This window comes from Sulfuricurvum sp. MLSB, from assembly GCF_000747095.1.
Classification (GTDB): Bacteria; Campylobacterota; Campylobacteria; order Campylobacterales; family Sulfurimonadaceae; genus Sulfuricurvum.
Genome location: NZ_JQGL01000013.1, coordinates 42,761 through 86,650 on the forward strand (window position 1 = coordinate 42,761; position 43,890 = coordinate 86,650).

Sequence of the window (43,890 nt, forward strand, 5' to 3'; positions counted from 1 at the left end):
GTATCTCGGCAATGTTTCTCTTCCGTCCCAGACACGATGCCCGCAGTGCGATACGCTTCTGATAGAGCGATACGGATTTGAGACTACCCATTTTGCGCTTGATGCGGGACATTGCCCGCAATGCCATAGAAAAATAGAAGGAGTATGGCAATGACTATGCGAGCGATGAGCGTGTCGGGAAGTTTCTACCCGGCGAGTGCGGATGAAATCCGCGCCATGATCGATCGGTTCAATGCCATACTGGCTTCTCACAAAGAAATATGTGAGCGGTTTGACAACCTTTCGGGCCGTGCCGTCATCGTCCCGCATGCGGGATGGGTCTATTCAGGTTTTACAGCCAACATCGCCTACCGTATCCTTTCGCATGTGCGCCCTGACACAATCGTCGTTATCGGCCCCTCACACAGAATCGGCTTTGAAGGAATTAGCATTGCAAAATCCGATGTTTATCAAACGCCTTTGGGCGAGCTCAGAATCAATATGCCGCTTCTGAACGATCTGCAAAAACGTTTTGCCCTCCCCTATTTTCCCGATGCCCATCACGAACACAGCACCGAAGTGCAGATGCCCTTTATCAAACACTACATGGACGATGCCAAAGTCATAGAGCTGGTGTATGCGTACGCCGATGCGGCAGAACTCGTACCGATTATCGACTATATACTCGGATTGAACAATACGGCCGTTGTCATCAGTACCGATCTGAGTCATTACTATTCTCTCGAAAATGCCAAGCGTCTCGACGCGGTTTGCCTCGAAGCGATCCGAAGCGAAAATACGGCCGCACTGCATCAAGGATGCGAAGCATGCGGAATGATCGGTGTCGAAGCCATGCTGAACGTCGCCAAAAAGAGACACATGGAAGCCGTACTGCTCGATTACCGTACCAGTGCCGACGCGAGCGGAGACACATCGCGTGTCGTAGGATACGCAAGCGCCCTTTTCCAAACCGTTTGATTTCGCTCAGATGTGCTTCGGTAATTGTTTTGCAGCAAAAAAATGTTTTTTTAAAGTTTACTTTCATACAATGAAGAATAAAATATAATATTTATATACGGAATGGAATTTATGGATACATTTATCGGTAGACAACCCATCTTGGATGGGGAGGGAAAATGTGTCGGATACGAACTTCTGTACCGCAATGCCATCGATTCGATCGAAGCCACCTTTGCCAATGACAGAAAAGCAACGGCACGCGTTGTGATAAATATAGTCCATAATATCGGGCTTTCCGCTATTATCGGCGATAAAACCGGATTTATCAACGTCGATGAAAACATTATTTTAAGCGATCTCATCTACTCTCTTCCGAAAGAAAAATTTGTTTTTGAAATTTTGGAATACACGCAAGTATCCCCTCTTGTGATTAATAAGATCCAGTATCTGCATAAACTCGGCTACCGTTTTGCACTGGATGATTTTAGCTGCAACAATGAAAACATTGAGTATTTTCGGAATCTATTTCCGTATATTGACATTATTAAAGTCGATCTTCTGGCATCCGATTCGGATGAGATCGACACGATGATAACAAAATTCAAAGAGCTTGGGATTAAACTTCTTGCGGAAAAAGTGGAAAACGTTGAAGCTTTCAAGCGTTGTCAAAAAGCGGGATTTGATTATTTTCAAGGTTATTTTTTCGAAAAACCGAGCATTATCGCCGGAAAGAAAATAGAGCCTTCCGTTACCAATGCCGTTGAGTTAATCAATGCGCTGCATGTAACAGATGACATTCATTCCATATCCGAAAAATTCACCCTCTGCCCTGAGCTTACCTACAATCTGCTTCGATACGTTAATTCGGCCGAGTTTAATTTCAAGCATGAAATAACAAGTGTCAAACAGATTCTTCAGTTGCTGGGCCCTTCTCGTCTGCGTTCATGGCTGGGATTGTTTTTATACGCGGATTCGGAAAATCGACTGTTCGGTGAAGCAATTATCGACGCGGCTAAATTTCGAGCCAACCTCATGTCTAAACTTGTCAGCGCGCACGGCCGTCCCGAACTGGCGGATGAGGCTTTTTTAGCGGGAAGCCTTTCGCTGATCGACACCTTTTTGCAAGTCAGTATGGAAGAAATCATTGAAAAAATACAACTGAGCGGATCAACAATAGACGCTCTTTTGAAACGGGAAGGGTATCTCGGAAAGTTTTTGTCGATTGTCGAAAAACTTGAAACAACCGAAAAGATTCAGACGCTTATCGATAATCTCGCGCCAAAGATCAATCTTGCTCCGAGTCTCTTATACGAAATGTATACAGATTCCCTCGGCTTTAGCGAGAGAAGAGATTAACTCTCCATCTCGATGACATTCCAAGGCAAGCCTTGGGTATTCATCTCGTCCATAAACGGATCCGGGTCCATTTGCTCCATATTGAATACGCCTTGGCCGCTCCAGATCCCCTGAACCATCAGTTTGGCGCCGATGACGGCAGGAACGCCGGTAGTATACGAAACACCTTGTGATTTCACTTCGGCATAGCACTCTTCGTGATCTTTCACCTGATAAATGTAGATTTTGCGTTTTTTACCGTCTTTGAGGCCTTCGGCAACGATACCGATGTTGGTTTTACCTTTGGTACGAGGTCCGAGCGATGCAGGGTCCGGGAGCAAGGTTTTCAAAAATTCCATAGGTACGATTTTCATCCCCTGGTGTTCTACCGGCTCGATTCCGAGCATTCCGACGTTTTCGAGACATTTCATGTGGGTCAGGTAGCTTTGGCCGAACGTCATGAAAAAACGGATGCGTTTAAGCCCTTTGATGTGTTTGACAAGCGACTCCATCTCTTCATGGTAGAGCAGATAGCTGTCTTTGGGACCCACTTCGGGATAATCCCATACCTGCATGATTTCCATCGGTTCTGTTTCAATCCACGTACCGTTTTCCCAATAGCGCCCTTTGGCGCTTACTTCGCGCAGGTTGATCTCGGGGTTGAAGTTGGTCGCAAACGGATAGCCGTGATCGCCGGCATTACAGTCGAGGATATCGATCGTATGGATTTCGTCGAAATAGTGCTTTTGGGCATAGGCACAAAATACGTTGGTGGCACCCGGATCGAATCCGCTTCCAAGGAGTCCCATGATTCCGGCTTCTTTAAATGCGGCATCTCTTTCCCATTGAAGTTTGTATTCAAACTTCGCTTCATCAGGATGCTCATAGTTAGCAGTGTCTAGATAGGGGGTTTTGGTCGCAATACACGCATCCATGATCGTCAAATCCTGATACGGAAGGGCCACGTTGATAACAATATCCGCACCCACTTTTTTGATCAGGTCGATCACTTCTTGCGTATTGTCCGCATCGACGGTGGTGATCTCGATTGCGCCGGAAGGAAGCTCGCTTTGGATCTCTTCGCAGCGTTTAAGTGTGCGGCTTGCCAAAATAATACGGTCAAAAACCTGGTTGTTCATGACACATTTGTGTGCCACAACGCGCCCTACTCCGCCGGCGCCGATAATGAGTGCTGTTGCCACGGCATACCCCTCTGAATAAAATATTGAAAATTATAGAAAACAATCACTTACGATTGGGTTACACGCAAAACGCGTCGTATAGGGTCAATGCCCAAATCGTGCCGACGGCGAGAAACGAAACGAATACCAATGCCGCTCCCGCATCTTTGGCCCGCTTGGCTAGCTCATGATGCTCGAACGTCACCAAATCAACTCCCCGCTCTATTGCGCTGTTGATGATTTCCGACATGAGGGGAATAAACAAAGAGACAAAAAGAACCGAGTGATGGACAAACGAAACCGGCAAGACCCATGCAATGACACCCGCTGCGACAAACAACAGCAGTTGCAGGCGAAACGATTTTTCGTTCCGCGTCACTTCGGCAAGGCCGTTCAGCGCATAGCGCGTATTTTTAAAAAGGGTGTAGTCAGGCTTGTTGAGTGCCATAAGTCTCCTTGAGATGCATGATTGCATTATACACGGTTTCAGGATCGGATTGCATCTCCAAAGGTTCGCCGTAAATGATCCGTATCGTGCGTCGGAACCACCCGCGTGCACGAACGTGCCGCCGCGCTGAGCGAGAAAAAACGCTTCCATAGGCACCGTCTATGTAAAACGGGATAATAACGCTCTTGTGCTCTGTGGCGATGGCACGATACCCCGGATAGATTTTGCCGATATTGCCGTCATGACTGATCGCGCCTTCGGGAAAAATAGCAACTATTTCACCGTTATCAAGTCGATTCCGCGCTTCTTTAAATGCTTCTTTGGCGCCGTTTTGGGAAATCGGAATCACTTCGCCCAGTTCCATAATCGGACGGATGAAGCGTTTTTGGTAAATGGAGCGTTCCATCAGATAACGAATACGTCGCTCGACTCCGATCTGCACCAGTATCCAGTCGATCCAGCTGATATGATTTCCCATAAGCAATACGGGACCTGATCTTGGAATGTTATGCGTGTGCATCGGTATGATGTTGTAGCGCAACGCAAGGATGTTTTCAAAAATGAGCCATAAAAAATAGTCTTTGTAGCGAGCAAGGACGGCAAACGTAAGCACCAGTGAAACACCGAGCATGGCGTAAAAGAGCGTCAGCGAATCCCATCCCGCATACGCAAATACACTTGTCAATATTAAAAATGCGGTCATAAAAATGTTTTGGAGCCAGTTGTTACCCGAGAGGATATAGCTCAGATGGGCTGCAGGCGCTTTGATCTGTATCAGCGCATTCAGCGAAACGATCATCATGGCTCCGCCGATACCGAAGCCGAAAAAAACTACTCCGATAAGATAAAGATTATACGTCAGCGGCAAAATGACCAACATCGCGCTTATTTGCACCGCACCGGCAACAATCAGCCCTTTGTGCAGGTAATAGCGGGACATACGCGATGCAATGATCGACCCGGCAATAATCCCGAACGCCGCCAATGCCATAAGCCCCTGCACGACAATCGTATTGTCAATTTCCAGCGTCCGTTTCGCGTACGCACCGAATGCGGCGAGAATGACCTGTGAAATAGACCAGAACAAAGACAGATAGACGACGGCATCGAAAATTTCCCGGTTTCTCCGCAACAAGATCCAATTTTTTCGAAGATAACCGCCATTGAGATATTTTTTAATATTAAAACGTATCCGAGCGGGTTCCCCTCTGTCGATGAGACGCAGAGTCAACAAAAATTCAATCAGACTCCCCGCAACCAGAAGCCATCCCAGCGGAGCGATTTGGTGAAGAATATCACCCTCGTTCGCATACGATCGCTCAAGCGAATTTTCAAACAGCACCGTGTAGGCCATAATGCCCGATAAAATGGCTACAGTAGTCGAAGCTTGGACCAGCGCGTTAAGTGGTGCAAAACCGTTTTCGCCGGCGATCTCTTTGATATATCCGTATTTAGCCGGAGAATAGATCGCACTCTGCGCTGCTAGAATCAGCGTTAGGGCAAACGAAGCCCAAAACCACCCCTGATAATAGCTATACGTGATCAAAAGAGTTATCACAACGGCGGCAAATGCTCCGTATCGCATAACCCGGACTTTTGAAAAACGATGCGCAAGAAATCCGGCCGGAGTAAACAATAAAATGAAGGGGAGCAAAATGAGCGCATTGAGAATCGCGGTGTAAATAACCTGAGTCTGGTCGTCATAAATTTTAAAAACGGTGTTTTGAATAATAATTTTATGTCCGAGATCGGTAAAAGCGTTCAGAAACAGCGCGAGTGTATAGGGGAATACCCCTGCGATTTTCCAGATGCCGCTCATACTGCCAGTACCGTGCTCCATCCTTCATAATAGCCGTGCTGTTCCAACGCGGCGTCAAAAAGGAGTGCTGTCGTCTCTTCGACCTGCTCGGGCAATACCGATTCCGTTTTGACGACAACCGCGCCGTAGGCATGATCACTCTCGTCATCGCTCACTTCTTCTTTGAGTGCGAAACCGTGTGCGGAGAGAGACGCTACAGCCCGTTCCATTGAACTTCTGGTCTGGAAAAAGAGATAGTGTTCGACTTCTCTCTCGATACTCAAATCATCCCCCGCTTCTGCCAGCGCTTCGATCGTATGGCGGTTTTGGATCCGTAGCAGCGCATACGCATCCGGATAGAGGCGTTCGAGATACATTTCCCATTTGGTATCTTTTGATACCCCTCTTTCATGCGCGAATCCGCCGTGACGTGCCATCACTTCGGAACTGATGTTCTCAAACCGTTTCGCTTCGGAAGCATAAAAATACAATTCGACCCAACCCTCTTTCGTCACCGAACCGGCGAAAAGTGCGTCCATTGCTTCATGTAAAGTCTGTTTCAAATCATCCGTAAATCCGGTGAAGCTCCCATCCAGCGGATTCTCCGATTTAACAAACAGCCACAACAGCCACGGCCGCTCGATTTGCGGAGCTTCATCGATCAGCTCCATCTCCACATCACAACGGTAGGGAATATTCTCTTCATCACTCAGTTCATAATATTCGCTCATAAGTCCCCATCTCGTTTTTTCGGCATTATAAAGTCTTTATTCTTGATTTTCTCCGACATAGCTTTTGTGCAGCTTCACTTTTCCGGCCAGTTCTTGGATGTTTTTGGTATCGATAACCAAAGGATTGTGTTGTTCAAGCGATTTGGAGAGCAACTTCATTTGAGCCGTCACGTCGGATGCCAGGTCTTCGAGAGTCTGGCGTGTTGCACGGTATTCTTGACGTTCATAGGCTTCAAGGGTTACAATGAGTTCGCCAAGCTTTCCTTTCGCATTCATCAATTCTGCATACAGCGTTTCGGCTGAGGTGAAGAGAGCCGCCAGCGGCTTCAATGAATCAGAAAGGTCTTTGGATTGGACGGTAATCTCCCTCATCTGCTTGGACGAAAGAACCATCTGCTGCATGATCAGTTCGCTTTGTTCACGCGAACCTTTTAATATCGCATCGTTTTCCATTAACGACGTCGCGATCAATTCGCTTTTTGCACCTATCGAATGTATCTGGCGGCCGAATTCATGCACGATACGGTCAAGCTCGCGGTGCAGAACGCCCAGCAGGTGTTCGTCCACACCCTGCGATTGGATTTTGGAAAGATGATCATTCACCTGCATCAATTGATGCGCCACCTCTTTATGCTCGTCACAGCTGATTCCCAAAGCGCTTTTGATCTGATTGAAATGGTCTTGTTCGGCAATACGCAGCAAATCGATATGACGATGGATGATATTATCCAGGCCCGGCAATTCGGTCAAAGTAAATTCTTCGAATTTGTCCATAGCGGCGTGCTGCTGGGCCAGAAGCGATTCAAGTTTGGCAACAAAAAGTTTTTGATTGGCCTGAATGACGTTAAGCGAATCAATCTCTTCTTTGAAAAGGACACGCAGCTGCTCATGTGTCGAATCTTCCATCTGCGCCACGATTTCAAGACGTCTGGCAGATGAATCAAAGGCTGTTTTTAGCATCTCAACATCGTCTGAGAGGGTACGGATTCGGCTAAGGTTTTCATGCGTGCTTGCAGCTGAGACGCTCCGACTCAAAACGCTCATGATCGCAGAGAGTACAACCCCGGTACCGAGCATCACCAGCGATTCTTTCATGACGGCCAGTTCTGCACCCGCAGATGCATACAAGACAAAATGCAGCATACCTCCGGCAGCCCCGATTCCCAAAACAATCGGCGTATAATTGATTTTATTCGGGTCTTTGTAAACTGCCGTATGACGCAAAAAAAGAAGTGAAATCAAACCGATCGTGACGATTACATCGATACCGTACATAGACTGCCCCTTTAACTAATCAAACGCAAAATCTCCAGAGGATTTGCAGCACAGTATGCTCCGTCCCCCGACTCGGCAAAGCCCCATCCTGCAAAAACGGCTTCAATTCCTGCCTGAGCAGCCGCTTCCATGTCTTTGGCGTTATCTCCGATCATCCAAGCACGATCCGTACCCGGACGATAACGGCAACGCTCAAGATGCATTCGAATCATCTGCGGATGCGGCTTTGGCCATTCAACGTCATCGGCGCCGGTAATAAGCTCAAAATAGTGTTCTACTCCCAAATGCTGCAGCATCCGTTTGGCAAAAAGACCCGGAGCATTGGTCGCCACACCCATGACCACGCCTTTGCCGCGCAACGTATCCAATACCTCGTTGATTCCCTCGTACACACGGACGTTTTGAATGCATTGATCGTAATAATGTTCTTCAAAAAGCGCCCTGGCTTCAGGCTCATAGTGCGCGGTACCGTAAAATATTTCGGCCAGATTACGCGAAGGGGCATTGATCGCATCCACGACATAACGGACGCTGAGCGGTTCAAGCGCGTACCGCAGTGAGCGCACATGATTGATCGAATAGGTAATATCCAGACCCGAATCGATCAGCGTACCGTCCATATCGAAGATAGCGATTTTTTTCATTTATTTCATCTTCCCGTACATTTCGGCAAGCGTCTGAACAAACAGCGGATGATCGTTCGGGCATCGGCATACACGGTATTCTTCAAAACCGAGATCATGCGCGACTTCGGCATATTCGATGGCAAGTTCAAAATCGGTTTCGGAATTATCAATCGTAAACGCGATCGGGACAATAATCACTTTTTTGCGTACCAAAGAATGCAGCATCGAATCAAGCGAAGGTTCCAGCCATTTCATGGGTCCCACTTTGGACTGATAGGCCAAAGATACATCCGAAAACAATAATCCTTCCTCATGCATCATCCGTTTAAGCAATTCGACGTGGGCAATCACGTGGCGCTGGTAGGGATCACCCCCGTCCACCACTTTTTGAGGAAGGCCGTGCGCCGAAAAGACAATTTCGAACTCCGATGCATTGTCCTGCCCCAATGCGTCCTTGATCCGTTCGATTAGACAGCGGTTATAGGTAGTATTGGCAAAAAAGTGTTTGATCTCTACCGTGATGACATCCCAACCGATTTTCAAGGCCGCGGATTCAAAATCATCGAGCGACGACTGGGTCGTCGTGCTTGAATATTGTGGGTACAGGGGAATCAGATACACCTTCTCTATTCCCTCGCCTTTCAGACGTTCGCATACTTCCTGTGCCATCGGCGGCGTGTAGCGCATAGCAAAATCGACGACGACATCGCTCCCGACCTCTTGCTGCAATTTGCCGACAAGGGAGCGTGTATGCCCTACCAGCGGCGATTTCCCGCCGATTTGACGATAAATTTCCTGTGATTTCTCGACACGCGTCAACGTTATCATTCCGGCGATAAATTTACGCAGCAGCGTGCTTTTCGTCCGAAGAATGTAGGGATCGTTGAACATATTATGCAAAAACATTTCAACTTCGCCCAGATTATTGGGTCCGCCCATGTTGAGCAAAACGATCGCTTCTTTCATCCGTTATCCGTCTGTTTTTTAAGAAAGTGTACCATAACGACATGCTTATATTCGGGAAGTATAAAAAAAAATAAAGATTTTGTGTTTTATAATAGTCCCAACGCACAATGTGGCAGGAGGTTGAATGCTCGGTAGATGGACGTTTTTATCGCTTGTACTATTGAATCTTTCAGCTCATGCGGATTCGCAAAGGCGCGAACCCTCACTTTTTCTCGGATATGAACGAGACCTAAAAAAAACAAACGACTCTTACAAAGAGGACGTTAATCCTTTCATTAAAAACACTCCTGCCCCTATCTCGGTCGTTAAGCCCACCGTACCTGTCGCACCGGTCGTCAAAGCCGTAGTCTCGCATGATATCGACATGCCGGTACTGAAAAATACCACCTTTGAAGCCGATACGATCGGGCACGAAGAGAAACCTTTTCTCGTCGTGAGCAAACCTGCGCCGGTCAATTCGGCAGATCTTTGTCCTGACGAGAAAAAAACTCCCGCCGCTTCTGCAAAAGAAGCCGGTACGATCGTCAAAAATCTGAGGAATGTCAAAGAAAAAGTATTATCCAAAGCCAAAGAGTTTTTGGGAACTCCCTACGGGTTCGGTAACAAAGGGGAAGATCGTACCGATTGTTCGGGATTTACTCAGCAAGTCTATCAACAGTTCGGTATTTCCCTGCCGAGAAGTGCTGCCGAACAAGCGCAGCTAGGCAGCGATGTCGACCTGAACGACTTGCAGGTGGGTGATTTGCTTTTTTATCGTACCTATAAGTCCGATCCGTCGCACGTCGCGATATACGCCGGAAACGGTCAGATCATTCATGCGTCGTATACGGCCAAAAAAGTCCAGTACGATTCCATCGACAAAGATTATTACAAACAGCGCTTTTTATACGCAAAACGTTTGGCCGTCAACGAACTCTCCGCAAAGAAATAGGATATGTCGGCACTGTATTCCACACTTGACAAACACTGGCTCTGGAAAGAGATATACACCAAGCTGGACCTCTCTTCTCCCGCCTACTCATACTGGAATGATACCCGTCATATCAAGCTTAACCGTTACGTCTTTATCGAAAAGGACACCCTCCCCGCAAAATATGCCCACATACAAGAAGATTTGACCGATCTTTCCGGCTATCTTCCGACCCAGTATGCCGCTACGCAATTAGGCATCGACAGCCACGTTTTCGGATACAAAAAAATGCGCCTGTATCATCAATTCGAGTATACGTTCGTCAACGGCATAAAATTCGTCAACCTCAAACGCTTTTTTCTTGAGAACGGGATCAAAGTGGGCAAGAGCAGTTATGTCCATCTCTCGCGCCTGGATGACATGATCATCACGCCCGACTGCCGTTTCTACCGCATCGACGACACTTACGGCGTTATTGTTTACGACTGATTTTTCTTCGCCCAGCGCGGAAAAAATCGTGACGGAGACAACACGGGATTCATATCTTTTCCGTCTGCAATATGCTCTTTTAACCGCTTGGCCAAATAAGGGGCAAGAACAAATCCGTATCCTCCTGACCCGTTGATCATGATCAAATCGGGATAGTATGTAAACTCACTCGGATCGACTTTCTCACCGTAGCGCATATGAGGATATTTCTCCAGTGTCGCATCGGCATCTACAAGGCTCCCCAGCATCGGAAGATAGTCGTTGGAGCCGGAACGCAATCCCGTGTAGTCGTTGAGAATATGAAGATTGTCCAATTTCAACGTTTTGGATGCTTTTTCCAGAAGTATCGCTCTCCCCTGCTCCATATCATACGGCTCCTCTGAAAACGGAGAATAATGGACGTCATGGGTCGCTCCGATAGCAACGATGCCTTCCTTCGTCGTCGGCGAGATCGAAACATGATGGTGGAGAATACAGGGGATGCGGGTAGACGTGTCTATATCGATCCGATGTCCCCAAATACCGCGTAAACCGACATAGTCGACGCTCAAGAGTTTCGGATAGGCTCCGATAGCAAGAACGAGGTGCTTGGCGTTCAAATCACTGACGTGCCACATCCCGTGCGTACGGGTAAGTTTTTCGACCTTGATTGTATAAAAATCAGTCCCCTCCGCCATCGCCCGGCATACGCCCTGTGCATCGACGACGGCACCTTCGGAGAAATAGATATAGCTGTCCTCAGCGGCTTCTGGTGTAAGGAGTGATTGTAACTCGTCATCAATCACGGAGTGATGCAAAGAGGTCTCACGTTTGAAATGTTCGAGTTTTTCGCCTTCTTTGGAATTGTTCGCGATATGCAGAAGCGGTTTAGTGAGGGTAAACTGAGGAAAACGGGTCGAGTAGAATTCGAGTGCTTCGGCGTGCGCTTGGCCCATAATCTCTTTGAGCTCTCCGGCTTTCGAGATTTTGGGCGAAATAAAAGCCCCTGCCGCACCGCTGCCGCCCGAAGCGATACCGTCCTGATCGATCAGGGCGACTTTCAATCCGGCATTGCGGAGAAAATAGGCGCTAGCGCAGCCGTTTATCCCCGCACCGATGATGATGACGTCATAGTTCATCGAAAATCTGTAAGAGTGTTTCTTTCAATGGAGCAATATGCTTTTGGCATACATCGAAAACGATTTCTGCATTGAGATCAAAATAGTGGTGACTGATAATATCCCGAAGTCCTGCGACTTCTTTCCAAGATATATTTGGATAGTTCGGTAAAAGCTTTTTATCGGTCAATTTGTCTAAATTTTTGACACTTTCACCAAGGGCAATAAGCTGCATACAAATGGAATCAAGCTTCTCTATCCCCTCTTCGCTATCTAAAAAGTCATCAATGCTTTGAATAGGGAGAAAACGGTTTTCAATCCTCTCACAAGAAAGAATCATTTGATTTAAAATATCTTTGACGAGTTCCGTATTAAACACGGATTCCCTCTTCTAGGATTGTTTTTTTGAGATAGGGGTTCATCCGATCGCGAAGCTGAACGAGATCGACTTTGACATTGAGGCGTTCTTGTATCTCTTGCATAACCCGAATCAGCAAAAAAGCATCAGTTTTTTCTAGTTTGACCGCAACATCGATATCACTCTTTGCATGGTTGGTGTGTTTCGCGTATGAGCCGAAAAGATAGAGTTCAGGAAGGTGGTAACGTTCTTTGATTTGCTTGAGTGTGTCGATAATGGTACTTTCAGACATAGAACTTTTCCTCCCTCTAATTTTACAGAAAGTATAACACGAACTTACTTGAAGGTGATTTTTTTACGCTTCTTCTATATCATGCATTGGGGAAGAAGTCATATATGGGACCTGTCCTGCAGGGACAAGCTTTGAAGAATGTTCTAGATGACGATGTTGGTCATCAAAAAAAATGTGTGGATTATATGCTTGAAGAATTTTGTCTTTAGGAAGTCCACCGAGGAAGAATGCCTCGTCAATTTCAACCTCCCAAGCACGTAATGTGAGAATTACCCGTTCATGAGCTGGACTATTGCGTGCTGTGACTATTGCTAGTCGAATTGGTGATTCTTGTTTGCTAAATTTTGATTGAATAAATGATAATGTTTTGAGTAATTTTGCGAATGGTCCTTCTGGTAGGGGTTTCAATGCATTTTCTTTTTCATGCTGGTAAAACGCTTCTATTCCTAGGGTTTTATAAATATATTCTGATGCATCTGAAAAAACAACTGCATCTGCATCAAAGGCAATTCGAATTTGGTTTGTATTGGAAATATAACCTTCTGGTGGACTATAAATCATTGCAGATGCAACACCTGAATCGATAGCCATTTGTACATCTTCTCCTGATTTTGAAAGAAATAAATCAACATCAAAGGCATTGAGATAAGGTGAAAGTGATGCACCTCCAGCGAAAGCAGCTCTGGTGATTTCAAGCCCATAATGACTAATTGAATAAAATGCTCTTAACCCTGTATCAGGGGAATTTTTAGACATTACAATCACATCTACAATTTTTCCAACACCCAAAGTGTTGAGCTTTAATAATGCTTCGACAAGATGATATGCAGTTCCTTTTTCAAGAGGCTCATCTTCACGTTCTTTCTGATATTTTGTATATGAGTCCAAACCTTCATTATCATAAACTGAATTAGCTTCTTCAAGATCAAATAATGCTCTCGATGAAATACCTATGACTAAATTAGTTCCTAAAGCAGAAGCCATTTTTTGCCTTTAGTTATTTTCAAATTTTGAATTGTTCTTCAGTAAAATAAATTTTATCAAGACTACTATTTCCAAAATACTTTTTGTATTGTTCAATCGCAAAGCTATCCATCATACCTGCAATATAATCTGTAAAGTTTTTGGAATCAAATTTAGAACCATCAAATTCTAAATTATAGCTTTGAATATAATCAATCGTTTTAATATATAAATATGTTGGATTTTATCGGAAAATATGTGGAATTACAAATACGAAATAATAATTTTAAATATAAGTGGTAGATACTTCCCGATCAAGTCGGGAATGACATAGTTAATGAAAAGGAAAGTTAGAGGGTAATATTTTTGATGTCGGCAATCGCGTATATCTCGGCGTAGATCATCCCGACCAACGCTTTGCGGTTGGCACGGACATTCAAGTCCTCGGCATTGACCATAACATTGTCGAAGAAGTTATCCAATGGAGCTTTCAAGGCGAAGAGTGCATCCAGACGTTCTTCGAGGCTTACGTGCTGTGCAGCCATAACCGCTTTCGCCGATGCGTAGAGGTTGCGTTCCGAATCGTTTTCAAACAACGCTTCGTTGACACTGAAAGCTTTGTCCATTGCTTCATCTTTGAGAATGTTGCTGACCCGTTTGAAGGTGGAGAAGGCTTCGACAAACGAATCGGATGCGGCGATGGATGAGACAGCGCGGATTTTACGGTCGATGTCGAGAATATCAAGTTCTACGTGAGCATCCTTTGCCACAACCGCTTGGATGATCGATGGGTTAACGCCGACATACGCTCCCGCAAGACGCTCGATAATAAACGTCTCAACGTTCTTTTTGTACTCTTTTCCTTGCGGATACAACGACGCAAGCTGATCGATCAATGTTGAAAAATTGAGCGGTATTTGATGTGCCACAGCGATTTTGATAATTCCGTTGACGGCACGGCGAAGGGCGAACGGATCGCGCGAACCGGTCGGGATCTCACCGATGCTGAACATTCCGATGAGCGTATCGACTTTCATCGCCATAGCGACGATTGCGCTAAGCGTGGTGCTCGGCAGTGCGCTCTCTTCACCCGTTGGGAGATATTGCTCTTTGATGGCGATGGCTACTTCGGCGGATTCGCCGAGTGCAAGGGCATAGTAATACCCCATAAGCCCTTGAAGCTCGGTAAATTCATAAACCATCTCGGACATCAAATCGGCTTTTGCCAATTCCATTGCCCGCTCTAAATGCTCAGGACTGATATTGTCATATATCAAGTTGGCGATCGTCGATGCAACCACTTTTTCGCGTTTGATCTTCTCCGCCAAAGTCCCCAATCCGTTCATGAAGACGACTTTTTCCAGCCCGGCCGTGCTCAAACCTTTTTTCAGGTCGTTGCGGTAGAAGAACAATGCATCGGATAGACGCGGGCGGAGCACCCGCTGATTCCCCTCGATGACATGGCTGAAATCATCGGTCAGAGCGTTGGAGACGACGACGAATGCGTTGATGAGTTTTCCCTCTTTGAAAACAGGGAAATAGCGTTGATGCTCTTTCATCGAGGTGATAATGACCTCGGGCGGAAGTTCGAGGAAACTCTCGTCAAAACTTCCCAAAAGAGGGGTCGGATGCTCGGTAATTGCGACCACTTCATCGAGCAAATCTTCATCGATTTCGATTGTGATTCCGTGTTCGGATTCGAGTTTGGCAAAGTTGTTCAAAATCGATTCGCGACGGCTCTGCGGATACAGATCGACGGAACCCTCTTTGAGAAGATCGAAATAGTGGTGGATGGAGTCTACACGTTTGGCTCCGAAATGGCTGATGCGGTGAACAAACGTATGCGCGCCGGAGCGCACATCAAACAGCGTCACGTCGACCAGCTCTTCGCCGAGCATGACGTTGACCCAGCGGATCGGGCGGATAAAGCTTTCATGGCTCGAGCCCCATCGCATCGTTTTTCCGAAGCTCAGGCTTTTGATCCATTGCTCGATCATCTCCCCCAATATCTCCGTGCTTGAGCGTCCCGGAATGTTTTGGCTGAAATAGAGAACCTCTTTGCCGCCCTTTTCGGCGCGGGAGAGCTGATCGAATTCTACACCGCATTTTTTGGCGAAACCGAGCGCCGCCGGAGTCGGAACGCCTTCTTTGATCGCGATCTCTACCGGCGCTCCGTAAAACTCTTCGATACGGTCGTCTTGACGTGTTTTGAATTCACGGTGCCACAAGACTAAACGGCGCGGCGTGTAATAGAATTCAAACTCCCCCAAAAGAGCATTTTTTTCCAAAACGGCTACCCATTTTTTCTCAATTTCAGCCAGTTCTTTCAGTAAGGGAACCGCCGGAAGTTCTTCGACACCGATTTCAATCAAAAGAGGTTTTAACATATCATTCATCCATCGTCATTTTTAAAAGCTCGATTGTATCGCCCGATTGGTTAAAAATCGCTGTTGCTTTAGTAAAAATTAATTCAGAGATAAAATGTCCTATTTAGGGATGATTAAAAGTTTCGGGGTGTACAATGCCTCCATTCATCTACTACAAGGAATAAATTCATGCCAACAATTAACCGTTACGTTGATATCAGCACCGTAGACCGCGAAGCGAAAAAAGATTATATTGATCGTCATTCTCCGTTTATCCACTGTGCCGCAACCGCTAAAAAAGGTGAAAAATTCGCCGTTACCGTCAAAATGGGCAATGAGTACTCTCACCCGGATGATTTCGACCATTTCATCGCGAACATCGCGCTCTACAACGGCGAAACGTTGCTGGCACGTGCCGATTTCGTTCCCGGAACGCTCGGAAACGAAAAAAACCATGCGGAAGTGACGTTTAACATCGTCCCTATGGGCAAAAAACTGACCCTCGTCGCTCACGGCTACTGCACCAAACACGGTGTATGGGAATCAACCCCTGTCGAAGTCGAAGTGGAAGAAGCTTCTTCTTGCTGCGGCGGCGGGCACTGTTCGTAACTCTTTAAACTTGGCCCCTCAAGGTCAAGTTTTTAGCTGGCTTTAACCCCCTTTCCTTTATACTCTCCCTAAAACCTGAAAGTATCAAACGTGGACTCCTATCAGAACCTTGCATTACTGGAAAATCTTTACCGTCTCCGCGCACTCGGGTACAATTATGTCGATCCCGTTACCCCCAATTTTCAGACCCCTATCAGCTCGCTTCCCGACGCTATGACCCCATTGAACGAAACAATTCAAAAGTGTTATTTATGCGACCTGAGCAAATCGCGCCGCCAAAGCATGGTCGGCTACGGTGATCCGAAATCGCAACTGATGTTTGTCGATGCCTATGTCTCCGCCGCTGAAGACGAAAGCGGCGAATACTACACCGGACGTTCGGGAACGATGCTGCGCGATATGATCGAAAAAGTCCTGAATCTTCGGACGGAGGACGTTTATTTCACCCATGCGGTCAAATGCAAGCCGTTCGGATTTCAACAGCCCTCCCAGAGTGAATGCAACAGCTGCCTTCCGTACCTGGCCAAACAAATCGATCTCATCAAGCCCCGTATCGTCGTTGCCCTAGGCCCTGATGCGTACGAGCTCGTAACACGCGAAAGAGAAGATTTCGATCGCGTGCGGGGCGAAGTCATCCCAATGGGCGAATATTCGGTCATCCCGATGTTTCATCCGCTCTTTCTCATACGCAATCCGTCGATGAAAAAAGAGGCTATGCGCGATTTACAGACGATCAAGGCCCAATTGCAATGATGCTTGCCCGTATATTGATCCTCGTATGCCTGATAGGGCAATTTGGCTATGCCAAGACCCTCAAAATAGAAAAAAACGCCGATCCTTCCGCGACACAACAAAGCCAAATTTCAAGCCCGATCAAAATCGCCGTGATTTCTTCTCCCAAAGTGATCGGCAAATATTCCCAATCTCTCTTCAATGTCTCACTGGCGACTCTTATCAGTCTCACCGCCGGAGAATGCGAAATCAAACACTATCCTCTTGCTGATGAGTCTTCCGATGCCCTGTCCAAAGCCCTGACGGATATTCACCATGATAACATGAGTGCGATACTGGCACCGCTCACGGCATACGGCACAAAAAACTTTCTGGTTCTGAATCCCAAGCTGCCGGTCTTCATCCCGACCGTTCACAAGCGCGACTTTTCTTACGCCCCGCAAAACATTACGTTCGGATCGATCGATTATGTGCGCCAAATCGAAGCATTGCTCCCGTATATGTCTGATTCGATTGCCGTATTTTACGACGATTCGTCTGTAGGTAAACAGCTGAAAGCGTCGATCGAAGAAGCTTTTTTGGCGTACAAAGGTGCTAAAAAAACCTTCACGGCGTATGCCGTCGATCCAAAAGGGGACAACATTGTTTCCCATCTCTCAAAACCCTCGCTGTTTCACAAAAAAAGCATTGTTTTTCATCTGCCCGTAGTCAAAAGCTCCCTGCTGGCGGCTCATCTGACGTTTACCGGGGTTAAAGAACGCAACATACTCTCCACGCAAATCAACATTGATCCCAATCTTCTCAACCTTACCCAGTACCATGACCGAAAAAATATGATTCTGGCGAATTCGCTGATCGAATTTCCGGCTGCAATTTACGAATCGAACGTACTGATGAACAATGATATTTCATTTGACTGGGTGAATTACTCCGCCAGCGTCGGTATCGATTATCTCGTCGCCGTTGTAAACGGCACTCCGAGGGCGTATACGATGAGGATCATCAACAATCAGGTTATCTATCCCATAGAGCTGATGCGGCCGAAGGAGTCCGGATTTGAACCGCTTAACCCCTAACCTTCTTCATGGAGGATTTTTCAGCCACCTTTCCGATTCGCAGCTTAAAAAAATCGAACGCATCAGTATCCTCAAAGAATACACGGAAGGGGAAATCCTTTTTTACGAAGGGGATGAGAGCCGTTATTTTTTTCTGCTGGTCGAAGGGGAAGCGAGCGTTTTCAAATCGTCGGCATCGACCGAAACGATTGTCGTCCACCGTTTCCGCGCTCCTTCACTCATCGCCGAAGTCGCAACCCTCAAACAGATCCCCTACCCCGCATCGGCCGAATGCACACGACATTCCAAAGTTCTAAAAATCGAGCGTGATCCGTTTCTGGTTTTATTGCAAGAGGACCCGTCGTTCAGCATTGCGTTGATCGCGTCGCTCACACAAAAAATCGGTGCGCTCGAAGCATCGCTTCAGCGTCACAGCGCACCAAACGCCATGACCAAAGTGGCGCGGCTCATACAAGATGATGCCGTGTCGTTCGAACGCCTCAAAGGGATAGAAATCGCGGCATTGCTCGGCATTACGCCCGAGACCCTCTCGCGTACGCTCAAAAAGCTCAAACAGTTGTCGGTTATCACCCTGACGAAAGGAAAAAAAATAGAGATTCTCGATCTTGATAAACTCAAGTCTATCGCGGATAATAATTTTCCTTTAAGAGAATCGGTGATAGAGTAATCCTATCTACATGTAAAGGGGATTTCATGGCAAAAAGAGGTATTTCTCTCCTCAAGGGGATCGAAGCGCAGACCGTTTATGAACTGCTTAACAAGGCGTATTGTGACGAATGGCTCGCGTACTATCAGTATTTTATCGAAGCCAAGGTCGTCAAAGGGCTGATGAAAGATGCCGCTATCGCCGAATTAACCCAACATGCGGCCGATGAGCTTCGCCACGCAACGATGGTGTGCGACCGTATCATTCAGCTCGGAGGCACCCCGGCTCTGCACCCGGGTGATTGGATCAAAAACAGCAATTGCGGGTACGAAGCTCCGGAAAATCCGGATGTGCGGAACGTCCTTCAGCAAGCCATCAAAGGCGAACAATGCGCCATCAGCGTCTATTCCAACATTCTTGATATTACCCGGGAAAAAGATATCATCACCTACGATATGGTTTCCCAGATTCTGGCCGATGAAGTCGAGCATGAAGAAGATCTTCAGGCACTGTTTGATGACATCAAAGATTTTATCGCCGAGTTCAAAAATTGAACGCGTTCACCAAAGCCTTTGTCTTTTTTTTCTTCTCGTTCACCATCGTGCAGGCGGCTGATATACTTCAGCTGGTCGGCCTGCTCGACCGCAACGACACAGCAACATTCCAATCGCAGATACAAACCCTTCAAGATGCCAATGCCATGCGTGAGGACAATAACAAAACCATCCTGATGTATGCGTGCTGGGTCGGCAATGCCGAAGCGGTCAAATATCTGATCGAAAAAGGGGCGAACGTCAATGCACAAGACTCCGGCGGAGCTTCACCGCTGCATTTGGCCGCATGGAAAGGACATACTGCAATCGCCCTTTATCTGCTTGAACACGGTGCGTCGGGAAGCGTCATGAGCAAAGAAGGGATGACGCCTCTGGACATTGCGATGATGCGCGAAAACCGCGACCTCGCCGAAGCGATCGAAAAAGCGGCTCCCAAACTCAAACCCCTACTTCAGCGCTAGGAAAAAATCCTTCTCCTGGTCGGGGATCTTGGTCATTTTCCCCGAAAAATCGATATAAACGAGTATGATCGTCATCTCAAAAAGCAACTCTGCGTCACGAAAAACCTGCTGCAAGAGGGTAAAAGAGGCTTTCTTCATCTCCATCAGCGACGTTTTGACTTCCAGTACGTCACCGAGTTTTGCGCTTTTAATGTAGTCGGCTTCGATATGCTTCGCGACAAAATGCCCCCCTTCGAGAATAGGAGAACGCCCCTTATCGAAAAAGAGGTGGCTCCGTGCACGCTCGCAGAAATTGAGATAATTGGAGTGGTATACGATGCCCCCGGCATCAGTGTCTTCATAATAAACGCGTATGGTCATATAGCTCCTTAACCTGTATAAATTTCAATGCATTGCCTAGTTGATCCACGGCTTTCCTGGTGCATAATTCCATACGTTCACCCGCTTGAAACGCATGGACACTGGGGTTTCCTGATCTTCATGAATAACATCCAGTACAACTTCGCTTCCCACTTCTCCACGTAAAAGCAAGATCGCTTCTTGTGCCGTAGAGAGCGTTTTGACCTCGACGCCGTTGATGGATAGTATCTTGTCCTTCGCTCTTAGGCCTGCAGCGAATGCCGGAGAGCTGGGATTGACGTCGCTGACGCCCAAGTGCCCTGTCCATCCCAATTCAACGGCTGAAAATCCGCCCGGCCAATACCAGTTGATGCCCGAAAGAATGGCCATGATTCCGCCGCTTGGAAGAGGCCCTCGCAAAACGGTTTCGATGTTCTTTTTCTCTACGGGCTTTACTTCTTCGCAATAATCATCACCGAACAACGATCCGCCGTTTTTGGCCATGTATTTCATACGTGTGTGCCGTACTATGATCGTTTTTTCCGAATCTCTTATTTCGCCGCTAACCTCGCCGTTCTCTTCGGGAATCATACACACGTAGGCTGTGAAAGCCGAATGTTTCCATGTCCCTGTCAGTTTAGTGCCGCTTGTTTGCAGATCGTATTTGACTTGTTCTTTTTCACTAATCCACATCTTACCGACAAGCGGAACGCTCCCCTCAGCCTCGTTGTCTGTGATCGCATGCTGGTCTGTTTCCAAAATGATATGATTGCCGTCTGATTTGAGCGTGTAAGGTGTACCGTCCGTCGCAACCCATGTGCCCTGCCGTGCAGTCGTTTTTGCAACGCGCTCTTGCAAAAATTCCAGCTTGATAATTTCATCTTGGATCTTTTGGACATCGTCGGCATTCGGAGAGAGTTTAAGATAGCGCTGATAGCTTGCGATGGCTGCACCGTATTCTCCCAGTTTCACCTGTACGGACCCCAGATTGTACCAAGCGCTCGGCATAGAGGGGTCGAGTTCGGTAGCTCGTCGAAACTCGTCTGCCGCTTCTTGCAATTCGCCGGGCGTTTTAGCCATTTCGATAGCGGCAACGCCCCTTACCATATGTTTTCGAGCGTCTTGAGCACCTTCGCCCGCCCAAAGAGGCATCGTAAGCGCCAAACAACCCAGCAATGCCAAAGTCACTGTATTCGTTTTCATGGTGTATTTCCTTTTGATCTGTTCTGCGCCTCTTTTTCCTGCTGCTCGAGGCGGGATAGTTCCTGAGCCGTCCGTTCGCGGTCGGCTTTGGCTTTGGCGAGTGCCTCTTTCGCCCGTTTCATCGCGTCGCTGTCTCCCTTCGGTATTTTTGTGTCGGGAGCTTTCATCTCTTTTTGGGAAATTTCTTTTTCCAATGCCTTGATCGCGGCATCCTGTTTCACCAAGGATTCGCGGGTGGTCGAAACCCGCTGATGCAGCGATTCTATGAATTTGCTCAGCATCTGCGGATCGGCGACGGTTGTTCCGGCGGCTTCGACCGGCATTCCCGGCTCGGGAACATTCGGAATAACCGGAGTGCAATCAGGTGCGCGTTGTTCCCAGCTTCTGTTGGCCTCATTGTTGGCGATACAATGCAGTTGCGATTGCGCCGGAGGAATCGGCTTGAGTACGATTTGATTGGAGACGGATGAGGCACCCAGCCCTCCTTTCATTCCGCTCAGCAATTTTTCTTTTTCCGCATCGAACTGTTTTTTCTCGGCAGCTTTTTTCAAAGCGTCCTGTTTTTTCTTATTTTCTTCAGCGGCTTTTTGAAGTGCCGTGTTTATATTATTGTCTTTTTGTTTGGCTTTTGCCGCACCGGTTTTGGGATAACGCCCGGGTTTGAAATAACACGGTCCCGCACAGTCGTTTTTGTAGTTCGAATTCATACAGCGCGAAAAATAATACGAGTTGCATTCGGATTCTGTAGGCCAGCAGTGGCCAGACTGTCCGGCGTAACTTTGAAGCCATGATTTCCAATCGATGCAATACTCACCATACACCGTGGAACTGCTCAATATCCATACGAAAACCGTAATCGGAAAACTAACGAGACGGGGCATTTTGACTCCATGGACGCTTTAGCATTTTGACGGGCTGAATCCCACCGTCTTTGAGTATCTCACATCCTTCGCCGGCATGCACTTCGACACTGCTCTCGCTTTTGGGCAATCGAACCCAGACGGTCCCTTCGTATACTTCGACCCTGCTGGCATCCGATAAACTTTTTACCGAAAAATCCGTCCCGCGGACAGCCAGAATTGCCGTGGGAGTTCGGACTTCAAACTTCTTTCCGAGAAAGTGCTTCAGCTTCGCATGTACACGTGCGAACCCTTGTGTCAGCATAGCCTCGAAACTTTCTCCCGTATCGTCTTGCGTAACCGTGAAACTGCTGTTTTCATGCAGGTCCACTTCAGCATCTCCGCGCGCTACGAATAACTTTGCGGCACTGTTGGCTCCCACATCGACCCTTTCACCGACGCGAAGCGGCAATACGGTATCCGAAGCGGTAACAGCACCCAGCAAAGAACGGCGTACTTCTCCGTTTATCGGAATCACCATTGCTCCATGTCCGCCGTATTCCGAAACCGATGTTCGTATGGAGACAAGGGTGTTTTCTTGTTTGGAGAGCAATGCTCTGGCGCGATTGAGCAAGGTATTGGCTTCCTTCACCCCCTGGACGCTGATCGCTACTGCTTCACGCGCGACGGCCATCGCATCGGGGTCTTTGGATGTACGGACATCCTGTTCCACACTGCGTGAAATCCTGAGGTCGCTTTCCGCCGATTCAACCCGTTTTTCCGCAGCCGCTACGGCACCAAGCGCGGAATTGCGTTCCGCCGTAGCCCACTTAATGGCCTGTTCACCCGGATTGAGCGCCAATGCGGCCTGCGTGTATCCAAAACACAGAAAAGCAATCAGAAACCATTTCATCATTTCACCCTTGAGAATATTTATACTCTGTCTTTGTATAATAGCTCAGTAAACAGTAAAATACGTATAAGGACGAAAGAATGAATACATTATTAAAAGCCGTTTGTTTGGCCTCTTTGCTGTCAACAACCGGCATCGCCGAGGATCGGGCGGATGAGGGACGACGTTATTTGATACGCGGAATTGCGGCAATCGAAATGGCCAAATCGGATAAAGAGCTTGCCGGTGCTGCGGAACAGTTCGCCAAGGCTACGCAAATCGCACCTGAACTCTCGGCGGCATGGTACAACCTCGGATCGGTGCAGGCCAGACTGGGACGCTACAAAGAAGCGATGGACAGCTATCAACACTACCTAAATCTCAATCCCAAAGCCGAAGACGCACCGAAAATCCGCGACGAGATCATCAAGCTCGAGTACCGAATGGAACAGGCCGCAAAAGTCACGGCCCTAGCGGGAACATGGGTTGATAATTACGGCCGGTATTTCAAACTCGAAATGTCCGGAAGCCGTATAACTCTCACCTCTCGAAGATCGCCCGACGACAACGATGTCATTTCCACTTACACCCTCGTGGGTAAAGTTCCGGTTAGTCAAGCCATCAACGAAACGTTTCAGTTGGAAATGGCAGGGCAGGAACTGAGCGGAAAATGGAGTAAAGACGGGTATCAGGCCGACAAATGCACTATTCCGCCACTTGCAAGCAATGCTACGGGCGAGGTAGCCATCGAAGAGAATAAAATCGTATTACGCCATATCGATACCAAATACTCCGCCGCTACCCAGATCAACATTTTTGACGATTTTTGTCTAGGTGTCAAAGTGACCGAACAAAAAGAGGTCGAGCGAGTCTTCAAAAAATACGTCAAAAAAACTGCTCCCTAAGCGTTCCGAACGATAGCGATTTCCCTTTGCGGGAACGGAATCGTGATCGCAGCATTTTGCAGCGCTTTATAGATGAGCATATTCACTTGATACTGGAATTTAAAAAAATTGCGGGTCGGAACCCAATATCGGATTCCGATTATCAGCGCGCTGTCTCCGAAACTTTCGATCCCGACAATCGCTGAATTTTCCTGCGATACAAAATCACATTGATCGATCACTTTTTTGATGATTTCAATCGCTTTTTCGGCATCATTGGCGTACGATATACCTACCCGTGATTCGACGATGCGGTAATTCGACGAATTGACGAGGACTTCTCCGATCATGTTTTTGTTCGGAACGGTGATAAGTTCTTCGTCTTCGGTACGCAGAGTCGTGTAGGCGAGTTTGATCTCCTCTACTTCTCCATAAACCTTATTGACCAGAATCGTATCCCCGATCCGGAACGGACGGGTGATAATCAGCGAAATTCCTGCCGCATAATTCGCAACGCTCCCCTGTATCGCCAAACCGGCTGTCAGGAAAACGGCTCCCACAGCCGCCACGAAAGGAGCGACGGAAATCCCGAGTTTGCCGATTGCTACGACGATCATCGCTCCGAAAACAAGCAGGCGCACTCCGTTAGCGGCAAATTTGCCCAGCGTCGGATCGAAATCATGCGTTTGGAAAAAGCGGATAAGAACGTTATAGATATATTTGGACAAAAACCATCCGATCAGGACGATGATGATTGCACCGATGATCTGGAAGCTGTAATTCGCCAGGAAGTCGATCGTTTTCATATAAAATTGCTGAATAAAGGCCAATTCTCGGTCCATACGTTTCTCCTACGTTATAACAAGCGAAGATTATACTACAGAAACGGTACAGCTGCCGCCGTTCTTTGGCTTAATCAGGCATCGTACATCAGTGTATAGTATTCATGCGCCATGCGTCCCGTATCAAATGCCGTATTCACGTCACTCATTGCATTGTTCATAATTTTGACCCATTCTTTGGGACGATCGTAATAGAGCGGCAGTATGGTTTTCTCCAGAATGTCCATGTTGATCCCGTCTTTGGCAAATTCGGGATGCCATCCGTCATTGATCGAAAAATGGACAGAACCGTTCATGCTCGCCGTCATGCCGCTCGTACCGCTGGCTTCTCGGGTGATCCGCGGCGTATTGAGCCACAGATCACTCCCTTGCTTGAGCATACGCGAAAGATCCAGCTCGTAGTGGGTCAAAACGGCGATCCGCGAGTATTGGTGCGACAGATCAACCAGTTCATTGAAAATGTTGATCGCATTAGGATCAAACGGATAAGGTTTGCCTGCCCAGATCACCTGCACCGGATAATCGTTTTGGGTGATGAGGCGAAGGAAGCGTTCCATATCGTATTTCAGAAGCCCCGGGCGCTTGTACTCGGTAAAACGGCGCGCCCAGACAATGGTAAAGATCTCGGGATCGAACATCTTTCCCGTCTGATCGGCGACTTCGGAAAAAAGAAGCTTTTTGAGGTGTTTTTTACGCGCGATGACCTCATAATTTTCATGTTCGTCCAACGCCCGGATCAGCGTTTTATCGGTCCAAAAACGGCGGTTTTGTGCATTGGTTATCGAGATGATCGGGCAGATTCCCTCATAGGGTTTCCACATCTCATTGGCTACCTCTGCATGAAGTGCCGAGACGGCGTTGGCGATTTTAGCGCTGCGCAGCGCCCCGAGGGTGAGACTGAACGTGCCATGGTGATGCTCCCCCATGATCTGAGTGACTTCCTCCATGCTTAACGTATTAAAAAAGCCCATCTCGTGCAGAAAATGGGTCGAATGTTCTTCGTTCCCCGCTTTTTCGGGAGTGTGTGTCGTAAACACAACATGAGGGCGAACCTGTTCCATATCGCGGTAGCGGCCGTAGAGTTCAAACACAAGCGGCAGTGCGTGTCCTTCATTCATATGGTAAATGTCGACCTCGTATTCCAGAGCTTCGAGCATCCGCGTACCGCCGATTCCCAATACGATTTCCTGCGCAACGCGGGTCTGTTCATTGGGGTCGTAAAGCTTGTGGGTAATCGTACGGGAGAGAAAATCGTTTTCGTCCGTATCGGTCGAGAGCAAAATAATCGGAGCCGTACCGAATACTTCGGGGCGGAGTAGATATCCTTTGATGACAACCGGTTTTGCATTGATTACAACCGTCACCTTCTGCGCAAGCTCTTCGAGAAAATAGTAATATTTTCGGGTAAATTCGACTCGGAGACTGCGGTCTTCATGGCGGCCTTGATCGTAATATCCAAAACTCCACAGGATACCGATACCGATCGTATTTTGTTTGAGATCATACACGCTGCGCATGTGCGATCCGGACAGAAATCCAAGCCCTCCGGCGTACACTTTCAACGCCTGATGAACCCCGAATTCCATCGAAAAATAGGCAACTTTTGTCTGGTAACGCTCATTGATCGAACATTCATGAAAGTGCATCTTTTCTCCTTGGCAAAAATTTTATTCGAACAGCAATGCCGCGCCGATCAACGGAGCATTGTCCAAATCGGCATCTACGATCCGGCACTCTTTGTAGGCAGGCGGAAAGGTTTTGGCCGCAATCAACGGTTTGACTTTCTCTCTCAACATCGGATTGTCTTCCCACACTCCCCCGCCGATCACCAATACCGAGGGGTTATGAAGGGTAATCATCAAGGAAGCGGCATAGGCCAAAGCATCCGCCGCCGTCTCGGCGGTGCGACGCTCCTGAACGTTCCCCTCAAACCATCCGTCGACGCTTAAATCGCTCAATCCGAACAGGTGACGCTGTTTTTCCAGTCCGCTCCCGGACGCAAAAAGTTCAAGGCAATCGGATTTGCCGCAGCCGCAGACCAGCGGAACCGACTGATAACCGACATGCCCTATTTCACCCGCCATATTTCCGCAGCCGCGGACAATCTTTCCTTCGCTCACACTGGCCGAGCCCAATCCCGTCCCGACGTATAACACGCCGATCGTATCATATTTGAATCGCTGCCGATAAGCCAGTGCTGCACATTTGAGATCATTCTCAATCCGGACCTGCACTCCGGGAAACCGACATTCAAGAAACGCTTGTATATTTTGGTGCTCGACTGCAATATTGGGAGCCGAGCGAATCTCACCGTTAAAAACCTGTCCGGCAAAGGCAATTCCGATACGTTTGATCCCCCGATGAGATTCGATCACATCGAGCATTTGATTTTCCCATCGTTGCGTCTTTAATCGATGTACTTCGCCTTCTTCACTACGGTACCGAAAGTGACTCCCACCGATGTCGAAGAACAATGAAGGCTCCATCATCGGTATATCCGAAAATCGATCGACGGAAAAATGGAATTTTTGGATTCAAGCCATTCCACAAAACCCTCATCTACATTTTTGCCGTGCACCATGTCGTAGAGGCGATTGAAATTGGCGATATGCTCTTTCGTACGGCGGACACTGTACTCCGATGCGGTTCCCGTCGTCATCAAAAATGCCCAGTCCGAACTTTGGGCGAGCAGCAGCTCTCTTGCCATCTGATTGAGGATACGGATATTCCGGGATTCATATATATCGGCGAATCGGCGTGCCGATTCGCACATACGATCCGCCATAATGTGAAGATGACGGTATATCCAGTCGTTCCCTCCGTTGATCCAGACATCAAAATAGCCGCGATCTCCCCATGATGAAGGGTTCGGATTAATCACCTGATTGACCGGATACAATTCGAGGTATTCAGGCGCGCTTATCGGGCGGATCAAACCGTGCGTATGGCATTCTTTGAAAAAATAGTAGAGAAAATCGGGGCCTTCAAACCACCAATGGCCGAAAAGTTCGGCATCGTAGGGCGAAACGATCAAAGGGGGACGATCCATATAGTCGGAAAGGTAGTCTATTTGCCTTTCACGGTTGAAATGGAAATTGGATGCGTGCGACTGCGCCGCTTCTTGCGCCGCATGGGGATCATACCGGTGTTTGTCTCCCCTTTCGTTGGTTATTTTGTAGTATTTAAAACCCGTAAATCCGCGCGTGCCGGCCGGGTCAAGATAAGGGGCGACGTAATCGAAAGGAAGATCGTATCCGATGTCCCGGTAAAAATCACGGTACCGCGAATCGCCGGGGTATCCTTCTTTCGAACTCCATACCTGTTTGGACGACTCGGGATCACGCCCGAACGCCGCAACGCGGCAAGGAGTATAAACGGGAGCGAATACCCCATACCGCGGCGAAGGCTCTCCCAACGCGATGCCATGCGAATCCATAAAAAAATACTCGATCCCATGCGCGGCCAGTAACGCATCCAGCCCGTCGTAGTAGGCACATTCGGGAAGCCATATCCCTCTTGGGGCTTTGCCGAAGGCTTCGGTATGTACCTTCACCGCCTGAGCGATCTGGGCTTCCACTGCTTTTTCGTTAACGCTCAGCAGCGGTAAAAAACCGTGTGTTGCACCGCACGTGATGATTTCAAGCATCCCGTTGCGCTCAAAATAGCGGTAACCGTTGAGAATGTTTTTTTCTAAAAAACCGTAGAAAAAATCGCTGATCGAGCGAAAACGTTCATGATAATAGAGCGCCGTTTCATAAAACGGGTCGCCTTCGAGCCGTTCGAGTTCTTTGGCAGCCAATTCAAGCTGGCGACTCAAACGCAAACAAAACTTTTCACTCAATACGGCATCATTGAACATTTCGATCAAAGGCGGGGTAACCGATACGCTCAGACGAACGTAAACCCCCTCTTCTTCGAGCCTTTTGAGATTACGCAAAAGTGGAATATAGCACTCTTCGATTGCTTCAAAAAGCCATTGTTCTTCCAGATAAAAGTCGTATTCAGGGTGTTTGACGAACGGCAGATGCGAATGAAGCACCCCAAGCCAGTATCCCTGTTTCATGGTTTCGGTTGGCAGGATACGCTGCTCATCGATGTTGCTGATCCGGGTAATTCATCGCTGAGTGACGCGTGCAAAAGAATACCGCCGTTTTTGTCATACCAGATTTCTCCTTCGCCGTAGCGGAGTAAATCACTGCCGATTTTAAACTCTTTGGAGCGTAGCAACACGTGCACCACCCCGTTTTCATCGGTCCACGATAATGTGGCATACAACTTCGCAAACGGCTCATCAACCGCTACGTAATAACTGCCGAGATCGCCGTGCACCTCTTTGCAGACTACGGTTCTGCCGCCTTGCATGATACACAGACTAAAAGAACTCTCATCCCCGATACCGTAACGAAGCCTTGTCTCGCGTGAGAGTTCCCAGTAAAAAAAGAGGCGATGCGGATTGACCATCAAAAGAGCGCACCGATCTTCATCGTAGCGATCCGGTATTATCGGAGCTGCCGGCTCTGCGACAGCTTTGACCCGTTTTGCAAAAAGCTCGGTTTCGTGCGTATGGCTGGAGAAATGATCGTCTCCCAAACTTCGCTGCGTTATGTCACCCGTTTTCATACTGTCTCCTTTAAAAAGGCTTTAAAGCACGGTAGAGCTTGAGATACTCCATCACCGGTCTTCGCCATGAGAAGTCTTTTTTCATATTAGATACTATCAAAGCTGTGTGCTTCTCGCGATCGGCATACAGGGCAAGCGCTTTGATGATCGCATGCATAAATGACACAATATCCGTCCTCTCCATCGTAATTCCCGTCCCGACCGAAGGGTTCGGATGGTGAGGAGAGGAATCGGTAAAATCGATCACCGTGTCGCGCAGCCCTCCCGTTTTGCGCACAATGGGAATCGATCCGTAACGCATCGCGATCATCTGCGCCAGACCGCACGGCTCAAATTTCGACGGCATTAGAAAAAAATCGGACGCCGCATATATCCTGCGGCTCAAAGCTTCATCGTATCCGAGTATCACCCTGATGTTTTCTTTCCCCTCAAGAGGTTTGCACAGCGCTTCGTGATACGGATCGCCGCTTCCCAGTATCACAACGTTAAGGGGAGCGTCTGCGATCGAGCGAAGCATTTCGGCCAGCTCTTTGATCCCCTTTTGATCGGCAAGCCTTCCGACGTAGGCAAAAAGCGGATAATGGCTGTTATGCAGTCCGATATGTTCGCACAATGCGTGTTTTTCTTCCTGCTTCCGGCCGATCTGGCGGTTATCGAAAGGAAACGACAGCGCAGGATCGGACGCAGGATCGAATTCAGACGCATCAATCCCGTTGAGAATTCCCGAAAGTTTATCCTCGTGCGTGCGTAAAAAACGGTCCAGACCGCATCCGAAATCAGGATGCTTTATCTCTTGCGCATAGGTCGGGCTGACCGTCGTGACGGCGTCGGCATCGGCAATGCCCCCTTTGAGAAAATTGACTTTGTCATAAAATTCGAACCGATCGATCGTAAATCGGTCCCACCCAAGATTCAGCCTCTCAATCGCCTCTTTGGAAAAAATACCCTGAAATGCCAGATTATGGATCGTTAGAACAACCCGGCAGCGAAGACGGTACGGTTCTTTGGCCAGCGGCGCTGCCAGAGCGCTTTGCCAGTCATGCAGATGAAGAATGTCGATATTGATGTGATTGGCAGCCAGTTCGCACACCGCATGAGCAAATATCCCGAACCGCAGGTCGCTATCGGGGCAATCGTACAGACGTTCATGATCGCACAGCGCCGGATGATAGATGAAATAATTTTCGCATCCGTTATCAAAACATTTATATACTTTAATATTAAATTTTTCTCCTCCAAGATTCAGGGAAAAATCAATGCCGGCAGGACGGATATCAAAGCGTTCGCAGTCGATAGAACGGTACAAAGGCAAGATGGCGATTGTCTCTTCATGGCGTGACAGTTCTCGACAAAACCCCCCTACGGCATCGGCCAAACCGCCGCTTTTGACATAGGGGAACATCTCGCTGGCAACCATTGCAATCGTCATAACCGCTCCTTGTAAAGTTTTGAAGCCTCTTCGGGAGGCATCGGATTAATCGAAACCCCATCCTCGCTTTCCAGCGCGCTCACGCCGAAAAGACGGGGTAACATCGAAATGTAAACCGTGTGGTAGGGATTATCATCTCGGATTGAATCTCGTATGACCATATTATACGCCACTTTTTCCCCCAAGACGAGCTTCATCAAATGAACCGAACGGTGGACAAGCACCGCAAGGCTTTCCAGCTGCTCGGAAGAAGCGTATACCAGCGACGTTAAAACTGTAGTCGGCGCAATCCTCAACTCAAACGGATAGCGTGACGCAAAAGGGGTATAGAGACAAAAATCACCCTCTCTCGCGATCAGGCGCGTCTCGTCGTCAATCGTCTGTGCGACCTCATCGAGCACTAAATGGGCATGATGCGCACGGTGGTATACCGCTTCCCTCTCATACATCGATGCGATGTGCGAAGGAATGAACGGGAGCGCGACGATTTGAGTATGCGGATGGGACATAGTCTCTCCGGCGAGAATACCGACATTTTTGAATACGCTGACATGGGCGATGCGGGAATCTTGTGAAAGGTTCTCAATCCGTTTGGCGACCATACGCAGATACGACACCGTCTCATCCGGACTCATCAATGCAAGATCCGAATCGTGTCCGGTCGTATCGATCAGTATCTCATGAGCACCAAATCCGCCCATGCTGCGATGTATCCCTTCTTCGACAACGTCTGCGGAGGTTTCTATCGCAACGGCCCGGTAGCGGTTAGCGACAACCCGGTTGATCCAGCCGGATGTATTTATGGAACGTTCCGCATGAACGCACGACGCATCGATTTCCGCATCGCTCAACGCTTCGTTCCCTTCGCAGAAAGGACATTCGGCAGGAACCATACGAATATCTTCAGCTTTTAGCGTCGGTTTTTTCAACCGATGCCGCGCAATGATCGTCCAGCGATCTTCCAGCGGGTCGTAGCGGTAAGTACTCATTCCGCACCTCTTTCCCATCGGATTGCACATTCCAGCTTCAGTGCATCCTCATAGACAAACGCAAAGGCTATCATAATCCCTTGTGCCATCAGATCGATTCCCCCTTCGCTTTGCGATACGCTCATCACGGGATGTATCCAGAGAGTGTGCTTGCAGTTCCATCCGATCCGTATGGTTTCCTTCAGATACGGGTCGCAGATCGTCAGCTCACTATCCGAGTCAAACGATGCTCCTGCCGTGTCGATCGATATTTCTTGCGAACGGATACGTATGTCGGAAAGATTGGCGAAATGGAGGTTAAGCTCGCATACATACATCAGTCCCTCTCTTGGCGGAGAGTCGATCTGCAAGGTGACCTCCAGCGCGTCCTTCTCTAAACGGTAGTTTTTGTCCAAGCGCACCGCCGTACCGTCCACATGTCCACGGCGTTCAAAACGTGCCTGATCGCTGCGTGCGGAAACGATCTCGAATACACCGTTGGCAAAATCGCCGTATTCGGTGTAGCCGCATCGATAAAACGCTGATAGATCGGTCTCCTGTGCGCAGAAGTGGTCGACAAACGAACCGCGCCGGTAAAAATCAAAATGCAACGCATCGGATGCTTCGGGAGTCAGAACATGATGCGCGTGATGAATCGTTTGTATCCCTTCGGCATGTTCTTGATTCTCGTGCATAGCACACAGCGCGCTATGATAAAATTCACGGCGACGCGTCAGCGTGTTTTGAAGGTTAAAGCCTCTCTCCATGCGATCAAGTTCGACAATCATCCCCCCGTTTCGGGTACTGAAAACCATATGCAGCGTCGGATCGCACAGGCTCACTTCAGCATACCCGTCCAAATCAAAATCCTCGACCTCCCCCCTGAACCCTGTATGCCGGGATAAGATCGATTGCGCTTCGATAATGTATCGGTAGGCGTTGTCGCGCAGATTCGGCAGATATATCCCTCCGAACACCCCATGCCAGAATACATCGTTCGTCTGCGCCTTATAGACCCATTCCCTGTAGGTTTCGTCCCTTATCGCACCGATGTGTTTCGACAGCCGGAGCATCCGCTTATGGATGTGGTTCGCTTCGGGGTATTTGACCAGAAAGTTTTTCCAGATCCCTCCGCCTAATACACTCTGCGCCTCGTCCGGGTTCATATGACCGGACAGTATTTTTAACGCGCTGTCGGCCTGCAACGCGCGCTTGGTACCGTATGACCAATTTCCCATTTCATAATACGAGACGTTCGGCAAATAGGCCAGCCCAAGCGCCGTATTGCTGTCGATATAATCGCCGAAACGCATCGTGGTGATCCGATCGCGATTGCACAGCTGTGTGACAAAAGCGTCCAGCCACCCCTGATCGTACACCCATTCATGCGTATGGGGCCATAACCCGAATTTTTCCCCGTCGTCAAAACAGATTGCCGTGTCCATCGATTCGATTGCGTTGATCGCATCTTCATGCGGCGAAAAAGGGAGCCGGTAACGAAGGTCTTTGTGGATCGGAAAAATCTTGACCGTATCGCCTCCGCATTCGCTGAGATAATACCCTTCGCACTCTCGGGGCGTAAATCCGACACGATGAAAGTGATAGTCGTCCACCAACGTGTACTCGATGCCGCATGCGGCCAGATCGGAGAGTATCTCGTCGCTCCATACCCGCTCGGTCAGCCAGATACCTCGCGGACGGCGGCCGAAAAGTTTTTCGATGAGGTCGGAGAGTTTTTCGATCTGTCCTCGGCGATCGGCTGAAGAGATGGAGGCTAGTATCGGCTCGTAATACCCTCCTCCGAGCCATTCAATCTGATTACGGGCGCTCATCGTCTGCATCAATGCAAACAGATGCGGAACGTCAGCCGCTATTTTTTCCAGCAGCCATCCGCTGAAATGGACGCTGAAGCGAAATTTCTCGTGACGGCTCAAAACATCGAACACAGGAAAATAGGAACGCTCAATCGCCTCAAGCACGGCATGGTCGAAATTGTCAACCGGCTGGTGGCAGTGGATACCGAATAAAAACGTACTCATCATTTCCCCTTAAATATACCAGTCGTACGGACGGTCGATATAGCGTGCCAAAACCGCGGCATGCTCGTTCGGAAATCGCGATAGAATCTCTTCGCCCGCAATCACTTCGATCTGAAGCGAAAAGGTTTCGTCCGCTTTGAGCCATTTAAGCGGTATGCGCAGCTGCGCCGTTTTGGAGACGATCCCTTCGGGGGTTTCGGAACGCCGATCCAGTTTCTTTTCCCGCAGCAGAGCAACTTCCAGCGGCTGGCACTGTGCGCTCAGCAGTTTCAGGCGTATGTCCCGCCCGCTAAGTTCGTGCCATCTCCCCTCCAGCGAAAGGTAAAAATACTCTCGATCGAACCCGTAGCGCATCGCACGTATGATCCCCTTTTCACTCGTATCCATCACATCGGTAAAGCTAGGTTCGTGCACGATACCAGAACCGTACCACTCAAAAAACGGTTCCTCTTCCGCACTCAGTGCGGGGGATATCCATTCAGTCGGGATCAGCGACGTCTGAAGCGTTTCAGATCGGTTCGGCCTCAGCAGATAGACCGGAACGCTCTGCGACATATGTCTGTAGATACGGATCAAACGCTGGCGAAAAAGCATGTCGAACAAATCGGCGTATTCGCTTTGATGATCGGTCCCGTACCACCAAAACCAGTCGCTCCCCTCGGCGATGAGCAGTTCTCTTTGTATCGTCTCACGCAGCGGGAGCGTCAGAGCATCTGCCTGACGTTGATAGGCCAAATGCGCCTGACAGAGCATCTCCCATGCACGGTTTTTATCCCGCTGCCCGATCCATGTCGAAAAATCACGGTAAATCCAGCTCCCCGGATGGATGCGCCCCAGAATCGGATAACGGCGTTCGTCTGCGGCAAGTCCGTCCAAATGCACCGTCTCGCACCACGTGCATGCACTCAGCCGTTCATACAACGCGTTGAAAAAGTGAATCGCGTTGTCAGGATAAGATTCCCAGGCATTTTCACCGTCGAGAATGACGGAAACGACGGCGTTATCGTAGGATTCATGGACATGATGCAAATCGGCCATAAAATCGTCTGCCGCCGTATTTGCCTCGAACGCGGCGTAATGAAAACCGATTTTGTCGCTGAGCCGTTTGTCCCGAAACACGACCATAATCCCGTTTTCGTGCTTAAACCGATATGGGGTATAGAGGGTTGATCTCTCATAATTGTTCAGCGTCGCAAACAGAATTTCTTCATCGGTAGCGGCAAAACGAAATCCGTAACGTTCGTATGCCTGTAACGTTGTTTCGTTGACTGACCCTTCCGAGGGCCAGATTCCCTGCGGATCACGATCAAAACATTCGTTAAAACATTTCATCCCTTCTTCCAGATGGCGGTAAGCATCCTCTTCGAACATGCAGGTCACATCCGGCATCTTGGTATCCGGACGGCTGTGCAGCGCATTTTTCATGTCCATCAGCAGCGGCATGATCGGATGGTACATCGGATTCATGGCTAAAGCGATGCGTCCGCTTTCGATCATTGAACGGTATTCGGGCATAATCTGCCGGATAAAATCAGCCAGCGTATCCAGCAAGGCGTTCTTCTGCACTTCATCAAAACCTTCCCCTTGCTCAAGTATCTGCGCGATCAGAAGTTTCTCGCTTCTCAAGGCATTGCCGCACCACGAAAGCAAAAACAGCACTTCGATTTCACACATTTCGCCATCATCCAGCGACCGGGTCTGCGATGCTTCCAATAGTTGCGCATAGCGCGGCAAAGGCACTACCTGATGTTCGTAATGGACATTGCGGACAAACCGTATTACCCATTCTCTTTCGCTCTCGTCGAGCATGGAACACGGTTGACGAAAAAGTTTCAGCAAACGGTCTTCAACGTCTTTGTCTTCGTACAGCCGAAGCTGTTCGAGCAATGAGGGGGATAGGTTGAACGTCGCTTTGAGCTGAGGAAACCGCTTTAAATGCCACAGCATTTCGTAATAATCTTTCAATGCGTGCAGAAACACCCACGGCATCTCGATCACACCGCTCTCGTCGTCCCGGTAATAGGGCTGATGCATGTGCCAGAAAAAAGCAATCTTGAGCGGCAGCCGTTTCATTCGCTCCCCCTAAAGCTTCAAAAGGGCGGAGTATTCTTGCGCCAGGGCTTCGCTCTCTTTGAGGCTGCTCGATTGAATGTAGAGGTGAAGTTTCTCGTCATGCGGATCGGGAAGCATCAGCACCCATCGTTTTTGCCCCAGCTCAACCCGTATCCCTTCGATGTGCGACATCCGTTTTCCTTTGGCGTGTTCGCCGAAACGGCGCATCATTTTTCCCTTTGCCGATTCCGGGCAGGCAATCGTACAGCGATAATAATGGCGGCTCGGATCAATACGCTTGCGAACGGACGGCAGCTTGACGTGCTGCTTGGCCATCATTTCCAGAATTTTCACTCCGGCGAATATCGCGTCGCTATGGAAGCCGAATGCGGTAAATATGTACTGATCGTCTACGTCGGCGATTAAATCGAAATCTTTCATCGTCGAAGCCTTCAGCCCCGTCATCTTGCCGTGAACGATTTCAAGATTTTCAAACATTCCGTCCATCCAATCGGGCGCCCATGTCGGTAGATAAACGCGGCGTATCTCATCGCTGCCGTCCGCCAATGCCAAAATACACAGCAGCGCTTCGTAATCGGGAAGCATCCCTCCCTCTACGGTAAAAATTTTCAGCCGATGCCCGTTGGGATACACCATGAATCCCGCGTCCAGTTTCAACGTCTCGACGATCTCAGCCAAAGCCTGCTTCGCACGATCGCGTTCGATATAGAGGCGAGAGAGTTTTTTGTCATCCCAATACGCGTTCAGAATCATATTGTCGATTTCAAGCGCATTGATTACCTGCGGATAAATTTCGCTCGTTACCCCGAACATCAAATCGACGGCTACGTTCATTTTGCACCGCTTAAAGCCGTTTTTGTCAATCAGCGAAAACATTCGATCCAAATAATCCTTGTTCAGGTTGGGTTTGTCAATAATCTCTCCGATTTCTGAGACGTCGACGCGCCGAAAATTTTCCCGGAAAAAAAGCCGCTCGATGCTCTGTGCCATTCCGTTATTCAGCGGCAGCGAATCGGCCGTATAAAAACTGATTTCCGTTGTTGAGGGGTCATCCAGAGATTGCCGAAAATGTACTCCTGCTCCGATCTGCTCATGTACATAAAGACCGTGGCGCATGACATTCAGCGGCATGAACTGCAAATCGACGACGTTCACACCGGTACCGAGTAGTCCTCCCAAAAATGCCCGTTTGAGCATCCGCGATCCCTTGTGGTAATCGCGCGACGTATAGACCGTGCACCCTACCGGCAATACCGAACCGAACGCTTCGGCCAGTTTTGTGGCGATTTCGCACGACAGCTCGACGTTGCTTCGCCCGACAACATTGTTATTGCTGAACAGCGAAGCTTTGTATTTGTCCATCCAAATCACGTTGGAACTGACGATCGCTCCCTCTTCGATCGTTTTTCCGGGCCATACCATCACGTCTTTTTCGAATGCCGCATTGTTGCCTATCCGACAATCCTGAGCGATGATGGCCCCCTGGACGATGTGAACTTTTTCTCCTACGCTGCAGCCGTCGGCAATGACCGCATTGACCAGACTGCACCGTTCCTTGATGGCTACGTTTTTCCAAATGACCGATTCTTCAATCCGGCACCGTTCGCCGATCTTGCTCCCTGCACCGATTGCGCAGTTGTAAAGTTCGCATCCTTTGTCGACGGTGACGTTGTCCCCCAAGACGACGATCCCTTTGATTTTCGTCTCTTTAGGCAGCTTGACCCCTTGCCCCAGATAAACGGTCCCTCTTCCGATCTCGACCTTCTCGCCGATATAGTCAAACCGCGCTTTCCCTTCGAAAATTTCCTGATGGACGCTGCGGTAACTCTCCGGGTTGCCGACGTCACGCCAATACCCTTCCATAAGGCATCCCCACAGCGTCACTCCCTGAGCCATCAGCGAGGGGAAAAGGTCTTTAGAAAAATCGTAATTGGTCTGGGAAGGGATGGCATCGAAGATTTCGTTGTCAAGAACGTAAATGCCCGTGTTGATTTGATCGCTGAACACTTCTCCCCAGCTCGGTTTTTCCAAAAAGCGTTCGATCTTGCCTTCATCGTCGGCGATCACAACCCCGAAGGGCAAAGGGTTTTCTACTGAGGTAAGCGTGATGGTGAGTTTGGAGTGTTTGCTGCGGTGAAATGCGATGATTTTTTCAAGATCGAAATCACACACCAAATCGCCGCTGATCACCAGTACGTCATCGGCGCCGACATACGCTTCGGCGGATTTGAGTGCTCCCGCCGTGCCGTAATCGTCATCGGGAAGGACATAGGTTATGGAGACGCCGAAACGGCTCCCGTCTCCGAAATATCCCTGAATGACTTCGGGCATGAAGTATAAAAGGATAATGATTTCATCAATACCCGATGCTTTAAGCCGCTCAACGGTAATCTCCATCATCGGACGGTTGATAACCGGAAGCATCGGCTTGGGCAGAGAATGGGTCAAGGGCTGGATTCGGGTTCCGAATCCTCCCGCCATGATAATACCTTTCACACGTTCACCTTCCTTGCAGTTTTTGATGATCAAAACAACACGAACCAACGACCGATTGTAATAAGTTACTGTTACAAAATCATATCGTCAAATAGAAAAAAGCTAATTTTGTTTAAGGATACCTTTTATTGTTATCGAATGATTGTATGTTAGCATATTTCTGAGAGCTTGTTGTCCATTCTGGCTAAAAGCGGTAGTGAACGTGGTACAATCTTCTCAAACCAACCCGCTTTCATAAAGAGTAAACGACAATGAGCAAAAAAACCGTATACGATAAAATTTTTGCAATTCATGATCAAACGATGGATGTTTTACGTTCGCAGCACATCCCTCCCTATCCGTCTCATTATAAAAAGCACTTTGACGAAATATTCATCCGGCAAGCCGATCAGTCGCTCATCAAAAAACAGAAAGAAGACGAAGCGCTTCAGGACAATTATGAAGAGCTAAGACGCTATCTCGACATTGCCCATCGCTCGCTGCAAGCCTTCGTTGAAGCCCATTCGGACATTTCCCATGTCGCCGAATTGCAAGAACAATATTTGAGCAATGTCGCCGACGACCATGTCGAACGATGCGTAACGTACGTCGAAGGGCTCAGCGAACTGGGTAAAAACATGTCCGAAGAACTCAAAAAAGCACAACATAAAATCGACGGGTTGAACCATGAGCTCCAAGAAGCCATCAGAAATCTCACAACGGATACCTTAACGCAAGTCGGAAATCGCAAAGGCTTTATCGATGATTTGACCGATACCGTCGAAGCCGGAAAAAACAAACAGCTCTCAATGGTTCTCATGATGATCGATGCGGATAATTTTAAACTCCTGAATGACGAATACGGCCACGTGGCAGGGGATAAAGTTCTTTATTTTCTTGCTCAAAGCATCAAATCCATCATCCGTTCCGGCGATAAGGTCTACCGATACGGAGGCGAAGAATTCGCCGTTGTCCTTAACCGCTGCGAGCTTGAGCAGGCATTTCCGATCGCCGATAAGATCCGATCCAAGATTGAGCACAGCCACTTGATCTATGCCGGCAAGACCATCCATGTCACCGTCAGTATCGGCGTCACGCTGCACCATGAGGGCGACAGCATGGAGACACTGATCGAACGTGCGGACGACGCTTTGTATCGCGCCAAAAAAGCACGGAAAAACTGCACCGTCGTCTTCGATTGAGAAAGCGGCCGCCCCTAAGAGTTTCGCTTTGTTACATGCACTCCGTTATTCTTGATAGGAACGCGAAAATTTAATCGTATCCATGCTACAATTTCAAAATTTTTTACAAGGGTACATCCTATGTTAACCGATCGCGTCAATATACTCTCCGAATCGATTACCATTGCTATCAGTACGTTAGCGCAAGAACTCAAAGCGCAAGGAAAAAACATCCTCAGTTTCTCCGCCGGCGAGCCTGATTTCGACACTCCTCAGGTGATAAAAAACGCCGCGATCAAAGCGATCAACGACGGGTTTACCAAATATACCGCGGTTGACGGTATCCCTGAGCTAAAAGCGGCCATCGCCCTTAAACTCAAACGCGACAACCATCTCGACTACAAACCCAACCAGATTATCGCCAACAACGGTGCCAAACACTCTTTGTACAACCTCTTTGCGTGTACGATCCAATCGGGTGACGAAGTCATCATTCCCGCTCCGTACTGGGTTACTTACCCTGAACTCGTCATGTATTGCGGCGGTACGGTCGTAGAAATACAGACCAACGATGAAAGCGGATTTAAAATCACCCCCGAGCAGCTCAAGGCGGCATTGACCTCAAAAACAAAAATGCTCATCCTCACCTCTCCGTCCAATCCGACGGGTGCCGTCTACTCGCGTGAAGAGCTGACCGCACTTGGCAAAGTGCTCGAGGGAACCAACGTCATCGTCGCGAGTGACGAGATGTATGAAAAACTGATCTACGACGGCGAATTTACCTCTGCCGCAGCCGTGAGCGACGATATGTATCAACGCACCGTCACGATCAACGGCCTCTCCAAATCGGTCGCCATGACGGGATGGCGTTTCGGGTACATGGCCGCAGCCAATACCGAGATCATCCAGGCAACCAAAAAACTTCAGAGCCAAAGCACGTCCAACATCAACTCGATCACGCAAAAAGCGGCGATCGTCGGCCTTAACGGCGAAGCCGACGCCGATATCGAAGCGATGCGCGTCCAGTTTAAAGCACGTCGCGACGAAGCGGTCAGATTGTTTAACGAAATCGACGGATTAAGCGTCCTATCGCCGGCGGGAGCGTTTTATCTGTTCGTCAACATCAAAGAAGTCAGCAATGATTCGATGGAATTTTGTAAAGCTCTTCTCGAAGAACAAGGGATCGCCGTAGTTCCGGGAGTCGGGTTCGGCTCTGAGGGGTATTTCCGCTTCAGCTTTGCGACCGATATCGAAAGCATCCGCGAAGGGATCAAGCGCATCGCTGCGTTTGTAGCGACGAAACGCTAATTATTTTCTATCTATAATATAATTTCCGTACAAATTTCCTTCGGGACTACTCTTGGGGCAACCCAAGGGGAACAAATTACAGCTTCATCAACTCTTTCAATCTCGTTTTCAGCTCATTAAAATCGTTTACTCTCGCTTTTCCCTCATCGTTGTTTGCTCTGTAACCGTTTCCAAAAAAAGTAGCCTGTGCCTTTTTTCTTTTTTTGTAAAACTTTTTTATGAAATATTATGCTATACTTTTTTTGTACATAATCGAACAGGTGCCGCAAGGCATTCTGTTTTGACCCTTGGGGTCTTGCCTCGCTTCGGCGGGGCTTTTTTATTTAAAGCTCTCAAACATTGCTCTTTTTATTTTTCTTCTTATCGGTTCAGGCACCCAGTTTAATACAATTTTTTTAATCCGCACTTTTTTCTCAATGGTCACAATATTATCAATCAAAATCGTCGTATCTTTATAGAGGAAATATTTGTATTTTTGGTGTTCAAGTATCACACGTGAAGAATTCTCCGCATCGCCGTGTTTGGTTTCGGTCAGAGGTACGACAGTGATAGAACTGTTGGTGAGATTTTTGGAAATAACGATTGCCATATGCCGCATCGAAAATTCATTATCGGTATTGATGCCGTAGGGGTATTTTCCCATCATATCGACACAATCATGCGGAATCTCTACGTATTTTTTAGGTGTCCCGAATTCCACTTCGACAACCGCCCAGCGGTAGAGTTCACTCCATTTTACAGCCATTTAGTTTCCCTCTCGCATCGTTTACTCACGCTTTCCATCATCAAATTCAGCCTGTCCCCATTTTTTTTAAATGTCTGCTTTACATTCATCGTTAATTTAACTATTAACATTATCTTTTTCACTGGAATTTGGTTTAGCTTTAGCGTATTCTTTACCATCAATTTTAGTAATGGTGTATTCAGGGTGCTTACCTTGTTTTATCTCTTCAACAATTATTTTTCTAGGAATTTTTGTGCCTCTGCCTACGATTTTATAGGTGTCATTTCCACCTTTAGCCCCGTCGTGATTACCTTTGATATTTTTAGCCATATTATGCCTTTATGATGATTTTTAACCCAAATATCATTGAGTTTAAAAATCTTAGCACATTAAAAAAGAATCAATTTTAGAGCAATTCCCTTCCTAGTTTCCACTCTCTAGAGTTGAAGCATATAGCATCGGGCTGCATTCCCACTTAAAAAGTGGGAATAAAGATGACATGATTTCTTCTTTTATGATTTCGTTTTATTGTAACAAAAACACAGAATTCAAACAAAAACATTACGGATTGGAAACTTCTATTGCATTTTGATATTATAGAATTGAGGATATTCTAGCAAAATCAGGAATCCATCCCCTCCCTGATGACAATTCAGAGAGAAAATGAAGCGAGGAAAGAGAAATAGGGGTTATTTAATGCTTTTGAGGGCTTCCACGACCGCGTCGATGTTTCCGATCGGAAGGTGGACTTTCCATTCGGGGTTCTTGGCATCGCCCGAGAGGGATACGCCGATACTGGCGACGCTGTCGCTTCCTTCTCCATAAGGCTCATCGATCTTGCTGATACTGATCACCCCTTTTTTAGTACCGTCGAGGGGAATTTCTTTGATAATCGTTGCACCTGAGCTCATACAATCTCCTAACCGATAAATGATATAGGAAAGAGTTTAGCCGATTTTGGCTAAAGCAACCTTAAATTTATTCGGTTCCTTCAGCCTTGAAACCGTTGCCGTAAATGTACGCATACATCTTGCGGTAATAGCGCGCGTTGCGTGCGGGATCGGTCGGCGCGTGATGATAGCGTCCGAGCGTTTCCCATGAATATCCGAAACTTTTTACCAAACGGGTCAAAATACCGTTGGCTTTTTCACGTGCGGAACTCTCGTCAAAATATTCATGAACGAACGGATTGGGGTGATATTTGTAGTTGATTTGATAGGGTCCGAGGTCGAGGTTGTTGATACCGCCGTCAATCAGCGCCTGAGCCTGCATGGCACACTCTTGCGTCGAACCGCACCGGATCAGATGGCCGTTGACGGCAAATCCGGCAGCGCCCGCGCGCTGGGCGTCATCGATGGAGTTGATGCGTATGACATGGGGATTGCACGCGCCGTTTTCGTTCAGGCATTCGCAATGTTTAATGGCGTCCAAAACGATGTCCGGCATCCGAAATTCGTTTTGAACTTGATCAGCGCTCAAAAGCGCACCGCTCAACATCAAACCAGCTATCCATCTTTGCATTCGGCACATTCCCCCGTTTTAAGATTCGATTATTTTAGCCAACTTTGCCTGCAATTTCAGCCACAACTTATGCTCCATCAGCGGAAAGCCGCTGTAAACGCCCCCTTTTGAGACATTTTTGGTAACACCCGCGCGTGCGGCAAGGGTGACGAAAGGGGCAATAGAGAGGTGGCCCGCGGTAGCACTTTGGCCGCCCATAACGACGTTGCGCCCCAGCGTCGTCGATCCGGCAAGCCCGACTTGAGAAACCAAAATCGAATATTCTCCGATGACGCAGTTGTGCCCGATTTGTACCAAATTGTCGATTTTCGACCCTTTTTTGATCAGAGTCGAGCCGAATACGGCGCAATCGACGGTGCAGTTCGCACCGATCTCGACGTTGTCTTCTATGATGACGTTGCCGTTTTGGTAGAGCTTGACGTGTTCGCCCGTTTTTGTGTGGGCGTATCCGAAACCGTCGCTTCCGATGACCGTTCCCGCATGGATCGTGACCGAATTGCCGATGACGCAGTCGCGGTAGACGCAGACGTTCGGATAAAGGGTGACGTTATCCCCGATCAGTGCTTCGGAACCCACATAAACGCCGCTCATAATCGTGCAGTTTTGTCCGATCCGCGCACCGTTTTCGATATGGGCGGTCGGATAGATGACGCTTCCCTCACCGATCAGGGCAGGTGTATCGCTGCTGCGGATCGGTTTGG

General features: G+C 48.3%; 44 protein-coding genes. 13 read left to right on the plus strand and 31 right to left on the minus strand.

Going from position 1 to position 43,890, the window contains the following annotated elements:
* Window positions 1-150: 150 nt before the first annotated feature.
* Both amrB and JU82_RS01180 read left to right on the plus strand, forming a co-directional pair.
* Window positions 151-957 (plus strand): AmmeMemoRadiSam system protein B, encoded by an 807-nt coding sequence (amrB, locus tag JU82_RS01175; protein ID WP_037945680.1) that lies wholly within the window; start codon window positions 151-153, stop codon window positions 955-957.
* Window positions 958-1,068: 111 nt separating this feature from the next.
* Complete coding sequence (locus tag JU82_RS01180; protein WP_294891986.1) at window positions 1,069-2,295, plus strand: EAL domain-containing protein; 1,227 nt, start codon at window positions 1,069-1,071, stop codon at window positions 2,293-2,295.
* Here JU82_RS01180 and JU82_RS01185 read toward each other — a convergent pair.
* From JU82_RS01185 to hemH, 7 genes are read right to left on the minus strand one after another with little or no spacing between them, the layout of a single operon-like run.
* Complete coding sequence (locus JU82_RS01185; protein ID WP_037945682.1) at window positions 2,292-3,476, minus strand: saccharopine dehydrogenase family protein; 1,185 nt, start codon at window positions 3,474-3,476, stop codon at window positions 2,292-2,294. The two genes, JU82_RS01180 and JU82_RS01185, sit on opposite strands and share 4 nt — an antisense overlap.
* A gap of 58 nt (window positions 3,477-3,534) precedes the next feature.
* Window positions 3,535-3,903, minus strand: coding sequence for a diacylglycerol kinase (locus tag JU82_RS01190; protein WP_037945683.1), 369 nt, complete (start codon window positions 3,901-3,903; stop codon window positions 3,535-3,537).
* Entirely contained in the window at window positions 3,884-5,722 is a 1,839-nt protein-coding gene (locus JU82_RS01195) for an MFS transporter (RefSeq protein ID WP_294891987.1), read from the minus strand. Before JU82_RS01195 ends, JU82_RS01190 begins: the two co-directional genes overlap by 20 nt.
* Window positions 5,719-6,432, minus strand: a complete 714-nt coding sequence (locus JU82_RS01200; RefSeq protein WP_037945684.1) for a DUF695 domain-containing protein — start codon at window positions 6,430-6,432, stop codon at window positions 5,719-5,721. The genes JU82_RS01195 and JU82_RS01200 overlap by 4 nt, the downstream gene beginning before the upstream one ends.
* Window positions 6,433-6,468: 36 nt before the next feature.
* The gene (locus JU82_RS01205; RefSeq protein WP_037945685.1) at window positions 6,469-7,707 is read right to left on the minus strand and encodes a hypothetical protein; all 1,239 of its coding nucleotides are present in this window, start codon (window positions 7,705-7,707) and stop codon (window positions 6,469-6,471) included.
* Window positions 7,708-7,718: 11 nt separating this feature from the next.
* Window positions 7,719-8,351, minus strand: coding sequence for an HAD family hydrolase (locus tag JU82_RS01210; protein WP_037945686.1), 633 nt, complete (start codon window positions 8,349-8,351; stop codon window positions 7,719-7,721).
* On the minus strand, window positions 8,352-9,299 hold the full coding sequence (gene hemH, locus JU82_RS01215; RefSeq protein ID WP_037945687.1) for a ferrochelatase: 948 nt from the start codon (window positions 9,297-9,299) through the stop codon (window positions 8,352-8,354). It abuts the gene before it with no gap.
* Between the two features lie 124 nt (window positions 9,300-9,423).
* Between hemH and JU82_RS11555 the strand changes: the two genes are divergently transcribed.
* Together JU82_RS11555 and JU82_RS01225 are read left to right on the plus strand one after the other, a co-directional pair.
* Entirely contained in the window at window positions 9,424-10,230 is an 807-nt protein-coding gene (locus JU82_RS11555; protein WP_294891988.1) for a C40 family peptidase, read from the plus strand.
* Between the two features lie 3 nt (window positions 10,231-10,233).
* Window positions 10,234-10,698 (plus strand): hypothetical protein, encoded by a 465-nt coding sequence (locus JU82_RS01225; protein ID WP_037945688.1) that lies wholly within the window; start codon window positions 10,234-10,236, stop codon window positions 10,696-10,698.
* Here the strand turns inward: JU82_RS01225 and JU82_RS01230 are convergent.
* The 5 genes from JU82_RS01230 to glyS form a co-directional block, all read right to left on the minus strand.
* A complete protein-coding gene (locus tag JU82_RS01230; protein ID WP_037945689.1) occupies window positions 10,689-11,816 on the minus strand; it encodes an FAD-binding oxidoreductase in 1,128 nt (375 codons plus the stop codon). The genes JU82_RS01225 and JU82_RS01230 overlap by 10 nt on opposite strands.
* Window positions 11,806-12,174, minus strand: coding sequence for a HepT-like ribonuclease domain-containing protein (locus tag JU82_RS01235; RefSeq protein ID WP_037945690.1), 369 nt, complete (start codon window positions 12,172-12,174; stop codon window positions 11,806-11,808). The genes JU82_RS01230 and JU82_RS01235 overlap by 11 nt, the downstream gene beginning before the upstream one ends.
* Window positions 12,167-12,445, minus strand: coding sequence for a nucleotidyltransferase domain-containing protein (locus tag JU82_RS01240; protein ID WP_037945691.1), 279 nt, complete (start codon window positions 12,443-12,445; stop codon window positions 12,167-12,169). The genes JU82_RS01235 and JU82_RS01240 overlap by 8 nt, the downstream gene beginning before the upstream one ends.
* 63 nt (window positions 12,446-12,508) lie before the next feature.
* A complete protein-coding gene (locus JU82_RS01245) occupies window positions 12,509-13,429 on the minus strand; it encodes a 5'-nucleotidase (RefSeq protein WP_037945692.1) in 921 nt (306 codons plus the stop codon).
* Between the two features lie 329 nt (window positions 13,430-13,758).
* Window positions 13,759-15,795 carry a glycine--tRNA ligase subunit beta gene (gene glyS / locus JU82_RS01250; RefSeq protein WP_037945730.1) on the minus strand — a complete coding sequence of 679 codons (2,037 nt, stop codon included), beginning with the start codon at window positions 15,793-15,795 and terminating at the stop codon, window positions 13,759-13,761.
* 168 nt (window positions 15,796-15,963) lie between these two features.
* Here glyS and JU82_RS01255 point away from each other — a divergent pair, with 168 nt between their 5' ends.
* From JU82_RS01255 to JU82_RS11560, 6 genes are all read left to right on the plus strand, one after another.
* Window positions 15,964-16,383, plus strand: coding sequence for a class II SORL domain-containing protein (locus tag JU82_RS01255; protein ID WP_037945693.1), 420 nt, complete (start codon window positions 15,964-15,966; stop codon window positions 16,381-16,383).
* A gap of 90 nt (window positions 16,384-16,473) precedes the next feature.
* Window positions 16,474-17,136, plus strand: coding sequence for a uracil-DNA glycosylase (locus tag JU82_RS01260; RefSeq protein WP_037945694.1), 663 nt, complete (start codon window positions 16,474-16,476; stop codon window positions 17,134-17,136).
* On the plus strand, window positions 17,133-18,191 hold the full coding sequence (locus JU82_RS01265) for a hypothetical protein (RefSeq protein WP_037945695.1): 1,059 nt from the start codon (window positions 17,133-17,135) through the stop codon (window positions 18,189-18,191). The genes JU82_RS01260 and JU82_RS01265 overlap by 4 nt, the downstream gene beginning before the upstream one ends.
* Window positions 18,172-18,858 carry a Crp/Fnr family transcriptional regulator gene (locus tag JU82_RS01270; protein ID WP_294891989.1) on the plus strand — a complete coding sequence of 229 codons (687 nt, stop codon included), beginning with the start codon at window positions 18,172-18,174 and terminating at the stop codon, window positions 18,856-18,858. Before JU82_RS01265 ends, JU82_RS01270 begins: the two co-directional genes overlap by 20 nt.
* Before the next feature lie 26 nt (window positions 18,859-18,884).
* A complete protein-coding gene (locus JU82_RS01275; RefSeq protein WP_037945696.1) occupies window positions 18,885-19,391 on the plus strand; it encodes a ferritin-like domain-containing protein in 507 nt (168 codons plus the stop codon).
* Window positions 19,388-19,852 (plus strand): ankyrin repeat domain-containing protein, encoded by a 465-nt coding sequence (locus JU82_RS11560; RefSeq protein WP_294891990.1) that lies wholly within the window; start codon window positions 19,388-19,390, stop codon window positions 19,850-19,852. The genes JU82_RS01275 and JU82_RS11560 overlap by 4 nt, the downstream gene beginning before the upstream one ends.
* On the opposite strand, the gene JU82_RS01285 is transcribed toward JU82_RS11560, so the two are convergent.
* Genes JU82_RS01285 through JU82_RS01300 form a run of 4 tightly spaced genes read right to left on the minus strand, consistent with a single transcriptional unit; the run spans window position 19,838 to window position 23,146 of the window.
* On the minus strand, window positions 19,838-20,212 hold the full coding sequence (locus JU82_RS01285) for a YbgC/FadM family acyl-CoA thioesterase (RefSeq protein ID WP_037945697.1): 375 nt from the start codon (window positions 20,210-20,212) through the stop codon (window positions 19,838-19,840). The two genes, JU82_RS11560 and JU82_RS01285, sit on opposite strands and share 15 nt — an antisense overlap.
* A gap of 36 nt (window positions 20,213-20,248) precedes the next feature.
* Window positions 20,249-21,394 (minus strand): PDZ domain-containing protein, encoded by a 1,146-nt coding sequence (locus tag JU82_RS01290; RefSeq protein WP_037945698.1) that lies wholly within the window; start codon window positions 21,392-21,394, stop codon window positions 20,249-20,251.
* Window positions 21,391-22,275: a hypothetical protein gene (locus JU82_RS01295; RefSeq protein ID WP_294891991.1), complete on the minus strand. Its 885-nt coding sequence runs from the start codon at window positions 22,273-22,275 to the stop codon at window positions 21,391-21,393. Before JU82_RS01295 ends, JU82_RS01290 begins: the two co-directional genes overlap by 4 nt.
* A complete protein-coding gene (locus JU82_RS01300) occupies window positions 22,259-23,146 on the minus strand; it encodes a FecR family protein (RefSeq protein ID WP_037945700.1) in 888 nt (295 codons plus the stop codon). Before JU82_RS01300 ends, JU82_RS01295 begins: the two co-directional genes overlap by 17 nt.
* An 80-nt stretch (window positions 23,147-23,226) precedes the next feature.
* Here JU82_RS01300 and JU82_RS01305 point away from each other — a divergent pair, with 80 nt between their 5' ends.
* The gene (locus tag JU82_RS01305) at window positions 23,227-24,030 is read left to right on the plus strand and encodes a tetratricopeptide repeat protein (RefSeq protein WP_037945701.1); all 804 of its coding nucleotides are present in this window, start codon (window positions 23,227-23,229) and stop codon (window positions 24,028-24,030) included.
* Here JU82_RS01305 and JU82_RS01310 read toward each other — a convergent pair.
* The 10 genes from JU82_RS01310 to JU82_RS01355 form a co-directional block, all read right to left on the minus strand.
* On the minus strand, window positions 24,027-24,851 hold the full coding sequence (locus JU82_RS01310) for a mechanosensitive ion channel family protein (protein WP_037945702.1): 825 nt from the start codon (window positions 24,849-24,851) through the stop codon (window positions 24,027-24,029). The two genes, JU82_RS01305 and JU82_RS01310, sit on opposite strands and share 4 nt — an antisense overlap.
* A 74-nt stretch (window positions 24,852-24,925) precedes the next feature.
* A complete protein-coding gene (gene glgP, locus JU82_RS01315) occupies window positions 24,926-26,497 on the minus strand; it encodes an alpha-glucan family phosphorylase (protein WP_037945703.1) in 1,572 nt (523 codons plus the stop codon).
* A gap of 21 nt (window positions 26,498-26,518) precedes the next feature.
* Entirely contained in the window at window positions 26,519-27,340 is an 822-nt protein-coding gene (locus tag JU82_RS01320; RefSeq protein ID WP_294891992.1) for an ROK family protein, read from the minus strand.
* A complete protein-coding gene (locus JU82_RS01325; RefSeq protein WP_037945704.1) occupies window positions 27,337-28,914 on the minus strand; it encodes a 1,4-alpha-glucan branching protein domain-containing protein in 1,578 nt (525 codons plus the stop codon). The genes JU82_RS01320 and JU82_RS01325 overlap by 4 nt, the downstream gene beginning before the upstream one ends.
* Window positions 28,911-29,471 (minus strand): DUF4912 domain-containing protein, encoded by a 561-nt coding sequence (locus tag JU82_RS01330; protein ID WP_037945705.1) that lies wholly within the window; start codon window positions 29,469-29,471, stop codon window positions 28,911-28,913. The genes JU82_RS01325 and JU82_RS01330 overlap by 4 nt, the downstream gene beginning before the upstream one ends.
* A 10-nt stretch (window positions 29,472-29,481) precedes the next feature.
* Complete coding sequence (locus JU82_RS01335) at window positions 29,482-30,900, minus strand: glycogen synthase (RefSeq protein WP_037945706.1); 1,419 nt, start codon at window positions 30,898-30,900, stop codon at window positions 29,482-29,484.
* Window positions 30,897-31,889, minus strand: coding sequence for a DUF4931 domain-containing protein (locus JU82_RS01340; RefSeq protein ID WP_037945707.1), 993 nt, complete (start codon window positions 31,887-31,889; stop codon window positions 30,897-30,899). Before JU82_RS01340 ends, JU82_RS01335 begins: the two co-directional genes overlap by 4 nt.
* The gene (locus JU82_RS01345; RefSeq protein WP_037945708.1) at window positions 31,886-33,907 is read right to left on the minus strand and encodes an alpha-amylase/4-alpha-glucanotransferase domain-containing protein; all 2,022 of its coding nucleotides are present in this window, start codon (window positions 33,905-33,907) and stop codon (window positions 31,886-31,888) included. The genes JU82_RS01340 and JU82_RS01345 overlap by 4 nt, the downstream gene beginning before the upstream one ends.
* 9 nt (window positions 33,908-33,916) lie before the next feature.
* Entirely contained in the window at window positions 33,917-35,980 is a 2,064-nt protein-coding gene (locus JU82_RS01350) for a glycoside hydrolase family 57 protein (RefSeq protein WP_294891993.1), read from the minus strand.
* 9 nt (window positions 35,981-35,989) lie between these two features.
* On the minus strand, window positions 35,990-38,476 hold the full coding sequence (locus tag JU82_RS01355; protein ID WP_037945709.1) for a sugar phosphate nucleotidyltransferase: 2,487 nt from the start codon (window positions 38,474-38,476) through the stop codon (window positions 35,990-35,992).
* Window positions 38,477-38,727: 251 nt separating this feature from the next.
* Between JU82_RS01355 and JU82_RS01360 the strand changes: the two genes are divergently transcribed.
* On the plus strand, window positions 38,728-39,657 hold the full coding sequence (locus JU82_RS01360) for a GGDEF domain-containing protein (RefSeq protein WP_037945710.1): 930 nt from the start codon (window positions 38,728-38,730) through the stop codon (window positions 39,655-39,657).
* Window positions 39,658-39,777: 120 nt separating this feature from the next.
* The gene (locus JU82_RS01365; RefSeq protein WP_037945711.1) at window positions 39,778-40,944 is read left to right on the plus strand and encodes a pyridoxal phosphate-dependent aminotransferase; all 1,167 of its coding nucleotides are present in this window, start codon (window positions 39,778-39,780) and stop codon (window positions 40,942-40,944) included.
* 319 nt (window positions 40,945-41,263) lie between these two features.
* Here JU82_RS01365 and JU82_RS01370 read toward each other — a convergent pair whose 3' ends face one another.
* The 5 genes from JU82_RS01370 to lpxD form a co-directional block, all read right to left on the minus strand.
* A complete protein-coding gene (locus JU82_RS01370; protein ID WP_037945712.1) occupies window positions 41,264-41,689 on the minus strand; it encodes a type II toxin-antitoxin system PemK/MazF family toxin in 426 nt (141 codons plus the stop codon).
* Between the two features lie 96 nt (window positions 41,690-41,785).
* Window positions 41,786-41,998 (minus strand): hypothetical protein, encoded by a 213-nt coding sequence (locus tag JU82_RS01375; protein WP_037945713.1) that lies wholly within the window; start codon window positions 41,996-41,998, stop codon window positions 41,786-41,788.
* 359 nt (window positions 41,999-42,357) lie between these two features.
* Complete coding sequence (locus JU82_RS01380) at window positions 42,358-42,579, minus strand: hypothetical protein (protein WP_037945714.1); 222 nt, start codon at window positions 42,577-42,579, stop codon at window positions 42,358-42,360.
* Between the two features lie 67 nt (window positions 42,580-42,646).
* Window positions 42,647-43,189: a hypothetical protein gene (locus JU82_RS01385; RefSeq protein WP_294891994.1), complete on the minus strand. Its 543-nt coding sequence runs from the start codon at window positions 43,187-43,189 to the stop codon at window positions 42,647-42,649.
* An 18-nt stretch (window positions 43,190-43,207) separates the two neighbouring features.
* On the minus strand, window positions 43,208-43,890 hold a 683-nt coding region (lpxD, locus tag JU82_RS01390), incomplete at its 5' end, for a UDP-3-O-(3-hydroxymyristoyl)glucosamine N-acyltransferase (protein ID WP_037945716.1).

Coding starts and splice junctions, on each gene's coding strand:
- amrB (WP_037945680.1), top strand. CDS start 151: ATGACTATGCGAGCGATGAGCGTGTCGGGAAGTTTCTACCCGGCGAGT.
- JU82_RS01180 (WP_294891986.1), top strand. CDS start 1,069: ATGGATACATTTATCGGTAGACAACCCATCTTGGATGGGGAGGGAAAA.
- JU82_RS01190 (WP_037945683.1), bottom strand. CDS start 3,903: ATGGCACTCAACAAGCCTGACTACACCCTTTTTAAAAATACGCGCTAT.
- JU82_RS01195 (WP_294891987.1), bottom strand. CDS start 5,722: ATGAGCGGCATCTGGAAAATCGCAGGGGTATTCCCCTATACACTCGCG.
- JU82_RS01200 (WP_037945684.1), bottom strand. CDS start 6,432: ATGAGCGAATATTATGAACTGAGTGATGAAGAGAATATTCCCTACCGT.
- JU82_RS01205 (WP_037945685.1), bottom strand. CDS start 7,707: ATGTACGGTATCGATGTAATCGTCACGATCGGTTTGATTTCACTTCTT.
- JU82_RS01210 (WP_037945686.1), bottom strand. CDS start 8,351: ATGAAAAAAATCGCTATCTTCGATATGGACGGTACGCTGATCGATTCG.
- hemH (WP_037945687.1), bottom strand. CDS start 9,299: ATGAAAGAAGCGATCGTTTTGCTCAACATGGGCGGACCCAATAATCTG.
- JU82_RS11555 (WP_294891988.1), top strand. CDS start 9,424: ATGCTCGGTAGATGGACGTTTTTATCGCTTGTACTATTGAATCTTTCA.
- JU82_RS01225 (WP_037945688.1), top strand. CDS start 10,234: ATGTCGGCACTGTATTCCACACTTGACAAACACTGGCTCTGGAAAGAG.
- JU82_RS01230 (WP_037945689.1), bottom strand. CDS start 11,816: ATGAACTATGACGTCATCATCATCGGTGCGGGGATAAACGGCTGCGCT.
- JU82_RS01240 (WP_037945691.1), bottom strand. CDS start 12,445: ATGTCTGAAAGTACCATTATCGACACACTCAAGCAAATCAAAGAACGT.
- JU82_RS01245 (WP_037945692.1), bottom strand. CDS start 13,429: ATGGCTTCTGCTTTAGGAACTAATTTAGTCATAGGTATTTCATCGAGA.
- glyS (WP_037945730.1), bottom strand. CDS start 15,795: ATGTTAAAACCTCTTTTGATTGAAATCGGTGTCGAAGAACTTCCGGCG.
- JU82_RS01255 (WP_037945693.1), top strand. CDS start 15,964: ATGCCAACAATTAACCGTTACGTTGATATCAGCACCGTAGACCGCGAA.
- JU82_RS01265 (WP_037945695.1), top strand. CDS start 17,133: ATGATGCTTGCCCGTATATTGATCCTCGTATGCCTGATAGGGCAATTT.
- JU82_RS01275 (WP_037945696.1), top strand. CDS start 18,885: ATGGCAAAAAGAGGTATTTCTCTCCTCAAGGGGATCGAAGCGCAGACC.
- JU82_RS01285 (WP_037945697.1), bottom strand. CDS start 20,212: ATGACCATACGCGTTTATTATGAAGACACTGATGCCGGGGGCATCGTA.
- JU82_RS01290 (WP_037945698.1), bottom strand. CDS start 21,394: ATGAAAACGAATACAGTGACTTTGGCATTGCTGGGTTGTTTGGCGCTT.
- JU82_RS01295 (WP_294891991.1), bottom strand. CDS start 22,275: ATGCCCCGTCTCGTTAGTTTTCCGATTACGGTTTTCGTATGGATATTG.
- JU82_RS01300 (WP_037945700.1), bottom strand. CDS start 23,146: ATGAAATGGTTTCTGATTGCTTTTCTGTGTTTTGGATACACGCAGGCC.
- JU82_RS01305 (WP_037945701.1), top strand. CDS start 23,227: ATGAATACATTATTAAAAGCCGTTTGTTTGGCCTCTTTGCTGTCAACA.
- JU82_RS01310 (WP_037945702.1), bottom strand. CDS start 24,851: ATGGACCGAGAATTGGCCTTTATTCAGCAATTTTATATGAAAACGATC.
- glgP (WP_037945703.1), bottom strand. CDS start 26,497: ATGCACTTTCATGAATGTTCGATCAATGAGCGTTACCAGACAAAAGTT.
- JU82_RS01320 (WP_294891992.1), bottom strand. CDS start 27,340: ATGATGGAGCCTTCATTGTTCTTCGACATCGGTGGGAGTCACTTTCGG.
- JU82_RS01325 (WP_037945704.1), bottom strand. CDS start 28,914: ATGAAACAGGGATACTGGCTTGGGGTGCTTCATTCGCATCTGCCGTTC.
- JU82_RS01330 (WP_037945705.1), bottom strand. CDS start 29,471: ATGAAAACGGGTGACATAACGCAGCGAAGTTTGGGAGACGATCATTTC.
- JU82_RS01335 (WP_037945706.1), bottom strand. CDS start 30,900: ATGACGATTGCAATGGTTGCCAGCGAGATGTTCCCCTATGTCAAAAGC.
- JU82_RS01340 (WP_037945707.1), bottom strand. CDS start 31,889: ATGAGTACTTACCGCTACGACCCGCTGGAAGATCGCTGGACGATCATT.
- JU82_RS01345 (WP_037945708.1), bottom strand. CDS start 33,907: ATGAGTACGTTTTTATTCGGTATCCACTGCCACCAGCCGGTTGACAAT.
- JU82_RS01350 (WP_294891993.1), bottom strand. CDS start 35,980: ATGAAACGGCTGCCGCTCAAGATTGCTTTTTTCTGGCACATGCATCAG.
- JU82_RS01360 (WP_037945710.1), top strand. CDS start 38,728: ATGAGCAAAAAAACCGTATACGATAAAATTTTTGCAATTCATGATCAA.
- JU82_RS01365 (WP_037945711.1), top strand. CDS start 39,778: ATGTTAACCGATCGCGTCAATATACTCTCCGAATCGATTACCATTGCT.
- JU82_RS01370 (WP_037945712.1), bottom strand. CDS start 41,689: ATGGCTGTAAAATGGAGTGAACTCTACCGCTGGGCGGTTGTCGAAGTG.
- JU82_RS01375 (WP_037945713.1), bottom strand. CDS start 41,998: ATGGCTAAAAATATCAAAGGTAATCACGACGGGGCTAAAGGTGGAAAT.
- JU82_RS01380 (WP_037945714.1), bottom strand. CDS start 42,579: ATGAGCTCAGGTGCAACGATTATCAAAGAAATTCCCCTCGACGGTACT.
- JU82_RS01385 (WP_294891994.1), bottom strand. CDS start 43,189: ATGCAAAGATGGATAGCTGGTTTGATGTTGAGCGGTGCGCTTTTGAGC.